General features: G+C 66.6%; 48 protein-coding genes, 1 tRNA gene and 1 pseudogene (2 of these 50 only partly in view). 22 read left to right on the forward strand and 28 right to left on the reverse strand.

Annotated elements, in window-relative coordinates; genetic code table 11:
• Window positions 1–2422, reverse strand: the 5' portion of a protein-coding gene (ppc, locus tag U4Y88_RS10230; RefSeq protein WP_415774418.1) for a phosphoenolpyruvate carboxylase. Its footprint begins 608 nt before the window's first position; only the first 2422 of its 3030 coding nucleotides appear in the window; its start codon is at window positions 2420–2422; its stop codon lies beyond the left edge, outside the window.
• A 618-nt stretch (window positions 2423–3040) separates the two neighbouring features.
• Here ppc and hemC point away from each other — a divergent pair.
• The 3 genes from hemC to U4Y88_RS10245 are packed head-to-tail and all read left to right on the forward strand — an operon-like array spanning window position 3041 to window position 7538.
• Window positions 3041–4090, forward strand: a complete 1050-nt coding sequence (gene hemC, locus U4Y88_RS10235) for a hydroxymethylbilane synthase (RefSeq protein ID WP_321783736.1) — start codon at window positions 3041–3043, stop codon at window positions 4088–4090.
• Window positions 4087–6336 (forward strand): fused uroporphyrinogen-III synthase HemD/membrane protein HemX, encoded by a 2250-nt coding sequence (hemDX, locus tag U4Y88_RS10240; RefSeq protein ID WP_321783737.1) that lies wholly within the window; start codon window positions 4087–4089, stop codon window positions 6334–6336. Before hemC ends, hemDX begins: the two co-directional genes overlap by 4 nt.
• A 2-nt stretch (window positions 6337–6338) precedes the next feature.
• The gene (locus U4Y88_RS10245) at window positions 6339–7538 is read left to right on the forward strand and encodes a heme biosynthesis protein HemY (RefSeq protein ID WP_224011898.1); all 1200 of its coding nucleotides are present in this window, start codon (window positions 6339–6341) and stop codon (window positions 7536–7538) included.
• Between the two features lie 91 nt (window positions 7539–7629).
• Here the strand turns inward: U4Y88_RS10245 and U4Y88_RS10250 are convergent, their stop codons facing one another.
• The 3 genes from U4Y88_RS10250 to U4Y88_RS10260 all read right to left on the reverse strand — a co-directional run bounded on the left by U4Y88_RS10250 (window position 7630) and on the right by U4Y88_RS10260 (window position 11328).
• Complete coding sequence (locus U4Y88_RS10250) at window positions 7630–8949, reverse strand: MFS transporter (RefSeq protein ID WP_224011899.1); 1320 nt, start codon at window positions 8947–8949, stop codon at window positions 7630–7632.
• A 141-nt stretch (window positions 8950–9090) separates the two neighbouring features.
• Window positions 9091–9849 (reverse strand): SDR family oxidoreductase, encoded by a 759-nt coding sequence (locus U4Y88_RS10255; protein WP_224011900.1) that lies wholly within the window; start codon window positions 9847–9849, stop codon window positions 9091–9093.
• Between the two features lie 39 nt (window positions 9850–9888).
• Entirely contained in the window at window positions 9889–11328 is a 1440-nt protein-coding gene (locus U4Y88_RS10260; protein ID WP_321783738.1) for an aldehyde dehydrogenase family protein, read from the reverse strand.
• 345 nt (window positions 11329–11673) lie between these two features.
• Here U4Y88_RS10260 and ppa point away from each other — a divergent pair, with 345 nt between their 5' ends.
• Window positions 11674–12201 carry an inorganic diphosphatase gene (gene ppa / locus U4Y88_RS10265; protein WP_224011902.1) on the forward strand — a complete coding sequence of 176 codons (528 nt, stop codon included), beginning with the start codon at window positions 11674–11676 and terminating at the stop codon, window positions 12199–12201.
• A 97-nt stretch (window positions 12202–12298) separates the two neighbouring features.
• On the opposite strand, the gene U4Y88_RS10270 is transcribed toward ppa, so the two are convergent.
• Entirely contained in the window at window positions 12299–12622 is a 324-nt protein-coding gene (locus U4Y88_RS10270; RefSeq protein WP_321783740.1) for a GIY-YIG nuclease family protein, read from the reverse strand.
• A 53-nt stretch (window positions 12623–12675) separates the two neighbouring features.
• Window positions 12676–13848 (reverse strand): GNAT family N-acetyltransferase, encoded by a 1173-nt coding sequence (locus tag U4Y88_RS10275; RefSeq protein WP_321783742.1) that lies wholly within the window; start codon window positions 13846–13848, stop codon window positions 12676–12678.
• A gap of 261 nt (window positions 13849–14109) precedes the next feature.
• Here U4Y88_RS10275 and U4Y88_RS10280 point away from each other — a divergent pair, with 261 nt between their 5' ends.
• Together U4Y88_RS10280 and glnK are read left to right on the forward strand one after the other, a co-directional pair.
• A complete protein-coding gene (locus U4Y88_RS10280) occupies window positions 14110–16200 on the forward strand; it encodes an NAD(+) synthase (RefSeq protein ID WP_321783744.1) in 2091 nt (696 codons plus the stop codon).
• Window positions 16201–16281: 81 nt separating this feature from the next.
• On the forward strand, window positions 16282–16620 hold the full coding sequence (gene glnK / locus U4Y88_RS10285) for a P-II family nitrogen regulator (RefSeq protein WP_224011906.1): 339 nt from the start codon (window positions 16282–16284) through the stop codon (window positions 16618–16620).
• A 189-nt stretch (window positions 16621–16809) separates the two neighbouring features.
• Here glnK and U4Y88_RS10290 read toward each other — a convergent pair whose 3' ends face one another.
• From U4Y88_RS10290 to U4Y88_RS10310, 5 genes are all read right to left on the reverse strand, one after another.
• Complete coding sequence (locus tag U4Y88_RS10290) at window positions 16810–17958, reverse strand: porin (protein ID WP_224011907.1); 1149 nt, start codon at window positions 17956–17958, stop codon at window positions 16810–16812.
• Between the two features lie 603 nt (window positions 17959–18561).
• The gene (locus U4Y88_RS10295) at window positions 18562–19344 is read right to left on the reverse strand and encodes an ABC transporter ATP-binding protein (protein WP_224011908.1); all 783 of its coding nucleotides are present in this window, start codon (window positions 19342–19344) and stop codon (window positions 18562–18564) included.
• A gap of 16 nt (window positions 19345–19360) precedes the next feature.
• On the reverse strand, window positions 19361–20074 hold the full coding sequence (locus U4Y88_RS10300) for an ABC transporter permease (RefSeq protein WP_224011962.1): 714 nt from the start codon (window positions 20072–20074) through the stop codon (window positions 19361–19363).
• Between the two features lie 47 nt (window positions 20075–20121).
• Complete coding sequence (locus U4Y88_RS10305; RefSeq protein WP_224011909.1) at window positions 20122–20811, reverse strand: ABC transporter permease; 690 nt, start codon at window positions 20809–20811, stop codon at window positions 20122–20124.
• Between the two features lie 364 nt (window positions 20812–21175).
• On the reverse strand, window positions 21176–21952 hold the full coding sequence (locus U4Y88_RS10310; RefSeq protein WP_224011910.1) for an ABC transporter substrate-binding protein: 777 nt from the start codon (window positions 21950–21952) through the stop codon (window positions 21176–21178).
• 566 nt (window positions 21953–22518) lie between these two features.
• Here U4Y88_RS10310 and U4Y88_RS10315 point away from each other — a divergent pair.
• Complete coding sequence (locus U4Y88_RS10315) at window positions 22519–23217, forward strand: pirin family protein (protein WP_321783746.1); 699 nt, start codon at window positions 22519–22521, stop codon at window positions 23215–23217.
• Window positions 23218–23460: 243 nt separating this feature from the next.
• On the opposite strand, the gene U4Y88_RS10320 is transcribed toward U4Y88_RS10315, so the two are convergent.
• Window positions 23461–24027 carry a periplasmic heavy metal sensor gene (locus tag U4Y88_RS10320; RefSeq protein ID WP_321783748.1) on the reverse strand — a complete coding sequence of 189 codons (567 nt, stop codon included), beginning with the start codon at window positions 24025–24027 and terminating at the stop codon, window positions 23461–23463.
• A gap of 229 nt (window positions 24028–24256) precedes the next feature.
• On the opposite strand from U4Y88_RS10320, the gene U4Y88_RS10325 reads away from it, so the two are divergent.
• Together U4Y88_RS10325 and U4Y88_RS10330 are read left to right on the forward strand one after the other, a co-directional pair.
• A complete protein-coding gene (locus U4Y88_RS10325; RefSeq protein ID WP_065063743.1) occupies window positions 24257–24988 on the forward strand; it encodes a response regulator in 732 nt (243 codons plus the stop codon).
• Window positions 24972–26285, forward strand: a complete 1314-nt coding sequence (locus U4Y88_RS10330) for an ATP-binding protein (RefSeq protein WP_321783750.1) — start codon at window positions 24972–24974, stop codon at window positions 26283–26285. Before U4Y88_RS10325 ends, U4Y88_RS10330 begins: the two co-directional genes overlap by 17 nt.
• 235 nt (window positions 26286–26520) lie before the next feature.
• On the opposite strand, the gene U4Y88_RS10335 is transcribed toward U4Y88_RS10330, so the two are convergent.
• Both U4Y88_RS10335 and U4Y88_RS10340 read right to left on the reverse strand, forming a co-directional pair.
• The gene (locus tag U4Y88_RS10335; RefSeq protein ID WP_065063739.1) at window positions 26521–26787 is read right to left on the reverse strand and encodes a hypothetical protein; all 267 of its coding nucleotides are present in this window, start codon (window positions 26785–26787) and stop codon (window positions 26521–26523) included.
• Between the two features lie 185 nt (window positions 26788–26972).
• Window positions 26973–28652, reverse strand: coding sequence for a diguanylate cyclase (locus U4Y88_RS10340; RefSeq protein WP_321783752.1), 1680 nt, complete (start codon window positions 28650–28652; stop codon window positions 26973–26975).
• Between the two features lie 610 nt (window positions 28653–29262).
• On the opposite strand from U4Y88_RS10340, the gene U4Y88_RS10345 reads away from it, so the two are divergent.
• On the forward strand, window positions 29263–31026 hold the full coding sequence (locus U4Y88_RS10345) for an ABC transporter permease (RefSeq protein ID WP_224011915.1): 1764 nt from the start codon (window positions 29263–29265) through the stop codon (window positions 31024–31026).
• Window positions 31027–31086: 60 nt separating this feature from the next.
• Window positions 31087–32436, forward strand: a complete 1350-nt coding sequence (locus U4Y88_RS10350) for an AAA-associated domain-containing protein (protein ID WP_224011916.1) — start codon at window positions 31087–31089, stop codon at window positions 32434–32436.
• Between the two features lie 64 nt (window positions 32437–32500).
• Here U4Y88_RS10350 and U4Y88_RS10355 read toward each other — a convergent pair whose 3' ends face one another.
• The 3 genes from U4Y88_RS10355 to U4Y88_RS10365 all read right to left on the reverse strand — a co-directional run bounded on the left by U4Y88_RS10355 (window position 32501) and on the right by U4Y88_RS10365 (window position 35051).
• On the reverse strand, window positions 32501–33082 hold the full coding sequence (locus U4Y88_RS10355) for a hypothetical protein (protein WP_321783754.1): 582 nt from the start codon (window positions 33080–33082) through the stop codon (window positions 32501–32503).
• Window positions 33079–33615, reverse strand: coding sequence for a hypothetical protein (locus tag U4Y88_RS10360; RefSeq protein WP_224011963.1), 537 nt, complete (start codon window positions 33613–33615; stop codon window positions 33079–33081). The genes U4Y88_RS10355 and U4Y88_RS10360 overlap by 4 nt, the downstream gene beginning before the upstream one ends.
• A gap of 395 nt (window positions 33616–34010) precedes the next feature.
• The gene (locus tag U4Y88_RS10365) at window positions 34011–35051 is read right to left on the reverse strand and encodes a sigma-54 interaction domain-containing protein (protein ID WP_224011964.1); all 1041 of its coding nucleotides are present in this window, start codon (window positions 35049–35051) and stop codon (window positions 34011–34013) included.
• On the opposite strand from U4Y88_RS10365, the gene U4Y88_RS10370 reads away from it, so the two are divergent.
• The 6 genes and pseudogenes from U4Y88_RS10370 to otsA all read left to right on the forward strand — a co-directional run.
• Window positions 35040–35468 (forward strand): hypothetical protein, encoded by a 429-nt coding sequence (locus tag U4Y88_RS10370; protein WP_321783755.1) that lies wholly within the window; start codon window positions 35040–35042, stop codon window positions 35466–35468. The two genes, U4Y88_RS10365 and U4Y88_RS10370, sit on opposite strands and share 12 nt — an antisense overlap.
• A 394-nt stretch (window positions 35469–35862) precedes the next feature.
• Window positions 35863–36186: a hypothetical protein gene (locus tag U4Y88_RS10375; RefSeq protein WP_321783757.1), complete on the forward strand. Its 324-nt coding sequence runs from the start codon at window positions 35863–35865 to the stop codon at window positions 36184–36186.
• 414 nt (window positions 36187–36600) lie between these two features.
• Entirely contained in the window at window positions 36601–37980 is a 1380-nt protein-coding gene (locus tag U4Y88_RS10380; protein ID WP_224011919.1) for a sigma-54-dependent transcriptional regulator, read from the forward strand.
• A 176-nt stretch (window positions 37981–38156) separates the two neighbouring features.
• Entirely contained in the window at window positions 38157–38561 is a 405-nt protein-coding gene (locus U4Y88_RS10385) for a hypothetical protein (protein ID WP_321783758.1), read from the forward strand.
• A gap of 124 nt (window positions 38562–38685) precedes the next feature.
• Complete coding sequence (locus tag U4Y88_RS10390) at window positions 38686–38976, forward strand: hypothetical protein (protein WP_310633382.1); 291 nt, start codon at window positions 38686–38688, stop codon at window positions 38974–38976.
• Window positions 38977–39232: 256 nt separating this feature from the next.
• Window positions 39233–40639: pseudogene (otsA, locus tag U4Y88_RS10395) on the forward strand (alpha,alpha-trehalose-phosphate synthase (UDP-forming)); the annotation flags it as partial.
• 340 nt (window positions 40640–40979) lie between these two features.
• Here the strand turns inward: otsA and U4Y88_RS10400 are convergent.
• The 9 genes from U4Y88_RS10400 to U4Y88_RS10440 all read right to left on the reverse strand — a co-directional run bounded on the left by U4Y88_RS10400 (window position 40980) and on the right by U4Y88_RS10440 (window position 47636).
• On the reverse strand, window positions 40980–41537 hold the full coding sequence (locus tag U4Y88_RS10400) for a hypothetical protein (protein ID WP_321783760.1): 558 nt from the start codon (window positions 41535–41537) through the stop codon (window positions 40980–40982).
• Between the two features lie 164 nt (window positions 41538–41701).
• A complete protein-coding gene (locus tag U4Y88_RS10405) occupies window positions 41702–43168 on the reverse strand; it encodes an MFS transporter (protein WP_415774419.1) in 1467 nt (488 codons plus the stop codon).
• Between the two features lie 52 nt (window positions 43169–43220).
• Entirely contained in the window at window positions 43221–43724 is a 504-nt protein-coding gene (locus U4Y88_RS10410) for a YbhB/YbcL family Raf kinase inhibitor-like protein (RefSeq protein ID WP_224011923.1), read from the reverse strand.
• Between the two features lie 153 nt (window positions 43725–43877).
• A complete protein-coding gene (locus U4Y88_RS10415) occupies window positions 43878–44327 on the reverse strand; it encodes a very short patch repair endonuclease (RefSeq protein WP_321783762.1) in 450 nt (149 codons plus the stop codon).
• Window positions 44328–44361: 34 nt separating this feature from the next.
• Window positions 44362–45807 (reverse strand): DNA (cytosine-5-)-methyltransferase, encoded by a 1446-nt coding sequence (gene dcm / locus U4Y88_RS10420; protein WP_321783764.1) that lies wholly within the window; start codon window positions 45805–45807, stop codon window positions 44362–44364.
• A gap of 219 nt (window positions 45808–46026) precedes the next feature.
• A complete protein-coding gene (locus tag U4Y88_RS10425; RefSeq protein WP_224011925.1) occupies window positions 46027–46326 on the reverse strand; it encodes a hypothetical protein in 300 nt (99 codons plus the stop codon).
• A gap of 268 nt (window positions 46327–46594) precedes the next feature.
• Entirely contained in the window at window positions 46595–46882 is a 288-nt protein-coding gene (locus U4Y88_RS10430; RefSeq protein ID WP_321783765.1) for a hypothetical protein, read from the reverse strand.
• Between the two features lie 198 nt (window positions 46883–47080).
• Window positions 47081–47155 (reverse strand) — tRNA-Arg (locus tag U4Y88_RS10435).
• Window positions 47156–47414: 259 nt separating this feature from the next.
• Entirely contained in the window at window positions 47415–47636 is a 222-nt protein-coding gene (locus tag U4Y88_RS10440; protein ID WP_224011927.1) for a rubredoxin, read from the reverse strand.
• A gap of 239 nt (window positions 47637–47875) precedes the next feature.
• Here U4Y88_RS10440 and U4Y88_RS10445 point away from each other — a divergent pair, with 239 nt between their 5' ends.
• Together U4Y88_RS10445 and U4Y88_RS10450 are read left to right on the forward strand one after the other, a co-directional pair.
• Entirely contained in the window at window positions 47876–48286 is a 411-nt protein-coding gene (locus U4Y88_RS10445; protein WP_310629838.1) for a DUF4399 domain-containing protein, read from the forward strand.
• A gap of 152 nt (window positions 48287–48438) precedes the next feature.
• Entirely contained in the window at window positions 48439–50367 is a 1929-nt protein-coding gene (locus U4Y88_RS10450) for an ATP-binding cassette domain-containing protein (RefSeq protein ID WP_224011929.1), read from the forward strand.
• Window positions 50368–50399: 32 nt separating this feature from the next.
• Here U4Y88_RS10450 and U4Y88_RS10455 read toward each other — a convergent pair whose 3' ends face one another.
• Both U4Y88_RS10455 and U4Y88_RS10460 read right to left on the reverse strand, forming a co-directional pair.
• Complete coding sequence (locus tag U4Y88_RS10455; protein WP_321783767.1) at window positions 50400–50753, reverse strand: DUF86 domain-containing protein; 354 nt, start codon at window positions 50751–50753, stop codon at window positions 50400–50402.
• Window positions 50750–51040, reverse strand: coding sequence for a nucleotidyltransferase family protein (locus U4Y88_RS10460; RefSeq protein ID WP_224011965.1), 291 nt, complete (start codon window positions 51038–51040; stop codon window positions 50750–50752). Before U4Y88_RS10460 ends, U4Y88_RS10455 begins: the two co-directional genes overlap by 4 nt.
• A gap of 379 nt (window positions 51041–51419) precedes the next feature.
• On the opposite strand from U4Y88_RS10460, the gene U4Y88_RS10465 reads away from it, so the two are divergent.
• The 3 genes from U4Y88_RS10465 to U4Y88_RS10475 form a co-directional block, all read left to right on the forward strand.
• Entirely contained in the window at window positions 51420–53411 is a 1992-nt protein-coding gene (locus U4Y88_RS10465) for a DNA topoisomerase IV subunit B (RefSeq protein ID WP_224011931.1), read from the forward strand.
• 47 nt (window positions 53412–53458) lie between these two features.
• Window positions 53459–55777, forward strand: coding sequence for a DNA topoisomerase IV subunit A (gene parC, locus U4Y88_RS10470; RefSeq protein ID WP_224011932.1), 2319 nt, complete (start codon window positions 53459–53461; stop codon window positions 55775–55777).
• Window positions 55778–55912: 135 nt separating this feature from the next.
• A protein-coding gene (locus tag U4Y88_RS10475) for a DUF4149 domain-containing protein (RefSeq protein WP_065063706.1) crosses the window boundary here: on the forward strand, window positions 55913–56329 show its 5' portion. The gene runs 42 nt beyond the window's last position; only the first 417 of its 459 coding nucleotides appear in the window; the start codon lies at window positions 55913–55915; its stop codon lies off the right edge, out of view.

Here is a 56329-nt window from a genome sequence, read left to right on the forward strand (position 1 = left end):
CGGTGATCGGCGTCGAGGCGAAGAAGTAGTCGGTGAAGCCCGGCGTCTCGTAGACGAGCGAGCGGTACGCCGCCATCGCCGCATCGGAGAGCTGCTGCATCGTTTCTTCGAACGCGGGCAATTGCTCCGGCGAGTTGCCCGCCGTGTTGTCCAGCGGCAGCAGCGTGGCTTCAAGCGTGGCCGCGATCACCGTTTCCAGATTGCGTCGCCCGATCTCCGGGTTGCCGAACTTGCTGGCGATCACTTCGCCCTGTTCGGTCAGGCGGATCTGGCCGTCGACCGTGCCCGGCGGCTGCGAGAGGATCGCGTTGTAGGTCGGGCCGCCTCCGCGTCCGACCGTGCCTCCGCGGCCATGGAACAGACGCAGCGTGATGCCGCGCTCGCGATACAGCGAGACGAGCGCGAGTTCGGCGCGATACAGCTCCCAGTTCGAGGTGAGGAAGCCGCCGTCCTTGTTGCTGTCCGAATAGCCGAGCATGATTTCCTGCTCGTTGCCCCAATGCTCGACGATGCCGTCGATGCCCGGCAGCGCGAGCAGGTCGCGCATGATGCCCGGCGCGTGGCGCAAGTCGGGAATCGTTTCGAATAGCGGGATCACCATCAGCGCGGCGCGCGCGGGATCGTCCGTGTGGCCGAGACGGCCGCCGAGCAGGCCGGTTTCCTTCTGCAGCAGCATCACTTCGAGCAGGTCCGAAACCGTTTCGGTGTGCGAGATGATGTAGTTGCGCACCGCGCGCGCGCCGAACTTCTCGCGCGTCACGCGCGCCATTTCGAGCACGCCGAGCTCGCTTTTCACGAGGTCGGAGTAGTCGAGATACGGCGAGCGCAGCGGACGCTGATCGGCGAGTTGCGCGAGCAGCACGATCTGCTTGTCTTCCTCGGAGAGCGCGGCGTAATCGGCCTGCACGCCCGCGCGCGCGAGCAGTTCGGTGATCACGGCTTCGTGGATGTCCGAGCTTTGGCGCAAGTCGATCGAGGCCAGATGGAAGCCGAACACTTCCACCGCGCGCACGAGCGGCGCGAGGCGCGGCGTGGCGAGCGAGCCGCCGTGATGCGCGGCGAGCGAATCCATCAGGATGTGCAGATCGCGCGAGAACTCGGCGGCATCGGCGTAAGGCTGCGCGCGCACGGGCGCGGCATTGCGGCCCGCGCTGCGCACGGCCACGACGCCTTCGCCCAGACGCACGCGCGCGCTCGCGGCGAGGCGCGTGTACACGCCGATCAGCGCGCGCCGATACGGTTCGTCGACGCGATGCGGCGACTGGTCGGGCGAGGCTTCGGCCAGCGCCTTGAGTTCGTCGCTCGCGCCCGCGAGCAGGTTCGACACCGACAGTTCCGCGCCGAGCTTGTGCACTTCGTCGAGATAGTGCTGAAGAATCACCTGCGCCTGACGCTCGCTGGCTTCTTCGAGCGTGGCCGAGGTCACGTTCGGATTGCCGTCGCGGTCGCCGCCGATCCAGCTGCCCATCTGGAAGAACGCGGGCAGGCGCGCCGAGAGACCGTGCTCTTTCAGCGAGGTTTCGATCTCGCCGTACAGCGCGGGAATCTCGGTGAGGAAGGTGGTGTGGTAGTACGAGAGCGCGTTTTCGATTTCGTCGGTGACGGTCAGGCGCGCGTCGCGCAGCATGCGCGTCTGCCACAGCGAGGTCACGCGCGCGCGCAGCAGCGATTCGTTGTGTTCGCGTTCGCGATGCGTGAGCGGCTGGTCGCGTTCAGCGAGCAGGCGCGCGACGTCGTGCTGCGAATCGAGCGTGCTCTTGCGCTGCACTTCCGTGGGGTGCGCGGTGAGCACGGGCACGATCAGCGCGTCGTTGAAGAACTGCTGGAGCATCGGCGTGGCGGCGGCGCCCGCTTGCGCGAGACGTTCGAGCGAATGCGCGATGGTGCCCGCCTGCGGCGCCGAACCGGCCAGATCGTGGATGCGGCGGCGGCGGTTGCGGTGACGGTCTTCCGCGATGTTCGCCAGATGCGAGAAATAGCTGAACGCGCGCACCACGCTCACGGTCTGCTCGGGCGAGAGCCCGCGCAGTTGTTTTTCCAGCGCGAGGGCGGCGTCGTTATCGTCTTCGCGGCGAAAACGCACGGCCGTCTGGCGGATGCTTTCGACGACCTCGAACACGGCGTCGCCTTCCTGCTCGCGCACGACGTCGCCGAGCAGGCGGCCCAGATAGCGGATGTCTTCGAACAGCGGCTGGTCCTTGTCGTCGCGCTGCTCGTCGCGCGAGCGGCCGCCGCGCGGGGCGCTTGCGGCCTTGGGCGCTTTGGGTGCTTCGGTTGCCTTGGGCGCCTTGACGGGCTTCGCGGCTTTCGCGGGCTTCGCGGCTTGAGCGACTTGCGCGGCTTCGGACGCGGCTTTCGTGGCTTTCGCGGCCTTGCTGGCTTTCGTGGTCTTTTTCGCGTCGGCTGTTTTCGATGTTTTCATCGTCTTCTTCGTTTCAGACGCCGTCGTGGCCTTGGAGGCCTTGACGGTTTTGGCCTTGTCGGCGGCCGTGGGGGAAGAAGAGGCAAGCGATGCGTTGTTGCGGCGCTCTGCGCGCGCCGATCCGGAAGACTTCACGATGTTTTCCTCAAGACTAGCCAGGAGTTTGGACAGGATATTCGGGGACTGCCAACTGCGAGGCCGCGGCGTGCCGCGGTCCGGGTACTTCGGTGCTGCCTGGAACGGATGGCGGGAACCATCCTGCGCGAGCCGCGCGGACATCGGCAAATCGCTACGACGGCGGACAGCCCGTCAACGGAGGGCGAGGAACAACGAAGGGACGGCGAAAAAACCGCGGATCCCGGCGCGCCGGGAGCAGGCTTTGCGAAAGCGCGGCACCATGGTGCGAACGGAGGTTCGCGCCGGGCGCCGGGGAGGGCGTGCAGGGCCCGCGCCGCCGATGCGGCGCAGACGTACAGTAATAGGTACGTGTGCACCGTCGTCAGCGACGGGCCGTGTCTCTTCCTTGCCGCCGCACGCGCAGGCCTAAAAAGGGGCGCGTGCTAACATTGCCTGTTATCCGATTCTGTTTTTTCGAACCCGTCATTCGATGTGCTAGCCATGAATTCCGAGACGTTATCCGCGCCCATGCCCCGCACGCTTGTCATCGCTTCGCGGGAGAGCCGCCTCGCGATGTGGCAGGCCGAGCATGTGCAAGCTGCGCTGCACAAATTATATCCATCCTGCGACGTGAAAATCGTCGGAATGACGACACGCGGCGATCAAATTCTCGACCGCACGCTGTCGAAGGTCGGCGGCAAGGGCCTGTTCGTGAAGGAACTCGAACAGGCGCTGGCCGAAGGACGCGCCGATCTGGCCGTGCATTCGCTCAAGGACGTGCCCATGGAACTGCCCGAGGGCTTCGCGCTCACGGCCATCATGGAGCGCGAGGACCCGCGCGACGCCTTTGTGTCTAACGAATACGATTCGCTCGCGGCGCTGCCGCCGGGCGCGGTGGTCGGCACCTCCAGCCTGCGCCGCGAGTCGATGATCCGCGCGCGCTATCCGCATCTCGACGTCAAGCCGCTGCGCGGCAATCTCGACACGCGTCTCGCGAAGCTCGACCGCGGCGATTACGCAGCGATCATTCTCGCGGCGGCGGGGCTCAAGCGCCTCGGTCTCGGCGCGCGCATCCGCGCGCTGCTCGAACCGGCGGACAGCCTGCCGGCGGCGGGGCAGGGCGCGCTCGGCATCGAGATCCGCGCCGACCGCGCCGAACTCGCCGCCTGGCTCGCGCCGCTGCACGACGACGCCACCGCGAAAGCCGTCGAGGCCGAGCGCATGGTGTCGCGCGCGCTCGGCGGCAGCTGCTCGGTGCCGCTCGCGGCCTACGCGCAGTGGCAGGACGGCAAGCTCGCGCTGCGCGGCACGATTGCCACGCCCGACGCGAGCCGCGTGCTGGCCGCCGAAGACGCGGCTACGCCCGCCACGGTCGCGGACGCCGTCGCGCTCGGCCGCAAGGTCGCCGACGAACTGATCGCCCAGGGCGCGCTCGAGATCGTGCGCGCGCTGTCTGAAGCGGGTCCTGAAGAACAACGCGTGCCGAATGCCCCTCCGGCCTCCTCCGGCAACGCCAACCGCGCGGGCGACGATCCCGCCGAGCCGCGATGACTGCCGGCCCGTGGCAGCCGCGCCAGGGCGGCCCGGGTTCGGCCCAGCCCGACGAGTGGCGCGGGCCGGCCGATTCGGCTGTGCCGCGTGAGGACGCGGGCGGTGATATCGCGGGCCATGCCGCCGCTGCCGATTTCACCGTCGTCATCACCCGTCCGGCCGGTCAGTCGGATGCGCTCTCGGCGCAACTCGCCGCACGCGGCCTGCGCGCGCTCGAATTCCCGCTGATCGCCATCGCGCCCGTGGGCGACGACGCGCCGCTGCGCGACGCGCTCAACGCGCTCGACCGTTATGCGCTCGTCGTGTTCGTGTCGCCGAATGCGGTGGATCGCGCGTTCGAGTGCTATCGCTCGATTTCGTCGATCTGGCCGCACGCGCTGCCGGTCGGCGTGGTCGGTCCGGCCAGCGTCGTCGCGCTTGCGCGCCACGGCGTCGCCGCGCCCGAGCATCGCGTGATCAGTCCGGCGGGCTCCGCCGACGAGGAACCGGCGCGCTTCGACTCCGAATCGCTGTACGCCGCGCTCGAAAAGCAGTTCGGCGAGAACGCCTTCGCCGGCAAGCGCGTGCTGATCGTGCGCGGCGACGGCGGGCGCGAATGGCTCGCCGACCGCCTGCGCGAAGCGGGCGCGGAAGTCGAAGCCGTCGCGGCCTACCGCCGCATCGTGCCCGAGCCGCCGATGGGCGCGTGGGCGGCGGTCCACGCGCTGCTCGAAGGCGCGCCGCACGCCTGGCTCGTGACCAGCTCGGAAGGCGTGCGCAACCTCGACGAACTCGCGCGCGAGCACCTCACGGCGGGCGAGATCGTCGAGTTGCGCCACGCTCAACTGGTCGCACCGCATCCGCGTATTGCCGAGACGGCGCGCGGATTGGGTTTTGATAGGATGACGGTGTCCGGCGCGGGCGACGAGCGCATCGTCGAGACGCTGCTGGGGCTTGCCGCTTCTGCGTCAGCGTCCGCCGCCACGGTTTCTTCCGATCTCTCTCCAGCCGCTGCTTCAGCGGCTCAACCGGTTCAGAACACCCCGGCCTCGCCGCCGGCACAACCACGCATGACTGATTCGAACGATTCCAGCCACGTTCCCAATCAAGGCGCCGTTTCGACGGGCGCTTCGCACACCGCATCATCGTCGGCTTCCTCGTCTGCGAAGCCTGCCGGCGCGAGCGCGCGGCCCGCGTCGTCGTCGTCCTATGCGTCGGCGCCGCTGACGCCGCCCGGCAACGGCGGCGCGCGTCGCGGCGCCGGCAACGCGATCCTCTGGCTCGTGGTCGTGCTGCTCGCGGCCGGTGCGGCGGGCGGCGGCTATGCGCTCAACCGCAAGCTCGACCGCGTCGACGCCTCGCTCGCGCAGCGCCAGCAAAGCGCCGACCAGCAGACTGCCGCGCTGCGCGCGCGCGCCGACGAGGCCGCGTCCAGCGCCCAGCAGATCGACAAGCAGATGGCGCAGCTCGAAGGCAAGATCGCCGACGCGCAGAATTCGCAGCAGGCGCTCACGCAGCAATACGCCGACCTCGCGCGCAACCGCGACGACTGGATGCTCGCCGAAGTCGGCCAGATGCTGTCGAGCGCGAGCGAACAGCTCCAGCTCACCGGCAACACGCAGCTCGCGCTGTTCGCGCTGCAAAGCGCCGACACGCGTCTCGCCGCGTCGGCCAGCCCGCAGGCGCTCGCCGTGCGCAAGGCCATCGCCGCGGACATCGACAAGCTCAAGGCCGCGCCGTCCACCGACCTCGCCGGTCTCGCCATCAAGCTCGACACGGCGCTCGCCGAAATCGACGCGCTGCCGCTCGCGGGCGAAGCGCTCGTCGCGCACACGAAGCCCGAAACCGCCGCGCCCGCCGACGTCGCCGTCACGGCCGCCGCCACGGGCGAGCCGCGCTGGAAGGCCTGGCTCGACACCTTTGTGCACGGCATCGGCCAGCAGATCGCGAGTCTCGTCCAGGTGCGCCGCATCGACAACGCCGACGCCATGCTGGTCTCGCCCGATCAGGGCTACTTCATGCGCGAGAACCTGAAGCTGCGCCTGCTGTCGGCGCGCCTGTCGCTGCTCTCGCGCAATCCGGCCACGCTCAAGTCCGATCTCGCCGCCGCCGACGCCTCGCTCGCGCGCTACTTCGACAGCGCGTCGAAGGAAACGCAGAACGTGCGCGACCTGCTCAAGCAGGTAGACGCCGGTTCGGCCGCCGTCGCGCTGCCCACGCTCGACACGAGCCTGAAGGCGCTGCAGCAATACCAGAGCCGGGGGTAAGCATGGCGATCCGTGGACTTCTCTGGCTCGCGCTCCTGTTCGTCGTGGCGGTCGCGCTCGCGACCGTCGGCCGCTTCGACGCGGGGCAGGTGCTGCTCGTCTATCCGCCGTATCGCGTGGATGTCTCGCTCAATCTGTTCGTGGTCGGCATCGTGGTGGCGTTCCTGCTGCTCTACGCGATCCTGCGCTTCGTGCGCAACATCGTGACGATGCCGCGCCGCGTGGCCGCTTACCGGGCGCGCGCGCGCAAGGAAAAGGCGCATTCGGCGTTGCGCGACGCGGTCGGCAATCTCTACGCGGGCCGTTTCTCGCGCGCCGAGAAGGCCGCGCGCGATTCGCTCGCCGACGACAACAACAAGGGCGCCGCGGGCCTGATCGGCGCGAACGCCGCGCATCGTCTGCACGAATACGCGCGCCGCGACGACTGGCTCACGCAGGTCGACGACCCCGAGTTGCAGGAAGCGCGTCTGATGGCGACCGCCGACATGCGCGCCGATGGCCGCGACGCGGACGGCGCGCTCGCCGCGCTCACCGAAATGCGCTCGCAGGGCGGCCGCCGCATCCACGCGCAGCAGATCGCCTTGCGCGCCCAGCAGCAGCTCAAGAACTGGAGCGAGGTGCTCAAGCTCGTCAAGACGCTCGAAAAGCGCGAGGCGCTGCATCCGGCCGTGGCGGTGCGTCTGCGTCAGCTGGCGGCGGAAAACCTGCTGCGCGACCGTCGCCATAACGCCGACGCGCTGCTGGAACTGTGGCACGCGCTCTCGCCGGTCGAACGTCATTCGCCGCGTCTGGCCGATTGCGCGGCCGAACTGCTGATCGCGCTGGAGCGGCCGGCTGACGCGCGCAAGATCGTCGAGGAAGCGCTCTCGCACAACTGGGACGCGCGCCTGCTGCGCCGCTATCCCGACACCGCGGGCGACGACGCGCTGCCGCTCATTCAGAAAGCCGAGGCGTGGCGCAAGGAGCGTCCCGAGGACGGCGACCTGCTGTTCGCGCTGGGCCGCCTGTGCCTGAAGCAGCAGTTGTGGGGCAAGGCGCAGTCGTTCCTCGAAGCGGCGCTGAAGTCGGCCAACGCGCACGGCAACGAGCCGCTCAAGATCCGCTCGCATCGCGCGCTCGCGCGTCTGCACGAGCAGCTCGGCGACGCGGACAAGGCCGCGACGCACTACCGTGAAAGTGCGATGTCGATGAACGTGGTGTGACGCTGCGTTCGCGCACGACAGCAGCACTCGCTGCAACGAAAAACGGCCGCTAAACAGCGGCCGTTTTTTTATCGACGGATGTGTGGCGCGTTTATCGATCCACCAGCGCCTTCGGCGCCGAAAGCGCCAGCAATCCGCCGAGAATCATGAACGCCGCGAGCATGTACATGCCCGAGTCGTTGGCCGCCGTCGCCTGCTTGAGCCAGCCCACGGCGTAGGGGCTCAGGAAGCCCGCGAGATTGCCGATCGAGTTGATCAGTGCGATGCCCGCCGCCGCGCCCGTGCCCGCGAGCCACGCCGTGGGCAGGCTCCAGAACAGCGGCAGCGTGGTGAGGATGCCGAAGGTCGCGAGCGTGAGCGCGGCCATCGCGAGCGTGGTGTCGTGTGCCCACGTCACCGAGAGCACGAGGCCGAGCGCGCCCGCCGCCGCCGGAATCGCGATGTGCCAGCGGCGCTCGCGCCGACGGTCCGCGCTTCTCGCCACCAGCACCATGCCGACCACCGCCGCCGCGAACGGAATCGCCGAGAGCAGCCCGATCGCCAGCGCGTCTTTCACGCCGGTCGCCTTGATGATGGTCGGCAGCCAGAAGCTCACGCCGTACAGACCCATCACGAACGAGAAGTAGGTGAAGCTCATCAGCAGCACGCGCGGGCTCGTGAGCACGGTGACGAGCGGCGGATCTTCCTTGGTGGCGTCCTCGGCGGCGATGTTGCGTTCGAGCAGCGCGCGTTCCTCCGCCGTGAGCCACTTCGCGTTGGCGATGCGGTCGTCGAGCACGAAGAACACCAGCACGCCGACGATCACCGAAGGCAGCCCTTCGAGCAGAAACAGCCACTGCCAGCCTTGCCAGCCGTTCGCGCCGTCGAAGGCCTTGAGAATCCAGCCCGACACCGGCCCGCCGATCACGCCCGAGAGCGCGATGGCCGTCATGAACCACGTCGTCATGCGGCCGCGCCGGTGCGCCGGATACCAGTACGTGAGATACAGAATGATGCCGGGAAAGAAGCCCGCTTCGCACAGGCCGAGCAGAAAGCGCATCACGTAGAACATCGTCGGCGTGGTGACGAACATCGTCAGGATGGAGACGAGTCCCCACGTGACCATGATGCGCGCGATCCAGATGCGCGCGCCCACGCGATGCAGGATCACATTGCTTGGCACTTCGAACAAAAAGTAACCGATGAAGAAAATGCCCGCGCCGAAGCCGTAGACGGCATCGGAGAGATTGAGCGCGGCGCTCATCTGCAATTTGGCGAAGCCGACGTTCACGCGGTCGAGATACGCGACCACGTAGCAGAGCATCAGGAGCGGCGTGAGCCGCCAGGCGACCTTGCGGTAGGTGGCTTCCTCGAACGCCGACGTCGGCGCGCCCGCGTTGGCGTGCGGCAGGGGATTCGCTGGACTGGACATGGTGTCTCCAATGTCGTGTGTTGGCTGTTTTTGATCTCAAATATGCCAGGCAAAAGCACGACCATTCTAGCCGCGCCGCCGGGGCGCGGCGGCGCGGGAAAACACCCATACGTCAAGCACTTACGATGAGGCCGATGGCGCTCAGACGCAGCGCCCGCCATCCACTTCGAGACACGTGCCGGTGATGAACGCCGCCTCGTCAGACGCGAGATAGAGACACGCGTTGGCGACGTCCTGCGGCGTGGAAAAGCGCCCGAGCGGAATCGTCGCGACGAAGCGTGCGCGGTTCTCGGGCGTATCGGGCACGCCCATGAATTCGGCCGTGAGCCCCGTGTCGCCGATCACCGGATTCACGCAGTTCACGCGGATGCGGTCCGGGCCGAGTTCGGCGGCGAGCGCCTTGCTCGCGACGATCATCGCGCCCTTGCTGCCGTTGTACCAGACGAGTCCGGGGCGAGGCCGGATGCCCGCCGTCGAGGCGATGTTGACGAACGCGCCGCCGCCGCGCTCGCGAAAATGCGGCACGAACGCGCGCACGCTCCAGTAGAGGCCTTTGACGTTGACGGCGTAGACGCGGTCGAATTCCGCTTCGCTGACTTCCATGACGGGCTTGTTGCGATGCGTGGTGCCCGCGTTGTTGACGACGATCTCCACGCTGCCGAAGCGGCCGATGGCGGCTTCGCGCAGCGCGTGCCAGTCGGCTTCGCGCGTGATGTCGCCTTGCACGGCGAGCGCGCTGCCGCCCGCGTGCGCGATCTCGCCCGCCACGCGCTGCGCGGCCTCGGCGTTCAGATCGTTGACGACGACATTCGCGCCTTCGCGCGCATAGGTCTTGGCGATGCCTTCGCCGAAGCCCGAACCGGCGCCCGTCACGACGGCCGTCTTGCCTTTGAGTCGCATGCTGTCTCCGAAATTTTTATGCGTGGTGTAGAAGCGGCGTCAGCCGTGCTTGAGCGCGATGGTTTTCAGCACCGTGAAACCGTAGAGCGCTTCGAAGCCTTTCTCGCGCCCGTAACCCGACTGGCCCGAGCCGCCGAACGGCAGTTCGACGCCGCCGCCCGCGCCATAGTTGTTGACGAACACCTGGCCCGCGCGCACGCGTCGCGCGATGCGCATCTGGCGCGCGCCGTCGCGCGTCCATACGCCCGCGACGAGGCCGTAGGGCGTGCCGTTGGCGAGCGCGAGCGCCTGTGCCTCGTCGTCGAAGGGCATGGCGGCGAGCACCGGTCCGAACACTTCTTCCTGCGCGAGGCGGCTTTGCGGCGGCACGTCGCGCAAGAGCGTCGGCGCCTCGTAGAAACCGCCGGATGGCGCGCCCGCGTCGAGCGAGCCGCGCGCGGCCACGGCGATGCCGTCGCGCTGCGCTTCGTCGAGGAAGTCGCGCACGCGCCGACGCTGCTTCTCGTTGATGAGCGGACCGCAGTCGAGATCGGCGCCCGCAGGCCCGACGCGCAGCGCCGCGAACGCCGTCGCGAGCCGGTCGAGCAAGGGCGCGTAGGCGCTGCGCTCGATCAGCACGCGGCTGCCCGCCGAGCAGGTTTGCCCCGCGTTCTGCACGATGGCGGCGACGAGCACGGGCAGCGCGGCGTCGAAGTCGGCGTCGGCGAACACGATCTGGGGCGACTTGCCGCCGAGTTCGAGCGTGACCGGCACATGATGGCCCGCAGCGGTTTGCGCGACGAGCTTGCCGGTTTGCGGCGATCCCGTGAACGAGATGTGATCGATGCCCGGATGCGCCGAGAGCGCCGCGCCCGCCTCGTGCCCGAGACCGGTGACGAGATTGAGCGCGCCCGGCGGGAAACCGGCTTCGTGCGCGAGCGCCGCGACGCGCAGCAGCGACACGCAGGCGTCCTCGGCGGGCTTCACCACGCAGGCGTTGCCGGCGGCGAGCGCGGCGCCCACACTGCGTCCGAAGATCTGCATCGGGTAATTCCACGGCACGATATGGCCCGTCACGCCGTGCGGTTCGCGGATCGTGAGGACCGTGTAGCCGTTTTGATAGGGCAGCGTTTCGCCGTGCAGTTTGTCGGCGGCGCCGGCGTAGAACTCGAAGTAGCGCGCGAGCGCGGCGGCATCGGCGCGGGCCTGCCTGAGCGGCTTGCCGGTGTCCTGCGCCTCGAGTTGCGCGAGCGCTTCCTGATGCTGCAAGACGAGACCCGAGAGCTTGAACAGCAGGCGCCCGCGTTCGGCGGGGCTCAGCGCGCCCCATGCGCCTTCATACGCGGCGCGCGCGGCCTGCACCGCGGCGTCGATGTCGGCGGCATTGCCGCGCGCGAGTTGCGCGAAGGGCTGACCGGTGGAGGGATCGATGGCGGCGATCGTCTCGCCGCTGGCGGGCGCGCGCCACGCGCCGCCGATGAAATGCTTCGCTTCTTCCATGCATGCGCCTCGTAAATAGGGAATGAAACGAGGGAAGGGGAATGCAAGACGAAAACACGTGTCGACCATCATCAGGCATGCGCCGCGCATGGCGGGCGCGAGCGCCTGGACTGCCGGGTCATTATCGCGCCAATCGCGGCGCGCGCGGGCGTTTTCAGGAGACGCTTCATGCCGCGTTCACGGGGGATTCGCTTGGGGTTCATCCGGGCGCCGCAGCCGATTGGCTATAATGCTGCGAACCTCCGACGTCCGGTTTCGCACCGGCACGCCTTGCGCGAGAGCCGCGTGCTCGCCGCGCGCCGCGCGTGAACCGTCGCTTTTTTCCCCTTCTCACAGAGAGCGCTCATGAGCTTCGCAAATGTCCCCGCCGGCAAGGATCTGCCGCACGACTTCAACGTGATCATCGAGATTCCGGCGCAGAGCGATCCGGTCAAGTACGAAGCCGACAAGGAAATGGGCGTGCTCGTCGTCGACCGTTTCGTCGGCACCGGCATGCGTTATCCGGTCAACTACGGTTTCATTCCGCAGACGCTCTCGGGCGACGGCGACCCCGTCGACGTGCTCGTGATCACGCCGTTCCCGCTGCTGGCCGGCTCGGTCGTGCGTTCGCGCGCGCTCGGCATGCTGCAGATGACGGACGAGTCGGGCGTCGACGCGAAGCTGATCGCCGTGCCGCACGACAAGGTTTGCCCGATGACGGCGAACATCAAGTCGCTCGACGACGTGCCCGAGTACCTGAAGGACCAGATCAAGCACTTCTTCGAGAACTACAAGGCGCTCGAAAAGGGCAAGTGGGTCAAGGTCGAAGGCTGGGTCGGCATCGAAGCCGCTCACAAGGAAATCACCGAAGGCCTCGCGAACGCGAAGAAGTAAGCGTCGCAACGCCGGGTTTCCAGGCTGTAAAAAAACCGCACGTGCCGAAAGGCCGTGCGGTTTTTTCATGGGCGTGGGCTGGGCGAACGCGCTCGCTTCAAGCCGGCGCTTCGGTCTCCGGCTCGCCGCTCTCGGGCACTTCCACAGGCACCGGCGGCAGCACCGATTCGAGCGTGCGCGCGCCCGCCGCGAGCGCGCGCTTTTCGCGCGGCGTGAGGCGCTTGACCCAGTATTCGGCGCGCGAGGCGCTCGCGCGGTCGGCGAGTTCGAATTGCGCGAGCACCTGCACGGGCTTGCGCGAGCGCGTGTAGCGCGCGCCCGTGCCGTCGGCGTGCTGCGCGAAGCGCGCGGCCACGTCGAGGGCGATGCCCGTATAGACGCTGCCGTCGGCGCATTCGAGCAGGTAGAGGAACCACGGCATATTTCTGGAAGCGATGATCGTGAGGCGGGTATAGGTTCGGGTCTGGACGCGTGTCAGCCGCGAAACGGATTGTGCTCGTTCAGCTCGTGCATATAGGCGTGAATCTGGTTCGTCTCGCTGTCGAGAAAACGCGCGACGGCGTCGGCGAACGCGGGATGAGCAAGCCAGTGCGCCGAGCGCGTGACGGTCGGCATGAAGCCGCGCGCCATTTTATGCTCGCCTTGCGCGCCGCCCTCGAACACGTCGAGTTTTTCCTCGATGCAGAATTCGAGCGGCTGATAGTACGCGGTCTCGAAGTGCAGGCAGGGCACGTGTTCGAGCGCGCCCCAATAGCGGCCGTAGAGCGTGCCGCCGCGCCCGTCGGCGCCGCGCTGATACACCACGAGCGAGCTGGCGATCGGCTTGCCTTCGTATTCGGCGATCACGAGCAGCAGGTTCTCGGGCATCGACGCGCCGATCATGCGGAAGAAATCGAGGTTCAGATACGGCGACGAAAAATGCTCGCGGTAGGTCTGCCGATAGCAGCGGCTGAAAAAGCGCCAGTCTTCATCGCAGATATCCTCGCCGCGCACGCGCCGCAGCGTGACGCCCGCGTCGCGCACCTTGCGGCGTTCGGCGCGGATGTTCTTGCGCTTTTTCTGTTCGAGCGTCGAGAGGAAATCGTCGAAGTCGCGATAGCCGTTGTTGAGCCAGTGAAACTGCACGCCTTCGCGCTGCATCATGCCGAGATCGGTGAGCGCGCGCGCGTCGTCCTCGGGCGGAAACAGCACGTGCAGCGACGAGACTTCGGCCTGCTCAGCGAACGCCAGCAGCGTGGCGGCCAGATGGCGGCGCGCGGTGTCGTCGTCGGCCAGCAGGCGCGTGCCTTGCACCGGCGTGAACGGCACGGCGCACAGCAGCTTCGGGTAGTACTCCAGTCCGTTGCGCTTGTAGGCGTCGGCCCAGGCCCAGTCGAAGACGTATTCGCCGTACGAGTGGCCCTTGAGATAGACCGGCGCGGCGGCCGCGAGCTGGCCCGTGCGCGTGTCGGTGAGCGTGACGAACTGCGGCGCCCAGCCCGCGTCGGGCGCGGCGCAGCCCGTGGCGTCGAGCGCCGTGAGGAATTCGTGGCGCAAAAAGGGCGTCGGCTGGGCCTGGCGCGCGAGCAGCGCGTTCCATTCGGCGGCGTCGATCTCGGCCGGTGAGCCGAGAATGCCCGTGCGATAATCGAAATGTTCCTTTTTCAACTTGCGTGCCCGTTCTGGCGTGGCGAGGTGGAGGCGGGCGGGCAGGCGTTCGGCCTGTCGCGGCGAGGTGCGCCGGTTTCGCCGCGCCGCGGCAAGCGGTCATGGTAAAGCAAACCCTCCGAACGGGTGAGCGCCCGCGCGCCGCCGTTCTCACGCCGACCGTCGCCATGACGTCGTTCTGCCGCCGACAGCACGAACAGCACGATTCGCTTGCCAGGCGCCTCGCGCGCCGAATGCCTCAAGGGCCCCAAGGTTATCGACATGAAAGAGCGCTTCTTCAATCTCTATTCGCATGGTTTCGCGCGCGTGGCCGTAGGCGTGCCGCGCTGCCACGTGGCCGATCCGGTCTTCAACACCGAACAGACGCTCGCGCTCGCGCGCGAGGCCGCCGCCAGGGGCGCGGCGCTGGTCGCGTTCCCGGAACTCGGTTTGTCGGCGTATAGCTGCGACGATCTCTTCCATCAGCAGGCGCTGCTCGATGCCTGCGAGCACGCGCTCGCGCAGATCGCCGAAGCCTCGAAGACGCTGCCGCTTGCGATGATCGTCGGCTTGCCGGTGCGCGTCGGGCACTCGCTGTTCAACTGCGCGGCCGTGGTGGCGGGCGGGCGCGTTGCGGGCGTCGTGCCGAAGACCTATCTGCCGAACTACGGCGAGTTCTACGAACGCCGCCAGTTCAGCGCCGCCGACAACGCGAGCGTCGACAGCGTGCGCATCGCGGGCGCGGACGTGCCGTTCGGCGCCGCGCTGCTGTTCGACGTGCCCGAGATCGCGGGCCTGCGCTTCCAGGTGGAAATCTGCGAGGACGTCTGGGTGCCGATTCCGCCGTCGTCGTTCGCGGCGCTCGCGGGCGCTTCCGTGCTCGTGAATCTTTCTGCGTCGAACGTCGTGGTCGGCAAGGCGGGTTATCGTCATCAGCTGGTTTCGCAGCAGTCGGCGCGCTGCCTCGCGGCCTATCTCTACACCTCGGCGGGCAAGGGCGAATCGACCACCGACCTCGCGTGGGACGGCCAGGCGCTCGTCTACGAGAACGGCGAGCTGCTCGCGCAGTCCGAGCGCTTTCTCGACGATTCGCACATCATTTACGCCGATGTCGATCTGGAGCGTTTGCAGCAGGAGCGCATCCGCCAGACCACGTTCGGCGATTCGATCCGCCGTCACGCCGACGAAATCGCGAAGTTCCGCGTGATCGACTGCGCGCTCGGCGCCGCGCAAGGCCCTGCGCCGTGGCAGCAGGAAACGCTCGCGCTGGAGCGCCGCGTCGAACGCTTCCCTTATGTGCCGGCCGATCCGAAGCGCCGCGACGAGCGCTGCAACGAGGTCTACAACATTCAGGTGCAGGCGCTCGTGCAGCGTCTTTCGCAGGCCAACCTCAAGAAGGTCGTGATCGGCGTGTCGGGCGGGCTCGACTCCACGCACGCGCTGCTGGTCTGCGCGAAGGCGATGGACCGTCTGAAGCTGCCGCGCGCGAACATCCTCGCGTACACCATGCCGGGCTTCGCGACCAGCGAGCGCACGCTGCGCCAGGCGCGCGAGCTGATGGATCTCGTGGGCTGCACGGCGCGCGAAATCGACATCCGCCAGAGCTGCATGCAGATGCTCGAAGACCTCGGCCATCCGTATTCGGAAGGCAAGGAAAGCTACGACATCACTTTTGAAAACGTGCAGGCGGGCGAGCGCACGAATCATCTGTTCCGTCTCGCCAACTTCAATCACGCGATCGTGATCGGCACGGGCGATCTGTCCGAGCTGGCGCTCGGCTGGTGCACCTATGGTGTCGGCGATCACATGTCGCATTACAACGTGAACGCGAGCGTGCCGAAGACGCTCATCACGCATCTCGTGCGCTGGGTCGCGGAAACCGGGCAGATCGGCCAGAACGGCGAGAGCGGCCGCGACGTGCTCGAAGCGATTCTCGGCACCGATATCAGCCCGGAACTGATTCCCGGCAAGTCGGACGGCGCGCCCGAGCAGAAGACCGAAAGCACGATCGGGCCGTACGAATTGCAGGATTTCAATCTCTACTACACGCTGCGCTTCGGCTTTGCGCCCGCGAAGGTCGCGTTCCTCGCGCGTCACGCGTGGCGCGACCGCGAGACGGGCGCGTGGCCGGAGAACGCCGAGGTGGCGCGCAATCAGTACGATCTCGCGGCCATCAAGCGCAATCTGCGCATTTTCCTCGACCGTTTCTTCCGCCAGAGCCAGTTCAAGCGCAGCTGCATTCCGAACGCGCCGAAGGTGGGCACGGGCGGCTCGCTGTCGCCGCGTGGCGACTGGCGCGCGCCGAGCGATTCGGAATCGGTCGTCTGGCTCGCCGATCTGGAGCGCGTGCCCGCGCAGGAACCGGCGGCGTAAAATCACGCATACCGATTGCCCATTTACCGCAAATCACCGCGCCAATCACCGATACGTAACCGATACCGAACGAGGATCGCCATGAAACGCATTACCGCCGTCATCAAACCGTTCAAGCTCGACGAAGTGCGCGAGGCGCTCGCCGAAGTGGGCCTCACGGGCCTGACCGTCACCGAAGTCAAGGGCTTCGGCCGCCAGAAGGGCCACACGGAGCTTTATCGCGGCGCCGAATACGTGGTCGACTTTCTGCCGAAGGTGAAGATCGAAGTCGTGGTCGCCGACGAGCAGACCGACCAGGTGATCGACGCGATCATCGGCGCGGCGCGCACCGGCAAGATCGGTGACGGCAAGATCTTCGTGACCAACGTGGAGCGCGTGATCCGCATCCGCACGGGCGAAGAGAACGAAGCGGCCGTCTGATCGTCCGCACGATCGAGCGCAATCGAGCACCATCGCGCACGATCGCGAAGCCATAAAAGAAAAGGGCGGCCAGAAGGCCGCCCAGCAATAAAAAACGGTGCGGTACCCTTTCGGACACCGCACCGATACGCGCCTCTCGCAGCAGCGTGAAAACGTCGATGTAGCTGTTCTGTCTACACTCGGTCTGGATTAGAACGAGTGCTGGATGCCTGCGTACACGCCGGTCTGGCTGTGGCCCGGCAGCGGGTTGCCCGTGGCAGCCGAGTCGCCGTAGTTGTTGGCGTTCAGACCGAAGTTGGCCGACTTGCTGTTCTGCACCGTGGCGACCTGCAGGTCGAGCAGCGTGCGCTTGGACAGGTTGTACGAGCCGCCGATCGTGTACAGCGTGGCGTTGCCGCCGCCGTTGTTCGCGTTGACGTGGTAGACCGCAGCGATCAGCGCGGCAGCCGGCGTGGCTTGCCACGTCACACCGCCCCACTCGTGATCGAGCGTGCTCGGCTGGCCGATCGCCAGACCCGACATGCCCGACGAACGCACGGCTTCATAGCCGCCCTGGACCTTGAACGGGCCGAGGAACACGTTGACCATCGCCATGTAGTCACGCGAGTAGGCGAACACGCCTTGCGACGAATTGGTCGAATTGATCTGGTCGTACGAGCCGCCCAGCGAACCGTTGGCCGGATTGCGGATTTCGTCGTAGATACCGCGGATCTGGAACAGCGAGCTCGTGTAGGTCAGCTGGATACCGTCCTGACGGCCTTGAGCGGTCGTGCCGTTGCCGTTCCAGCTCGTGGCGTTCGAGAACGAGTACTGGCCGTACACGTCGAAGCCGTAGAACTTCGGCGACTGGTACGAAATGTTGTTGCTCGATTGCGGCCAGTTACGGCCACGGACCATCGATGCCGACGACCAGTTCGACTGACCGAACGGGTCGAAGTCCCAAATGCCGTTCACGAGCATCAGTTCGCGGCCCATCAACAGCGTACCGTACATGTCGTTCGACATACCGACGGTGGCCCAGCGATTGAAGAGACCGCCGTTGCCCGGGCCTGCGCCCGTTGCCGTGCTGAAGCTGCCTTCCAACTGGAAGAGTGCCTTGTTGCCGCCGCCCAGGTCTTCAACGCCCTTCATGCCCCAGAGGCTGGTGCCCCAGTAGCCGCTTTCGAGCTGGACCTGGCTTGAGCCGTGCGTGGCCTGGCCATTCGCACCGGAGCCTGCGCCGATGCCGTTCATCCATGCGATACCCGCGTCAAGACGACCGTAGAGCGTAACGCTGCTTTGCGCATGCGCCACGACGCCGGCCGACATCAATGCTGCGGCGAGCAATGCTTTCTTCATCTTCTCCTCCATACCCTGTCAAAGAGTCAACCTTAGTACTGCGAAAGACGTCCGCGCGCCTTCGGGGTGCTGCGGACAGAAACGGTCGCGTAAAGGGAGTGTGACCCGGAGGATCGGCGTACGGAAACGATGCGAGCAGGACAACCTGATCGAGTCGTCTTGCAGATCCCCTGGTTGACTGGCATCTCCCGTTCTTATTTGAAGTGAAACTACTTTTAAAGAAGTTTGTTTTGCTACTTTGGTTACTAATTTAGCAAAAAAGGTGGACGGTGGCGAACGAAATCGCGCGGCCGTCGCGGGGTGTCGTCAAATTGCCATATCACCTTCCTGGATGGTGGTCACCCTGGTCTCAAAAGTATGTCTAAATCCTTATTGGATAAGGGACACACGGATCAGCCAGGGGACTCCTCAGGATTGCCACTATTGACGCGCGGATGGCGCAGGAGTAATGCGCATAAACGCGTTTTTTACGGCTTTTTGCGGGTGCGGACGGCCCGGATTGCGGAAAAAAGAAAAGGCGCTGAAAGCGCCTTGAAATACTACTTTTACTACATCGCTGCGAGAGCGGATGGAGCCGACTACAAGCCGGCTAAAAAAGCGGCATCACTTGAGACTGCCCGACAGGAACTGGCGCAGGCGGTCGCTTTTCGGATTGGCGAACACCTCGGCGGGCACGCCTTCCTCTTCCACGCGGCCCTGATGCAGGAACATCACATGATTCGAAACGTTGCGCGCGAAACCCATTTCGTGCGTGACGACGATCATCGTGCGGCCTTCCTCGGCGAGCTGTTGCATCACCTTGAGCACTTCGCCGACGAGTTCGGGATCGAGCGCCGAAGTCGGCTCGTCGAACAGCATCACGTCGGGGTTCATGGTGAGCGCGCGGGCGATCGCCACACGCTGCTGCTGGCCGCCCGAGAGATGCGACGGATACTGCTTCTCGACGCGCGGCGCGAGCCCGACCTTCTCCAGATAGACGCGCGCGCGGTCTTCCGCTTCCTTGCGCGAGAGGCCGAGCACGTGCACGGGCGCCTCGATCACGTTTTCGAGCACCGTCATGTGCGACCACAGGTTGAAGTGCTGGAACACCATCGCGAGCTTGGTGCGCACGCGCTGCAACTGCTTGACGTCGGCGGCCACGAGCGCGCCGCTGCGGCGGTCGGCTTTCGTGATGACTTCTTCGCCGTCGACGAAAATGCGGCCCGCGTTCGGCTGTTCGAGAAAGTTAATGCAGCGCAGCATCGTGCTCTTGCCGGAGCCCGACGAGCCGATCACGCTGATCACGTCGCCGGCGTTCGCCTTGAGCGAGACGCCTTTGAGCACTTCGTTGTCGCCGTACTGCTTGTGGATCGAATCGACGAAAAGTTTCTGCTTCTGGGAATTCATCAAAGACCTCGTTGGCTCACTTGCCTTGCGGTCGCAGGTATGCGAGCCAGCGGCGCTCGGCTTGGCGGAACAGCCACACGAGCGTGAAAGAAATGATCAGGTACAGCATGGCGGCGATGCCGAACGCGCCGAACGACTGGTAGGTCGCCGAGTTCACGTCGCGCGCGATCTTCAGGATGTCCGGCACGGTGGCCGTGAACGCGACGGTGGTCGCGTGCAGCATCAGGATGACTTCGTTGCTGTAGTAGGGCAGCGCGCGGCGCAGCGCCGACGGCAGGATCACGCGGCGATACAGCGTGAACGGGCTCATGCCGTAGGCGCGCGCGGCCTCGATCTCGCCATAGGGCGTCGCCTTGATGGCGCCCGCGAAGATCTCGGTGGTGTACGCGCAGGTGTTGAGCGTGAACGCGAGCAGCGTGCAGTTCATGCCGCTGCGGAAGAACGCGCTCGTCAGTTCATGATTGCGGATGATCTCGAGACTGTAGAGGCCCGTGTAGCAGAGCAGCAGCTGCACGTAGAGCGGCGTGCCGCGGAAGATGTACGTGTAGAGCCACACGAGGCTCGAAAGCCACTTCTTCTTCGAGACGCGCGCGACGGCGAGCGGTACCGAGAGGCAGAAGCCCAGGCCGATCGAAATCACCAGCAGCCAGGCCGTGATGGCGACGCCGGTGAAGTGGTAGCCGTCGGTGTAGAGATAGTTGCGCCAGTACTGCTGGATCAGCTGGATCAGGTCTTGCATTGTCGTTGGCCTTGTCTTGTCTTCTGCCTAAGCCTGGATCAGAGATCCGCCTTGCGCACGCCGGTGGAGTAGCGCTTGTCGAGATACATCAGCACGAAGTTCGAGACCGTCGTGATGCCGAGATAGATCGCGCCCGCGAGCAGCGTGAAGAAGAAAAAGCGCAGCGTGCCCTTGCCGGCGTCCTGGCTGGCCTTCACGACGTCGGCGAGGCCGATGATCGAGACGAGCGCCGTGGACTTCACGAGCACCTGCCAGTTGTTGCCGATGCCGGGCAGCGCGAAGCGCATCATCTGCGGGAACATGATGCGTTTGAATACCTGCCAGTTCGTCATGCCGTAGGCGTGGCCCGCTTCGAGCTGGCCGCGCGGCACGGCGAGAAACGCGCCGCGGAAGGTTTCCGTGAAGTACGCGCCGTAGATGAAGCCGAGCACCACCACGCCCGCGAGGAACGGGTCGATGTCGATCTGATCCCAGCCGAGCATGTCGGTGAGATCGTTCAGCCAGATCTGGATGCTGTAGAACAGCAGCAGCATCAGCACGAGATCGGGCACGCCGCGGATCAGCGTGGTGTAGGCCGTGCCCGCGCCGTGCACGACGCGGTTTTTCGAGAGCTTCGCCGCCGCGCCGATCAGCCCGAGCACGAAGGAGAGCACGAGCGAGAGCACCGCGAGCTTGACGGTCTGCCAGGTGCCGGCGAGGATCAGCGGGCCGTAGCCTTGAAGAAACATAGGTGAGTCCTCGACGAAGCGTCCTCGATGCCGAGGGGCGCCTCGCGAAAGGCGCGGCAGCGACTGCCGCGGTTCAAATCCGGTCAAGCGCGGCTGGCGAGGCTTCGCCGCGTGGCCGTCGGTCTCCGTGTCCTGGAGGCGCGTGTCGAACGGCGCCTGGGACTGCGTCTCGAAGGGCGCTTCGCATCGCACTTCGTACTGCGATGGCACTGCGTCTGCACTGCGATGGCACTGCGATTGCACTGTATACGAAGCGCCTGCGCGGTCCATCGGGGCGAGCCCCGGGCAACTGCGCCGGTGACGTGCGCCGGCGCAGTTGCCCGGTTAAGTTGCCCAGCGCAGTTACCAGGCGCAGTTGCCCGAATTACTTGCCCTTGTAGATCGGGAAGTCGAAATACTGCTTCGCGATCTTGTCGAACGTGCCGTCCTTGTGCAGCGACGCGAGCGCCGCGTTGAACTTCGCCTTCAGGTCGGCGTCGTCCTTGCGCAGGCCGATGGCGGTGCCGTCGCCGATGGTGGCGAGATCCTCGACTTCCGGGCCGGCCCAGCCGAAGCCCTTGCCGCGCGGCGTCTTGAGGAAGCCGTAGTCGGCCTGCACCTCGTCTTGCAGCGTGGCGTCGAGACGTCCGCCGATCAGATCCTGATAGACCTGATCCTGATTCTGGTACGACACCACGTTCACGCCCTTGGGCGCCCAGTGGACCTTCGCGTACGCTTCCTGGGTCGAGCCCTGCTCGACGCCGACATTCTTGCCCTTGAGCGACTCGGGCGTCGGCAGCAGCGGCGAACCGCTGCGCGCGATCATGCGCGCGGGCGCGTCGAACAGCTTGTCGGAGTAGTCGATCTGCTGGCGGCGCTGCGGCGTGATCGTCAGCGACGAGACGATCGCATCGAACTTGCGCGCCTTGAGCGCCGGAATGATGCCGTCGAGGTCGTTTTCCACCCACACGCACTTCACGTTCATGCGCGCACAGAGCGCTTTCGTGAGGTCGACGTCGAAACCGACGATCTGGCCGTTGGCCGCCTTGGACTCGAACGGCGGGTAGCTCGCATCGACGCCGATGCGCACGGTATGCCATTCCTTGGCCGCGACGCTGCCCGCCATCAGGGCGAGCGCGACGCACACTGCGAACTTCTTCATCTTTCTCCTGTCGGGGCGGAGTGAGTGGTTCATCACCGACTCCGTCCCATCCATAGCTGAGGCGGGCGCTTCGGGACCGCGGCGCCGGGCGGCGCGCACCGGTGCCGGCGCTCGCTCGCGTAATGCGCGAACCGGCTCGTGGCCGGAGCGCCGCCATTGTAGGCGATCAAAAATACGGGTCGGACGCGCTGGGCATCCAGGCTTGCGTCCTAAGCCGGCGTTGCGACGCGCCGTGACGGGCGTGCGCCGGGCGTATGCACCGCGCGACGCGCCGTGCGCGGGGTGGCGCTGGCCGAAAAGCGCGGTATTTTACCCGAAGCCAGCGCCCGCGCGGGCGACTCGGGACCCGGCATGTGGTTCAGGTCTGACAGAGTTGGCGACATCGTCCGACAGGGGCCGGATCGGTGGACGGCGGCGCCGGTGGACGAGAGGCAGCGGCGGAACGCCGCAGCGCCCGCGCGGGCCATTGATGTTGCTGGCGAAACGATCCGGTGCGCCGGTGCGGATTGTGCATCGGGCCGTCCGCCCCTACCTTCGGACATCGACATCATTGAACGGAGAACGCCATGCTTGCCATCCGACGCGCCGACGAACGCGGCCACGCCAACCACGGCTGGCTCGACTCGTATCACAGCTTCTCGTTCGCGGACTATTTCGACGAAGCGCATATGCACTACGGCGCGCTGCGCGTGCTCAACGACGACCGCATCGCAGGCGGGCGCGGCTTCGGCGCGCACGGCCACCGCGACATGGAAATCGTCACCTATGTGCTTTCGGGCGCGCTCGCGCACCGAGACAGCATGGGCAACGGCTCGACCATCCGTCCCGGCGACGTGCAGCGCATGAGCGCCGGCACGGGCGTGATGCACAGCGAGTTCAACGGCTCGCCGGACGAGGAAGCGCATCTGCTGCAGATCTGGCTGCTGCCGACCCAGCGGGGCGGGGCGCCCGGCTACGAGGAAAAGCATTTCGACGACGCCGACAAGCGCGGCCGCCTGCGTGTGATCGCCTCGCCCGACGGGCGCGACGGCTCGGTGACGGTACAGGCCGACGCTTCGATCCACGCGGCGCTGATCGACGGCGACGAGCGCGCGCAATACGCCGTGCCGGCGGGACGGCGGGTCTACGTGCAGGTGGCGCGCGGCGCGCTGGAAGTGAGCGGCGAACGCCTGAACACCGGCGACGCGGCGATGATCGAAGCCGAAACGTCCGTGGTGCTCGCGAAGGGCGAGGACGCCGAAGTGCTGCTGTTCGATGTGGCCTGAGGCGGCCTGACCCGGCCCGAAGCCGACTGACACCGCGCCAGCGCGCGCGGCCATGAAAAAAAGCGCCGCGAGTGGCAAGACTCGCGGCGCTTTTGCGTGAAAGGGGCGGCGACGCCCGTGGGCTCTGGCCCGAACCGATGTCCGGCGGCGCGACCCGCCGGACACCCGCTCAGGCGCGGGCCTGGTCGAACGACTGCGCGCCGGCCCGGGTGCCGGCCGCGCAGATGTCGACGGCGAGTAGGCTTACTGCGCGCCCGGCGCCGAAGCCGCGCCCTTGTCCTTGTGGTGCTGTTCCCAGCGCTGACGCATCTTCTCGTGGCGCTGTTCCATCTTCGCGAAGTGCTCCTTGAGCGCCGAGCTGACGGTGGTCTTCTGCTGGTCGTTCAGGCCGTTGTAGAACGCGAGCCAGGCTTGCGCGGTCTGCTCGCGCAGTTGCGCTTCCTGCTGCTCGATCTGCTGATGCGTGGCGTGCATCGCGTTCAGGTCGAGGATCGGCTGGTTCTTCTGCGCGTCGAACTGCTGCTTGAGCTGTTCGTGGTTCTTGCGCATGGCCTGGCCGTTCTGCTTCATCGTGTCGACGGCGGTTTGCCACTGCTTTTCCTGCGCGGCGTTCAGGTTGAGCTTGTCGTGCAGCTTTTTGGCGCCCATCATGAAGTCGCCGTGCATGCCCGGGCCGCCGTGCGGACCGTGCATCATGCCGGGACCGCCCGGGGGCGGGGGCGGCGTTTGCGCCTTGGCGGCGGTGGCGCCGACGGTGAGAGCGAGCGAGGCAGCGGCAATAGCGAGAAGGCGCGACGTAGTCTTGTACATGGTGAAGCTCCTGACAAATCCTTGAAGGTTTGGTCCGGTTTGGCACGGTGCCGAAATAGGGGCAGCCGCAACCGGTGTCCCTAGCGTATAGGCCGTCCAGGAGCGGCGTGTTACGGCCCGGGGCGTTGTCATTACGCGACATTACATGCGCCTTTCGCAGTAACTTCTCGTAACCCAAAGCGCCTCCATGTAAGCGAATGGCTTACATGCGCGCGTTAAACTTCGTCCCATGGCTACTCAAATTCTGGTCGTCGATGACGACGTCGAACTGCGCGACCTGCTGCGCGACTATCTGGCGCGGCAAGGCATGGAAGTGTCGGTGCTGCACGATGCGGGCTCGCTTGAGCGCCGCCTCGAGCGCGAGCGCCCCGACCTGATCGTGCTCGATCTCATGATGCCGGGCGTCGACGGGCTCACCGCGCTGCGCAAGCTGCGCGCGTCCGGCGACGACATCCCCGTGATCATGCTGACCGCGCGCGCCGACGACGTGGACCGCATCGTCGGTCTCGAACTCGGCGCCGACGATTACCTCGGCAAACCCTTCAATCCGCGCGAACTGCTGGCGCGCGTGCAGGCCGTCCTGCGCCGCCGCCGCACGCTGCCCTCGGCCGCCGCGCCCGAACAGCGCGAGCCGTTCTCGTTCGGCCGCTTCACGCTCGACTTCCAGTCGCGCACGCTTCAGCAGGAAGGCAAGCCCATCATGCTGTCGGGCAGCGAGTTCGCGCTCCTGAAGATCTTCGTCAATCACCCGATGCGCACGCTCACGCGCGAGCGCCTGCTCGAACTGCTGCACGGTCCTGAATACGATGGCACCGACCGCGGCATCGACGTGCAGGTGTGGCGTCTGCGCCGCATCCTCGAAACCGATCCGTCCACGCCGCGCTTTATCCAGACGGTGCGTGGCCGCGGCTACGTTTTCGTGCCGGACGGCGAGCAGAGCGGTCATGCGCCGGCCGGTTGATTCGCTGTTCGGGCGGCTTGCGCTGCTGTTCGTCGGCGTGCTGCTGCTCTCGCACGTCGCGTGGTTCGCGCTCATGCGTCTCGAACGCGACCAGATGCAGTCGCGCTACGCGGTCGAAGAGGCCATGTTCCTCGTCGACGCGGTGCGTCAGCACGTCGAGCGCGAGCCCGACCAGCCGCTGCCCTCGCGGGTTCAGCTGGTGCCGGCGGACAGCCCCGACGTGCCGCCCATGCGCACCGAGATGCCCGAGCCGCTGCATCGTTTCCTCGACGACATGCGCGAGCGCATGCCGCCGGGCACCGAGGTGCGCCCCGGTATGCCGGGCCGTGCGCCCACGCTCTGGGTGAAGGGGCCGCAGGACGCCAAGTGGATCGTCGTGCCGGGCCAGCCGCTGCGCATCATGCGGCCGATCGACCGCGCGCCGTGGTTCATCATCATCTTCGCAGCGGCGCTGGTGGCCGCGCTGGTGGCGGCGTGGATGGTGCAAAAGCCGCTGCGCGCGCTGGCTCAGGCGGTCGCGCGTTTCGGCCGCGGCCAGCCGGTGCCGCCGCTGCGCGAGCGCGGTCCGCGCGAGCTGCGTCAGCTCACGCGCGGCTTCAATCAGATGGTCAAGGAAGTCGAGCGCACCGAGAAAGACCGTGCGGTCATGCTCGCGGGCGTGGCGCACGACCTCAAGACGCCGCTGGCGCGCCTGCGCCTGCGCGCCGAAATGATGGACGAGCAGAAGGTGCGTGACGGCGTGGTGCGCGACGTGGAATCGATGGCGCACATCGTCGACCAGTTTCTGGTGTTCGCGCACGACGGCGCCGACCGCAGCGAGCCCGTCGAAGTCGACGAGCAGTGCGAGCGCATCGCGCGCAATTACCGCACGGTGGGCGGCGAGACGCTGGCGATCGAGCGGCGCTTCAAGGCCGGGCCGGACTTTCGCCTGCCGACCGCCACGCTCGACCGCGTGGTGGCCAATCTGCTCGACAACGCGCACGCTTACGGCGCGCCGCCCGTGGTGATCGAAACCTCGCGCGACGCCGAGGGCTACACGCTCACGGTGAGCGACCACGGCAAGGGCATCGCCGACCAGGATCTCACGCAGGCGAGCCGTCCGTTCGTGCGGCTCGATCCGGCGCGCGGCGGCAATGGCCATAGCGGCCTGGGTCTCGCGATCGTCGAGCGGCTGGTGCGGCGCGCGGGCGGCGAGATCGCCATCGGCAACGGTGCAAGCGGCGGCCTCGCGGTGCGTATGAGCTTTCCGTTCGAGGTGGTCGAGCGCACGGTCGCCGAAGCGGCGCAGATCTGGTGAGCGCTGGCGCGTGAACCTGCGCGCATTGGGCGTGCTATGGAACGGCTGAGGGCAGTGCGGGAAAGTGCGATGGAGAACTGCGCGGCGGGCGTCCGGGCTGTGCCGGAGCCGACCGAAAGTAGTGCGGATGTGATGCAGCGGCTGTGATGCAGCAGATGTGATGCAGCAGACGCGATTCAGCAGAGGTGATTCAGTGTGACCCGGAGCGGCTGCGAACCAGCCGCTCTTTTTATTTTCAGGCCGAGAACAGCGTGTCGAGCGCGGCGGCGGCTTCGCTGTCGACGGTGTTGTAGACGACGCTGTCGGCTTCGAAAATATAGTGCGTCGTGTACTTGCCGATGCGGGCGAGAATTTCTTCCTGGACCAGCTCGGGTGCGGCTTCGAGCTTCAGATACCACGCGGTCGAAGAGAGGCGCGTCTGGAACGCACCGTATTCCACCATCAACTGGTCGAACGCGAGAGCATCCTGATCGCGGCAGACGATGACCAGATTTCCCTTCATGCATGCCTCCTGATATGTGCTGTGAAACGACCTGACGCGCCGTGCACCGGATTTCGGCGATGCGCTCTGCATGGCGGCGCGTGCTGCGCTGGTCCGATGATACCGCGTCGGACCGGTTTGCCCCGGTCGAGTTCTCCAGTTAAGTGAGCGCGTGCTTGCGGCGCGCCGGTGGGGTGAAGCGATGCTCACCACGTTTCGGCGGCCGCGCGCGGCGGCACGGCGCCGTCGGCGGTCATGGCCTCGCAGCGGTCGCGGCCGCCCGCTTTCGCCATGTAGAGCGCCAGATCGGCGCGGCTCATCAGCCGTTCGGGCTGGTCCTGCGAGGCCGCGAGTTCGGTGACGCCGATGCTCACGCTCAGGTTCGACTCGGCGGGCAATTCCGTGCACGGGCTCGACTTCACTTCGCGGCGCAGACGCTCGATCACGTCGTGCGCGGTCGACAGCGACGTGCCGGGCAGCAGGATGCCGAACTCCTCGCCGCCGAGCCGGCCCACCGCATCGTCGGAGCGCAGTTCGGCGCGGCAGGTCTCCACGAAATGCTGGAGCGCGCGGTCGCCCGCCGGATGGCCGAAGCGGTCGTTGATCTGCTTGAAGTGGTCGAGGTCGGCGATCGCCATGCACAGCGGCTTGCCCTGCGCATAGGCGGCGTCGATCTCGCGGCGCAGCAGGTCGAGGAAGTAGCGGCGCGACAGCGCGCCCGTGAGCGCGTCGTGGCGCGCCTCCGCGGCAAGCAGCGCATTGGCGGCCTGCAATTGCCCGGCGAGGTCGCGGCTCGCGCGATGCAGACGCCGCTCGCGCACCCACGAAATCGAAATCACGGCCGCGAGCGCCGCCGTGCCCGCGAGCGTCAGAAAAATCAGCAGCCGGTCGCGCCGATGATTGGCGAGCAGTTCGGTCCACGCGTTGAGCGGATCGACGAGATGCGCCGAGAGCCCCGAGTTCAGGCCGCCGCGCACTTCGTAGAGCGCGGGCAGGCGCTGGCCGGGCAGATCGACGAGCGACTGCGCGGCTTGCGCGGGCATCCACGGCGCCTGGTTCGTCGCGGCTTCGGCGGCGCTTTGCAGCGCGAGTTCGGAGAAGCGCTCGCGCAGATAAGTGTTGACGCGGTCGACCGCGTTCATTTCCTCGACGTGCGAGCCCGGCATCGCGAGTCCTTCGATCGCGCTGTCGTGCGCCATCACGATCACGCCGTTGCTGTCGGAGACGAAGGTGCCCGGATGCGTGACCCAGTGGCGCAGCCGCGCGATGCTGACCTTGGCGACCACGGCGCCCACGAGGACCCCGTTGTCGTAGGCGGGCGCGGCGACGAAGATGCCCGGCTCGCCGCTCGACGTGCCCACGCCGTAGGTTTCGGAGAATGCGCCGAGCAGCGTGTCGCTGAGATACGCGCGCGGACGCATGTCGACGCCCACGTAGGAAATCTTGTCCATCGCGTTGCTCGACGCGATGCAGATGCCGTTGCTGTTGACGAGCCAGATCGCGTCGAGGCCGGAGAAGCCTTGAGCGTCGTGCAGGAAGCGGTTGACGGTGGCGAGCTCGGGCGCCTGCTGCAACGCTTCGCGTCGCGCCAGTTCCGTAGATGTGCGCAAAGCGGCATAATGCCCGGCCTCGGTCAGCGCCTGCTGCACCACGTGGGTCTCGGCCATGGTGGCGGGAATCGCGCGCGACATGGCGAGATCGCTGGCGATCACTTCCGCCATATTGTCGACGACGGAGCGCGTCATCTGACGCTGGACCTTGAGCGCCGTATCGAGCTCCTGACGCACCATGCGGTCGGCGAGCCAGCCGGCGCCCAGCCAGCAGATGAGCGCGGCCGCCACGACACAGAGGGGCCCGGCTGCCTGACGCAAGAGTCTCCTGTTCATCGGCCTTCTGGTTCGTGGATGGGCATGGCGCGCCTGATGCTTGAGCGGGCGGCTGGCCCGATATGCCGGCGCGTGACGCACCGGCCCGGCACAACGGGGCACTGCGTGGCGAGGGGGTGGCCGTCGCCGCGTGACGATTCTACCTCTCGAATGGCGTCAGCGAGCCTCCCAACGCCGTCCAGCGGGCGTTGCGCGTGCCTGGCATGTGCGAGGGCGCACGTTTGGGAACCTGTGGGCGGCCGCGCCGGAAGGTTGCCGGAATGCCGCCGAAAGCGCCCGGAAAGTGGCCTGAAAGCCCCGCCGGACGGGCGTTCCCCGATGCCCGGGCGACGCGCCGCGCGAGGTTGAATGTGTCACGGAGGTTGTAGTAGTGTCGTGCCGTTCCGAACAAGGCAAGCCTGCCGGGCGAGCGGGCGGCTCCGGGTGGCAGTGCGCGTCCTCGTGCGCCGTCGCCGCGTCTTCAACGCTAACGAAATACTCAGTCCATGCGCCTTGCCTTTGCTGATTTCCGCTCTCCGCGCGCTGCTGCTCGTGTCGCCTGTGTCACGTGTGCAACGTGCGTCCCGCGCCGCGAGGCCGCCGCATCGATGTTCAACGGAGAGCGCGCCTGATGGAATTCAAGTTCAACCTGAACCGTACGGCCAACGCCTCGGCGTGGCGCGTGCTGCCCAACCGCTGGGACTTCGTAGCGTTCCCGCTCATCATCTGCTTGATCGCGATGGCGGCCGTGGGCTTCCACGAGACGATGGCGCCGATCGCCACGCTCAAGGCGCAGCCGATTTCGCTCGACGCATCGAACCTGCCCGAGTATGCGATGCGCACGACGCTGCGCATGCTGGCGGCGATGATCGCCTCGCTGATCTTCACGCTCGTGTACGGCACGCTTGCAGCCAAGAGCCGCCGCGCCGGACTCGTACTGGTGCCGATTCTCGACATTCTTCAGTCGGTGCCGGTGCTGGGCTACATCTCGTTCACGGTCACGTTTTTCCTCGCGCTGTTTCCCTCGCGCGTGCTCGGTGCCGAACTCGCGGCGATCTTCGCGATCTTCACGAGCCAGGCGTGGAACATGACGTTCAGCTTCTATCAGTCGCTGCGCACCGTGCCGCGCGATCTCGATGAAGTGTCGAAGGGCTTCCACCTGACCAACTGGCAACGCTTCTGGAAGCTCGAAGTGCCGTTCTCGATGCCGGGCCTCATCTGGAACATGATGATGTCGATGTCGGGCGGCTGGTTCTTCGTGGTGGCCTCCGAAGCGATCACGGTCGGCAATAACACGATCACGCTGCCGGGCGTCGGCGCCTATCTCGCGCAGGCGATCGCCGAGCGCAACATGCACGCCATCGGTTGGGTGATCCTGACGATGACGGTCGTGATCCTCGCCTACGATCAACTGCTGTTCCGTCCGCTCGTCGCCTGGGCCGACAAATTCCGCATGGAGAACACCAGTTCCGGCGACGCGCCCGGATCCTGGCTGCTCGACCTGATCCGCCGCACGCATCTGATTCACGAACTGCTCGTGCCGCTCGGCTGGATTTTCGCCAAGGCCGCGCGTATTCCGTTCCGTCTGCCCGCGTTCCCGACGATCCAGCGCGCCGCGTCCGCCGCGCCCGCACGCAGCGGCGCGCGCTCGAAGCTCGGCGACATCGTCTGGGCGCTGTTCTTGATCGCGCTCACGCTGTTCGTGGTCTGGCGCGTGGTCGCCTACGTGCGCACCGGCGTCTCCCTCGACGAAGTCGGCCACGTGCTGGTGCTCGGCCTCATCACGCTGCTGCGCGTGGTCGTGCTGATCGCGATCGCCTCGGTGATCTGGGTGCCGCTCGGCGTGCTGATCGGCATGCGCCCGGCGCTCGCCGAAAAGATCCAGCCGCTCGCGCAGTTCCTCGCGGCGTTCCCGGCGAACCTGCTGTTCCCGGTGTTCGTGATCGTGATCGTGCGCTTCCACCTCAATCCTGACATCTGGCTGTCACCGCTGATCGTGCTCGGCACGCAGTGGTATATCCTGTTCAACGTGATTGCCGGGGCGAGCGCCTACCCGAACGACTACAAGGAAGCGGCGAAGAATTTCCGCATCCGTGGCTGGCAGTGGTGGCGGCAAGCGGTGCTGCCGGGCATCTTCCCGTACTACATCACGGGCGCGATCACGGCCTCGGGCGGCGCGTGGAACGCGAGCATCGTCGCCGAATACGTGCAGTGGGGCGACACGAAGCTCGAAGCGCACGGCCTCGGCGCCTATATCGCGCAGATGACGGCCGCCGGCGACTTCCCGAAAATCATTCTCGGCATTGCTGTGATGTCGCTGTTCGTCACGCTGTTCAACCGCGTGCTCTGGCGCCCGCTGTACACGCATGCCGAATCCCGGCTGCGCCTCGATTGATCGCCCTCGGGCGAACACTGCGACAATTCAGCGAATCAACGAAGGATCGAAGGTAACGCGATGCAAAACCCCAAGACCCTGAGCACCGCGCACGGCGACGTGCAAACGGCCCCGAATCCGCCGCGGCTCGGCGAGGAAATCCTGCGTGTCAAGGACGTGTGCCGGGGCTTCAACAAGTCGCAGGGCGAACTGCTCGTGCTCGACGACGCCAATCTCTCGCTGCGCGAAGGCGAGATCGTCGGGCTGCTCGGCCGCTCCGGCTCGGGCAAGTCGACGCTGCTGCGCATCATCGCCGGGCTGATCGAACCGACCGACGGCGAAGTGACGTGGCGCGGCAAGCCGCTCGACGGCCCGGCCGAGGGCGTGGCGATGGTGTTCCAGACCTTCGCGCTGTTTCCGTGGCTCACGGTGCTGCAAAACGTGGAAGCGGGTCTCGAAGCGCAGGGCGTGGGCGCGCGCGAGCGCCGCGAACGCGCGCTGGCGGCGATCGACCTGATCGGTCTCGACGGCTTCGAAAACGCCTATCCGCGCGAACTCTCGGGCGGCATGCGCCAGCGCGTGGGTTTCGCGCGCGCGCTCGTCGTCGACCCGATGCTCATGCTGATGGACGAGCCGTTCTCCGCGCTCGACGTGCTGACCGCCGAAACGCTGCGTACCGACCTGCTCGACCTGTGGACGCAAGGGCGTCTGCCGATCAAGTCGGTGCTGATCGTCACGCACAACATCGAGGAAGCGGTGTTCATGTGCGACCGCATTCTGGTGCTGTCGTCGAATCCGGGGCGCGTGGTCGCGGAAATCAAGGTGCCGTTCAAGCACCCGCGCAATCGTCTCGATCCGGCGTTCCGCAAGCTCGTCGACGACATCTACGCGAAGATGACCGCGCGTCAGACCGACGAGAAGACGAAGAAGGGCCTGGAGCTGGGCAGCTGGCTGCCGCGCGTGTCGACCAACCTGATGGCCGGTCTGATCGAAACGCTCGCCGCCGCGCCGTATCACGGCCGCGCCGACATGCCGGAAATCGCGCGCTCGCTGCATCTGGAAGTCGACGATCTGTTTCCGATCGCGGAAGTGCTGCAACACCTCGGTTTCGCCGATGTGCGCGAAGGCGACGTGCTGCTGACGCCGCCCGCGCGCGTGTTCGCGGAATTCGGCACGCAGGAGCGCAAGATGATGTTCGCCGAGCATCTGCTGCGTCATGTGCCGCTGGCGGCGCGGATCAAGAAGGTGCTCAACGAGCGTCCGGGCCATCGCGCGCCGCGCGTGCGCTTCGAGCAGGAACTCGAAGACTTTCTCTCCGACGGCGCCGCCGAAGAAACGCTCGACACGGTGATCGACTGGGGCCGTTATGGCGAGATCTTCTCGTACAACGACCAGTCGGAAATCTTCAGTCTCGAAGACGTGGAGTCCTGATCGTCCCGATCACGTGCAATGAAAAACGGTCGCCTCGGCGACCGTTTTTTTATGCTGCGCGGGCTTATTGCAGCGAGCCCCAGCGCTCCACCGCAGGCTCGGCCGTCGCCCACTTCCACGTGCTCTGATCCTGGCACGCGGTGGCGGTGTACCACTGCTCGGGCGCGTTGGCGGCGTCGCCGTCCTGCACCGAGAACACGAAGTCCTTGCACAGTGCGAGCGCCGACGCGAACGCGCGCGTCACGCGCACCTTGCCGTGGCCGTTTTCCACGGGCAGCGTGTGCTTGATGCGCCAGGTGTCGGTGCCGTCGACGGGCAGACGGCCGGCGGTTTCGGCGATCAGCTCCTGCTGGTCGGCGTGCATGCCTTTCATGAAGCGGGCGACGGCCTCGTCGGTGGCCGCCTGCACGGCGATGCCGACGCCCACGCCCACGGCCGGATTCGCGGTCACGATGCCGGTCGCGGCGGCGGCCGCCGCGCCGCTGGCCGCGCCGATCGAACTGCAGCCGCTCGTGGCGAGCGCGACGCCCGCGCAGAGCGCCGCGAGCGTGACGAGACGCGTCGCGCAATGACGCCGCGCACGTCGCGCCTCTCGTGTCAGCCGCGCGTGCCGCGCCGGCGTGCCGTGCGATGTCACGCCGCTCATTGCAGCGCGCCCCAGCGAGCCGTGGCCGGTTCGGCCGACGCCCACTTCCAGTTCTGTCCGTCGCGGCACACCGAGGCCACGTAGAACGCGCTCGTCGCGGCCTTGTCCTTGGTCGCGTTGTGATCGACGGAGAAGACGATTTCCTTGCAGTCGAGCGCGCCCGAGCTGATCGTGCGGCTCACGGTCACGCGGCCGTGTTCGTCGTCTTCGATGGGAAACGAGTGGACGATCGACCAGGGCGCGACGCCGCCGACGTCGAGCGGGCCCGCGGCCTTCGCGATGCTGTCCTGGGTGTTGGTGTGCACGACTCGTTCGGAGTACTGCACGCCGGCTTTCGCGGCCGCCACGGCGCCGAGGCCGATGCCGGTCGCGACCGCCGCGTTGTTCGTCACCTGCGAGGCGATCGCCGCGCCCGCGATGCCCGCGCCAGTTTGCGCGCCCTCGGAATAGAGCGAGCTGCACGCCGAGCACGCGAGGCTGGCGGCGGCGAGCAGCGTGAGCGACGCGGCGCGGCGCCAGCGCGCGGACGGCATCGCGCTGCGGGGCAACACGACGTGAATCGATGCCCGCGTGGAGTCGATGCGCGATTCGATTCGCGAGGCCGGCGACGGCGCGTTGCACGCCAGAGCACTTCGTTCTTGCATGGTCCTTTCCCTGCCGCTTGCGGCCAGAAGCCGCGTTGCGCAAGCTTCCAGCACGTTTTCGTGCTGCGGATTGTGCAGGAAGGACTTACACAAGGGGATAGGTAAAGTGCAAGAAATTGCAAAATGCCGTGCACCCCTGACCGTATCGTGATCGCGGTCATGGCAAATTCGCGTAATTTGCTTGCGTTTTGCTGACCACTTGGCGGCTGTTTGCGGTTTTCCTGAAACCGCGACGACGACGCGAGGCGCGCGCCGCCGTCGCGATCGTCATCGTCATGCCATCGTCATTCGGTGTCGCGCGTGTCGTCGGCTTCGTTGATGCCGGTGTCGTCGGGTGCGCCGGTTTCGCCGTCCTCGGCGCCGTAGCTGCCGAGCCGGTTGTAGAGCGTCTTCAGACTCACGCCGAGCGTGCGCGCCGCGAGGCGCTTGTCGCCGCCGCAGTGCTTGAGCGTGCCGAGAATGATCTGCTTCTGCGCGTCGGCGAGCGGCGTGCCGATCCACACGCTCATCGCATCGCCCTGCGTGACGGGCTTCTTCACGCGCGGCACGAGTTGCGGATGCGCGATCTCCACGTGCTTCTCCGCGAGGATGAAGGCGCGATACACCGCGTTCTTCAGCTCGCGCACGTTGCCGGGCCACGACCAGTTGCGCACCGTTTCGAGCGCGCGCTTGCTGAACGCCTTCTGCGTGCCGGCTTCGTCGTTGAGCTCGGTGAGGAACAGCTGGGCGAGCAGCTCGCGGTCGCGCTCGCGCTCGCGCAGCGGCGGCGCGCGCAGCGGAAACACGGCGAGGCGGTACATCAGATCCTCGCGCAGCGCGTTGTCGCGCACGGCGGCCAACGGATCGCGGTTGGTCGCGGCGATCACGCGCACGTCGCCGCGAATCGCCTCGTTGCTGCCGACCGGGTAGTACTCGCCGGACTCCAGCGCGCGCAGCAGCTTGACCTGATGCAGCAGCGACATCTCGGTGACTTCGTCGAGAAACAGCGTGCCGCCGCGCGCGTGCTCGAAGTGGCCGTCGCGCGCCTGCACCGCGCCCGTGAAGCTGCCTTTTTCGTGGCCGAACAGTTCGGCTTCGATCAGCTCGTCGGGGATCGCGCCGCAATTCACGGCGATGAACGGGCCGTCGCGGCGATGGCTTTCTTCGTGGATCGTGCGCGCGACCAGTTCCTTGCCGGTGCCCGATTCACCGACGATCAGCGCGGTCGCATCGGTGACCGAGACGCGGCGGATCTGCTCGTAGAGGTCCTGCATGACCGCCGAGGAGCCGTACAGGCGTCCGTACGATTCCAGTCCCGCGACGCGCGCGCTGCGTTGCTCGCTCATGCGTGCGTCGTTGCCTGCGTTGTCGGCTTTATCGCCTTTGTCGCTGCGGCGTGCGGCGCGCGGCTTGTCGCTGCGTTTTTCGTCCCGCTTTTCATCACGCTTCTCGTCCCGCTTTCGATCAACCTTCTCGTCACGTTGTTCATCGCGCATCTCATCGCGTTCGGCGGCGGGCGAGCCCGGCTCGATTGTCGCCATACGGTAGTCGTCCTGCAAAATGGGGTGGGTGGCCCGAAACCGGGCGCGTGCGCTGCGCGCGTCGTCGACGCGGCGCATGACGCAGGCGCGCAGGGCGGATCGGGCATGGCTTGCCGGCCTCGGCGGCTGGCGAGCCGCACGATCGGGCCGACTGGCTGTGCGAAACGGCGCGGGCGATGCCTTGCCCGGCGGCCACGGGATTTCCATCTCGTAAACATTTAACCACTGCCGCGCGTCGCAGGGCAATGGACGTGCCCGGATTGCCGGCGCGCGCGCAGGGCCGACAGTGCCTATCGCGTGCGTCGCGCGCGGGCGGGATATCGGTTCGAGCGTGGTACGAGCGCGGTTCGATATCGGTTCGATAGCGGCTTGTCGCTGGCGTGAAATCGGCGTATCACGGGTTTCACGCGCGGCGAGCGTGCAACTTTTGTGCTCGGTCTACCCGTGCACCCTCGGCCTGGCACGTCTCGTGCTGCGCAACTTGCACTGTGCGCGGTCGTCTATCCTACGTGGCGCGGCTTATGTGCCGACAAAGCATGGGCCGTCCCGCACGCGGACGGCGGCCGATTTCGACATTTCCGACCGCATTTCCAACAACAAACTGGGAGAGTGCGACATGGCGAAGAACAGACCTGGACTGATTGGGACCCTCGTGGCGGTGGGCGCGCTCGGCGCGACGGCGGGCATGCTGGCCTGGCGTTTCGCGCAGCGTCACCGCATGCAGCGTCAGACCGTTCACCGCGAACTGAGCCGCTGGGAAGGCGAGGGTGGCGCGCTGGCGGAGAGCGGCGCGGCGCCGAACGCGGCGGCTGCGGTAGCCGATGCGATGGCCGCGGGCGTAATGGCGCGGCGCGATACGGTCAATGGCACGGCCGACGAGGCCGCGACCGGCGCCTGGCCGTTTCCGCAGAGCGGCAGCGATCCGGCCACGCGGCATTGATCGGGCGTTGACGAGACGTTGATGAGGGCGTCGATGTGGCGCTTTCATGCGGCTCTGAAGCCGTATCGACGTGACGCGCGCATCCTGTCGACGCGCGCGCCTGGAGGATGGCGGCGAGGCCGGGGCCGCCATGGAGGCGACGCATCCGCATCTCGAATATGTCTATAATGGCCATATCCACAACAATCGAGGTTCGGGTTGATTGCGGGTCGCGCGATTGTTGCGATCATGCAGCTAAAAGACCACGCTCGCCGTCCTGAGCGTACCCGGCCGTTTCGCACTCCACTTGCCGTGCCACTCACGCGCCGCGCAGCCCGCGGCGTCGGACTCCGTTGTCCGGCGCGCAGGAATTTGCCGCGGCGCGGCCTGCTGTGCGCAAGGGAGCCACTCACCTTTCAGGGCTGACGAGACGCGATGCCACATGTATTGATTGTCGATGACGACGCAGAAACCCGCGAAGCGCTCGCCGCCGTGGTGGGCGAAGACGGGCTCACCACCGCACAGGCCGGCGACCTGCGCGAAGCGCGCATCCAGCTGATCCGGCAGATGCCGGACGTCGTGTTCACCGATCTGAAGCTGCCCGACGGCAGCGGCACCGATCTGTTCCAGGACCTCGATCCGCGCTCGGGCGTGGAACTCGTGGTCATCACCGGTCACGCGACCGTGGAGACGGCCGTCGACGCGCTCAAGAGCGGCGCGATCGACTATCTCGTGAAGCCGATCAATCTCCAGCGTGTGAAGGCGATTCTCAACCGCCTGCCGCGCGCGGGCGACCTCAAGGCCGAAATCGGCACGCTGCGCGGCGAACTGCGCCGCATGGGCCGCTTCGGCCTGATGCTCGGCAATTCGCCGGTCATGCAGGACGTCTACGACCAGATCAGCCGCGTCGCGCCGACGCCCGCGTCGGTGATGCTGGTCGGCGAATCGGGCACCGGCAAGGAAGTGGCCGCGCAGACCATCCATCAGCTCAGCCTGCGCCGCAAGCACGAATTCCTCGCGGTGAACTGCGGCGCGATTTCGCCGAACCTGATCGAATCGGAAATGTTCGGCCACGAGCGCGGCTCGTTCACGGGCGCGGACCGTCAGCACAAGGGCTATTTCGAGCGCGCGAACGGCGGCACGCTGTTCCTCGACGAAATCACCGAAATGCCGATCGAGCTGCAGGTGAAGCTGCTGCGCGTGCTCGAAACCGGTCTGTTCATGCGCGTGGGCACGACCAAGGAAATCGAGACCGACGTGCGCCTGATCGCGGCGACCAATCGCGATCCCGAGCAGGCCGTGGCCGAGGGCAAGCTGCGTCTGGACCTGTATCACCGCCTGAACGTGTTTCCGATCAACCTGCCGCCGCTGCGCGAGCGCGGCAAGGACGTCGAGCTGCTGGCGCAGGCCTTCCTCGACGAACTCAACGAACGCCACGGCACGAAGAAGCAGTTTCCGCCCGCCGTGCGCGAGATGCTCGCGGCCTATCCGTGGGCCGGCAACGTGCGCGAGCTGAAGAACTACGTGCAGCGCGCGCACATCATGTCGGGTAACGAAGGCGATCTCACGGCCGCCGTGCCGTTGCAGATCTCGCTGTCGAAACCGGTGGCGGGCACGGCGGTGACGATTCCGTTCGGCACCTCGCTCGCCGATGCCGATCGTCAGCTGATCCTCGCGACGCTCGAGCAGTGCGGCGGCGTGAAGACGCGCGCGGCGGAGATTCTCGGCATCAGCCTGAAGACGCTCTACAACCGGCTCGTCGAATACGGCAACGAGACCGGCAAGGGCGAGACGCCCGCGCGCGCGGGCGCCTGAGGCGCGCGCACTCCACGCACCTTCAAGCCACTTCACGCCCGTTCGTGCCGGTACGCGATGTAAATCGCGCCCGGACGAACGGGCGTGTTGCAGGGTGCGGCCGCTCCGGTGCGCATCGGCGCGGCTGGTATGTCGCTTGCAGACCGTGTCATCGACGACCTTTCGAGGAGCGCACGATGCCCAGCTGCAAACAATCCGATCCGCTTCGCTTCAAGCCCTGGCTCGCGCATACGCCGCAGCCCGACGATCCCCCGCCCAGCGAACCCGGCACGCCCGATGTGCCGCCGGTCGGCGATCCGCCGCCGCAGCCGGCCGAAGTGCCGCGCTCGATCCGCCACTATCCGGTGATGCGCGCGACGGATTCCCTCGCCGATTCCGCCGCCGACGACAAGTCGCGCGTGGCCGCATACGCGCGTCAGGCGGGCCGCGCGGCGTGGGCGCGCTGGGCCCGATGGGCCAGCTGGACCTGCCGGTCGGGCGGCGATCGCGGCCTGTCGTCTTCGTCGTCTTCGTCGTCTTCGGGGTCGGAAACGTCATCGGCAACTTCGCTGCGACGCGCGCCACTGTTGCAGCATCGGTGATAGTCGCGGTTTTTATGTACGAGTTACAAACCAATCGCCATTTTTACCGGCAAATTCACGCGGCGAACCCTAGACTATAAAAACGCCAACGCCGCGTGGCAGCCTTCCCGCAGGAGGCATCGACATGAGACATCCCGCATTGCGCCGCTCCGCCCGTCACTCGGCCCGGCGTGGCTCGCGTGACGGAGAGCAGAAGGGCGCCAGTTTCGCCGATACGGCTTCGGCCGCATCCGGCCCTCCGGGTTCCGCGAGCGTGTCGGGCGCGACTTCCGGTGCTTCGGGCTACAGCCACGATCCGGCCAGCCAGAATCGCCCCGCGCCCGGCGTACCGCCCGATGGCGAGCACAACCAGGGCGGCGCGCGTGCCGAAGGGATCGACTATCAGCGCGATCTCGGCTCCGAGCAGGACGCCTGAGCGGCAAGTGAACAAGGTGCCTGGGCAGGACGTCTGAGCGGCCAGTTTGCGGACGCGCTTTCGAGCGTCCGGCGCATCACCGATCGCATTTGCACGGCGCTGTCGCAGCACGCGCGGCTTGCGGCGGTGCGCACCGATTTCGCCTGCGCCCCGTTTTCTTCCTTACCCGATCGGGCAAGGAGGCACGGGTCTTGCGTGCATACCCAAGGCATCGTCCCCGGACGCACGAAACAACGAAACAGGAGGGTTGGCCGCAATGGGCAGACTGATCGTGGTATCGAATCGCGTGGCACCGACGCAAGAGGGCCGTCCCGCAGCAGGCGGGCTGGCGGTCGGCGTGCTCGACGCGCTCAAGGAAACCGGTGGCGTATGGTTCGGCTGGAGCGGCGAGACCGTCGCGGAGCCGACGGAGCCGGTCATCGAGCAGCAGGGCAGCGTCACCTACGCGACGGTAGGACTCACCCGCCGTGACTACGACCAGTACTACAAGGGTTTCTCGAACACGACCCTTTGGCCGACGTTCCACTACCGCAACGACCTCGCGCGCTACGAGCGCCAGGAGTACGGCGGCTATCTGCGCGTGAACGTCACGCTCGCGCGCCAGCTCAAGCCGCTGATCCAGCCCGACGACATCATCTGGGTCCACGACTATCACCTGATTCCGTTCGCGCGCTGCCTGCGCGATCTGGGCGTGAAGAATCCGATCGGCTTCTTCCTGCACATTCCGCTGCCGGTGCCGGAAGTGATGCGCTCGGTGCCGCCGCACGAAGAACTGATGAAGTTCATGTGCCACTACGACGTGGTCGGCTTCCAGACCGATGCGGACCGTCAGGCGTTCCTCGACTACATCGAGCGCGGCGGCCACGGCACCGCGAGCGACGACGGCATGGTGCACGCGTGGGACCGCTTCCTGAAAGTGGGCACCTACCCGATCGGCATCTATCCCGACGTGATCGCGAAGTCGGCGGCGCAGTTCACCGACCGCAAGCCGGTGCGCAGCCTGCGCGACGCGATGCGCGGACGCAAGCTCATCATGAGCGTCGATCGTCTCGATTATTCGAAGGGTCTCGCCGAGCGCTTCCAGGCGTTCGAGCGCATGCTGCAGAACGGGCCGGGCTGGCATGGCCGCGTTTCGCTGTTGCAGATCGCGCCGCCGACGCGCTCCGACGTGCAGACCTATCAGACCATCCGCCGCAATCTGGAAGGCGAGGCCGGGCGCATCAACGGCCGCTTCGCGCAGCTCGACTGGACGCCGATTCAATACCTCAACCGCAAGTACGAACGCAATCTGCTGATGGCGCTGTTCCGCCAGGCGCAGGTCGGCTATGTCGCGCCGCTGCGCGACGGCATGAACCTCGTCGCGAAGGAATATGTGGCGTCGCAGAATCCTGAGGATCCGGGCGTGCTGGTGCTCTCGCAGTTCGCGGGCGCGGCCGAGCAGTTGCCTGGTGCTTTGGTTGTGAATCCTTACGATCTGAATCAGACCGCCGAGGCGCTGGAGCGCGCGCTCTCGATGCCGCACGCCGAGCGCCAGTCGCGCTACGAGGACATGATGGCGTCGATGCGCGAGAACAATCTCTCGGTGTGGCGCGATACCTTCCTCGCCGATCTGCGCAGCGTGGCGACGGCGGCTTCGGTCACGGCGACGGCGAAGGCGCGCAGCGCCGCACCGGTGGCGCCCGTTGCTTCGATCGCGCCGGTTTCACCGCTTTCGCCGGTTTCTCCGGCTGCGACGATCAAGGCGGTGACGAAGCCCGCGCAGGCGGCGCAAGCCGACGCGCCCGCGAAGGCTGCGGTGAAGGCCGCGCCGCCGGTGGCGTCGGCGTCCGCATCGGCGGTCGGCAAGGCGAAGGCGCAGTGATGGCGATGCGCGTCGTCGTCACGCGTTAGCGTTCGCGGCGCAGCGTCCCGATATCGCGATACCGGGACTTACGGCACACGGTTCACCCCCCGGCGGCTTTCGAGCCGCCGTTTTTTTGCGCGCGCCGCCGCACAGGCCCCGCTCAGGCGCGCTGTACGCCCGCTTCGGCGAACGGATGCGGCGCGACCGTCGGATCGAAATCCGCCCAGTGGCCGCCGTGCCATTGGCCCGAGGCGCGCTCGATATCATCGGCGCCTGCTTCGCGCAGCACGTCGGCGGCGACGGTCTGGTTATCGGGGCTCACGTGGACGGTGAGCAGCACGCCCGACTGGCGCGTCTCGTGATGCACGCGCTCCTCGTGCTCGCTCGCGCGGTGCCAGCCCGAGCCGATGCGCGCGCCGAGCCACGCGCCCACGCCCGCCGCGATCACCACCGAGGGCAGCGACGCCGCCAGCAGCGCGCCGAACAGCGCGACGCCCGCGACGGCCCCGGCGACCGCGCCCAGCGTGAGATTGCGTATTCGATGCGGCGGCGCGGCCGCGACCGCCACGGGATGCGGCGTGTGGCGCGCGTGCTGTCCGCGCGGATTGACGAAGAACAGGTTGACGTCTTCTTCGACGAAGCCGCGCGCGAACAGCTTTTCGGCGACGGTTTCGGCGGCGGGGAAGGTCGTGAAGCGCCCGGCGACGATCAGTGACATGGGCATCCCCCTTGTGCAAGGTTGACCCACTGAAGGAACGCGCGCCGCGCGTGCGGCGCGCCGTAATCCCATGTTAGTGCGTGCTTTTGAGAAGCGTGAGCCGATCGACGCGTGCGCTGCGGATTGCCTCGGTCGTCGCCGCCTCTGCCACCCGGGTCGCTACCTCAGCCGCGCAGGCGCGCGTTGCGCTGCGGCACGAGCCGCATCAGGTTCACGACGGCGGCCACGGCGGAAAACGCCGTCGCCACGTAGAGCGCGAGCGCCGGTCCGTGCTGCGGCGCGACGCCGAAGATCAGCGCGACCAGCGCCGCGCCGAGCGTTTGTCCCGTGAGCCGCGCGGTGCCGAGCATGCCGCTCGCGCCGCCGCTGCGTTCGCGCGGCGCGGACGAGAGGATCTGCCGGTTGTTGGGCGACTGGAAAATGCCGAAGCCCGCGCCGCACAGCGCCATGCGCCAGCCGATCTCGAACACCGTCGGATGCGCGCCGAGCGTCGCGAGCGACAGCAGCCCGAGCGCGAACAACGCGAGCCCCACGCCGCCGAGCATGCCGGCCGGATAGCGGTCGGAGAGCCAGCCCGCGAGCGGCGCCGCGCCGATGATCACGAGCGGCCAAGGCGTCATCAGAAAGCCGGTATCGACCTGCGAGAAGCCGAACGCGTCCTGCAACATGAACGGCAGCGCCACGAACGCGAGCATCTGCGCGCAGAACGAACACACCGAGGTGCTGATCGAGAGCGCGAACACCGGATTGGCGAGCAGATCGACGGGCAACAGCGGCGCGGGCTGCGTGAGCTGGCGGCGCACGAAAAACCAGCCGACCACGAGCGCGCCCGCGAGTTCGGCGGCGATCCAGAGGCGGTTCTCGCCGTGGCCGAAACCGTCGACGGCGAAGATCAGGAGACCGAAGACGATGGCGTTGAACACCGCGCTGATGTAGTCGTAGGGCGCCGGATGGCCTTCGTTCATCGGCAGCGCGCGCAGGCCGAGCACGAGGGCGGCGATGCCGATCGGCACGTTAATCGCGAACAGCCACGGCCACGAGGCGATGGCGAGCACGCCCGAGGCGAGCGTCGGGCCGACCGCCGAGGCCACGGCGACCACCATCGCGTTGATCGCCACGCCGCGTCCGAGCTGCGTGCGCGGATAGATCATGCGCACGAGCGCGGTGTTCACGCTCATGATGCCCGCGCCGCCGAAGCCCTGGATCATGCGCGCGAGCGCGAGCTGCGTCAGCGTGCCCGCGAGCGCGCAGCCGAGCGAGGCGACGGTGAACAGCGCGAGACCGGCCAGATAAACGCGCTTGTAGCCGATGCGGTCGCCGAGCGAGGCGAGCGGCAGGAGCGAGATCGTCACCGAAAGCTGGTAGGCGTTGACGATCCAGATCGAGCTGGCCGCGCTCGCGCGCAGGTCGTGCGCGATGGTCGGCAGCGCGACGTTGGCGATTGCGCCGTCGAGCACCGCGAGCGTGATGCCGAGCGCGACCACGAGGATCGCGTAATAGCGTTGGGGAAAGGGCAGGCCGGATTCGACGTCGTCGGCGGCGGCGTTGTGGGCGGTGGGCGCGTCGGGCGCGCGCGATGTGGCGGCGTGTTGCGTGGTGATGGGCATCGATACAAGGGCGGCGCGCAGCATGCTCGCGCGCCGCCGGCGGGTGCGTGGGCGATCGGCGTGCGTTGATGCGCGCCTATTTCAGTTCGTAGAGCCCGACGTAAGTCGTCGAGTCGATTTCGTTCAGGTGCGTCATGAAGCGCGCGACCGCATTGGTGGTCTCGGGCGTGACGGGCAGTTGCGCCGCCTTCAGCGCGTGCACGCGGAAGATGTAGCGGTGCGGCTTGTCTCCGCGCGGCGGCGCCGCGCCGCCGAAGCCGACCGTGCCGTAGTCGTTGCGCATCTGCACGGCGCCTTGCGGCAGCAGGCTGCCGTCGGGCTTGCCCGCGTTGCGCGCGAGCGAGCGCACGTCGGGCGGGATGTTGACCACGACCCAGTGCCAGAAACCGCTGCCTGTAGGTGCGTCGGGATCGTAGACGGTGAGGGCGAAGCTTTGCGTGTCGGCGGGCGGCGTGTCCCATTGCAGCGCGGGCGAGACGTTGTCGCCATCGACGCCGAAGGCTCGATCGTCGAACTCCTGCGCCTTCGGCATGAAGCCGTTACTCGGAAAATCGTCGGACCAGAGTCGAAAATCAGCCATCGGTTGCCTCCTTTTCGTGGGTTCTTGGTCTTGAACAGGATGCGGCGGACCGGCGCGAGGGCGCGACGCCACGCAGCCTGCCGATCCAGTTTAGCACCGCGTCGCGCGGCGGCTTGCCGCAACGTCGCACCCGCGCGCGCCATCGTGCACGCCTCACGCGCGGGCTTCGAACCACGCGCCTTGTCCGCTCTCCAGCCACGCCGCGAGCCGGTCGACGACGCCCTGCGGATCCTGTGCCGCGCCGCGCAACGCGCACTCCCAGATCACGGCCACGCGCCAGCCCTGGGCGGCGAGCGCGGCGATGGCTTTGGCGTCGTTGGCGCGGTTGCGGCCGATCTTGTCGTGCCAGAACTCGGGGCGCGTGGCGGGCCACTTGAATAGCGCGCAGTCGTGGCCGTGCCAGAAGCAGCCGTGCACGAACACGGCGGCGCGGTAACGCGGCAGGACGATGTCGGGGCGGCCCGGCAGCTCGCGCACGTCGAGGCGAAAGCGAAAGCCGCGCCGGTGCAGCAGGCTGCGGATCAGCATTTCCGGCTTCGTGTTGCGCCCGCGAATGCCGGACATCATCCGGCTTCGGGTGGCGGCATCCACGACGTCGACCATGCGGATTCGTCCTGGCGTGCGTGCGAAGGTCCGCTCAGGCCGAGGCGGCGGCTTCGGCGGAGGCGGGGGAAGACGCCCGCGCGCGGCGGCGGGCGGTTTTCACGACGGGTTCGGCGGCGGGTTGGGTAGCGGCATCAATCGCGGCATGCGTGGCCGATTTGGCCGCCTTCTTCGCCGCACGTTTGCCTGCGGGCGCTTTCGCGAGCAGCGCGTCGAGATGCGGCATCATCGTGCGCGCCACTTCGCGCATCACCGGCATCACCACGCTGTTGCCGAACTGGCGATACGCCTGGGTGTCGCTGACGGTAATGCGGAACGTGTCGGGAAAGCCCATCAGGCGTGCGCATTCGCGCGGCGTGAGGCGGCGCGGACGCAGCCCTTCGCCCTGATGCACGAGGATCTCGCTGCCGTCCTTGTGATAGCGCGCCGACAGCGTGCGCGTGACGCTCTCGGGAAACGCGAGGCCGTATCCAAAACCGTTGCCCGCCGCGCGATGCTTTTCGGCGTACTGCTGGAGATAGGCCCAGAGTCCCGGCGTCAGCGTGTATTTCGGCTGCACGCGGCGCGCGGTGTGATCGAAAAAGCGCTCGCCGTCCCACGGCAGGACGGGCTCGCTGCCGTCGGTGCGATGCAGGATCGAGGCGAGGCGCGGTCCGTCCTCGGGCAGGCCGAGCGCGTCCCACGAAAACGAAGTCGGCTCGCGAAACCCGGCGATGATGATGCGCTCGCGATGCTGCGGCGTGAAATGACGGCCGTCGATCACGCGGTAATGCACGTCGTAGCCCAGTTCGTCGCGCAGCACCTGAAGGATCACGTCGAAGGTGCGGCCCTTGTCGTGCGACAGCAGGTTCTTGACGTTCTCCAGCAGAAAGGCGGCGGGCCGCTTTTCGGCGATGATGCGCGCGACGTCGAAAAAGAGCGTGCCTTGCGTGGTGCACTCGAAACCGTGCGGACGGCCGAGCGCGTTCTTCTTCGAGACGCCCGCGATCGAGAACGGCTGGCACGGAAAGCCCGCGAGCAGGACATCGTGCTCGGGCACGTCGGCGGCCTCGAACGCGGTGATGTCGCCGACGAAGGCATGGCCTTCGGCATCGGTTTGCGCGTAGTTCTCGAGATAGGTCTTCTTCGAGAACGGATTCCACTCGCTCGTCATGACGCAGCGTCCGCCGTGCGCCTCGAAGCCCATGCGGATGCCGCCAATGCCCGCGAACAGGTCGACGAAACGAAAGCGCGCCGGCGCGGCGCTGGCGTCCGAGGCGGCGCTCCTGACGGGTTCGGCGCTGCGCAGCAGTTCGCGCAGCGCGGCTTCGAGCATGGCGGGGCAAGGCGTTTCGCCTTTTTCCCACCGGCGCACGGTCTTGACGTCCTTGCCGACATGGGCGGCGATCTGCTGCTGCGTGAAGCGCTGACGTGCCTGCGCTAGCAGGTCTCGCGGTTGGGCCGGGTGCACGAAGTCCTCTCTGGGTATTTTGGCGGACATTATGACCGATGGTCGACCCGCGGCACCAGGATTTCCGGGCACGATCACGCAGACGCGTGCGCGCCGCGCGGGTGACGTGGCGGTATTACGGCGGGTTCGCCGCAGCGCGTAATCGTGAAGCAGCGCGAAAAGCCGCGAAAAATGGCGGGAAATCGGCGAAAAACGGTGGAAATCGGTGAAAAACAGCGCGAAGCGCTGGCAGCCGTGATGACGCGCCGATCAGTGGCGCGCGGCGATGCCGATGATCTGCTTGGCGGCCACGGCGGCGGACGTCTCGGCGTTCAGTTCGTGGAGATCGAGCTGGATCAGCAGACTGTCGATCTTGGCGAGCTGGCCTTTGTTGACGTGGCCGGTGTCGAGCAGCCGGTGCAGGCGCGAGCGCCAATAGGTGACGGGGAGGATCGGGCCGCCGAAATCGCCCGAAAGCGAAAGCGGCATGACGCGCCGAATGTGCGCAATGTCCTGGTCGATGAGATTCGACATCAGGTGGCCGGCCGGGAGGGGACGTGTCGTGTCCATGTCCGAAGATTACGACAGTTCCGACCCTAACTTAAGGGTCGCGTGTCCCGGTATTTACCCTAATGCGCGCGCCGCGCTCAGCCGAGAATCAGCATGGCCAGCGAGGACGCGACCATCGTCGCGAGCGCGGCGATCAAGGCGAATACATACCGGGACGTCATGATCATGGTCTCCTTTTCGTGCTGGAGACCATCGTAGGCGAAGCCGCGCCGCGTGACCGTTAACAATTGACAAACCGCTGTCAGAACTCGCACGCGGCGTCGCGCGCTTATTCCTCGGGGGTGTCGGGCGTATCCGCTTCGACCGGCGCCGGGCCTTGCGCCGCGCCTTCGAGGAAGCGGCGCGTCGCGTCGAACGAAGCGAGCATCTGCTCGGGCCAGGGCGTTTGCAGCATCACGGCCTGATGGTTTTCGAACGCCGAATTCAGCAGCTTCACGAGTTCGGGCGAGCTCAGATGGCGCAGCAGCACGCTCACGGCGATCGCGGTGGCCTGGCTCGCGCCGGCCGTCTGCAGTTCCGAATGGGTGAGGGCGGCGACTTGCTTGTGGATGTCCATGGTGAATCTGCCTGGAAAAAATTAAACGCGGTGGAGGCGAAATGGGCGCGCCAGCGCCAACGCAATCCGTAGCCAGCACGACGAAATGGAAACGCCGAGGGCGGCGGATGGGGCAAGAGCGGAAAACGGCGCGCAGGACGCGTGCCGCGGGAAACGGTGCGGACGGCGCAAGCGAGGCGAACGGTCTCGCGCGTGGGCTGGTCCCCCTGGCAGGAATCGAACCTGCATCTAGCGCTTAGGAGGCACTTGTTCTATCCATTGAACTACAGGGAGCGGTCAGGTCCGCTGCGAGGCGCATGCGCCGGGCTCCGCCAAGCCGCCATGTTTCCCAAGTCACCCGTCATGGCGCGGAGCTGTCGCACGCGTCGCACAGTTTGGGGCGGCCCGGAATGGACGCGGATCGAACCGCGGCCGGGCTGCGCACCACGTGCGACGCAGGCGCAAGAGTATAGCAAACACGCTCCGGCAGGAAAGCACCTCGAAACCGGCGCCGGTGCGAGATCCGGCCAGTGTGCGGGCCGGCGCGTCCCGATCAGAACTCGACGACGGCGAATTCCGCCTTGCCCACGTCGCAGAGCGGGCAGCGCCAGTCTTCGGGGATATCCGCGAAGCGCGTGCCGGCCGCGATGCCTTCGTCGGGCAGGCCTTCTTCTTCGTTATAGATCCAGCCGCAGATCAGGCAGACCCAGCTCTTGTATTCGATCACTTCGCTCACAACACACCTTTCGTTCAATTCGATGCCGATGCCCGTCATTTGCCCCCTTTTGGCGGGGCGATGGGCGACCCGCGATGTTACCGGAAAACGCGCGGCGCGCCGAAAGCGGGCTCGGCCAACGTGTCGCAGCTTGACGGCGCGCAGTCACGGACGCGGTGTATGCTGGGTCGCAAACAAAAAAATGGATCGCAAACCGGCGCGCGGAAACCGCAGGGCTGACCACGAGCAGTCGACAACACCAACACAACACCCTCGACATCCTTCTCAGGAGCATCACGATGACTCGCAAAATCTGGCTGGCCGGCGCGGCGTTGAGCGCCTTCGCAACCTTGTTCGCGGCAAGCGGCGCGGCGCGCGCCGAGGGCGTCTATTTCGTCGAGCCCAAAGACGGCGCAACGGTCAGCAATCCCGTGCACGTGAAATTCGGCGTCGACGGCATGACGGTCGCGCCCGCCGGCACGACCACGCCGAACACGGGCCACCACCATCTGCTGATCGACGGCAAGCCGCTGCCGCAGGGCGAAGTCGTGCCCGTCAACGAAAAGTCGATCCACTACGGCAAAGGACAGACCGAAGCCGACGTGACGCTGCCGCCCGGCGATCACACGCTCACGGCGCAGTTCGCCAACGGCGCGCATCAGTCCTACGGCCCGGCCTGGAGCCAGACGATCACGGTGCACGTGAAGTAATCCGCGCACCCGCATGACGGCGCGCGGACGGGCGACCTGACTGGCAACCGATTTGGCAGCCAGATTGGCAACCGATTTGGCAACCACAAGCCCGGCCCGCGCGCCCCGGTACAATACGCGCTTGCTCTCCAACGCAGGCCACGGTCCCCTCCATGTCGCTTTACACCATCACCGGCGCGCAACTCGCGTTCGGCCACGTCGCGCTGCTCGATCACGCGGACTTTTCGCTCGAAGCCGGCGAGCGCGTCGGCCTGATCGGCCGTAACGGCGCGGGCAAGTCGTCGCTGCTCACGATCGTCGCCGATCTCGCGAAGCCCGACGACGGGCTCGTCACGCGTCAACAGAATCTCTCGACCGTCTACGTGCCGCAGGAGCCCGATTTCGACGTCGAGGCCACGGTGTTCGACACGGTGGCATCGGGTCTCGCCACGGCGCGCGCGCTGCTCGACGAATACGATACGGTCGCGCACCAGCTCGCCGACACGCCCGAAGGCGCGGAACACGACGCGCTGCTCGCGCGCATGAACGTGCTGCAATCGTCGCTCGACGCCGCCGACGCCTGGAGCTGGCGCACCCGCGTCGCGACCACGCTCGCGCAGATCGGCCTCGACGGCGACGCGCGCGTGGGCGCGCTCTCGGGCGGCATGCAAAAGCGCGTGGCGCTGGCGCGCGCGCTGGTCGTGCAGCCCGACGTGCTGCTGCTCGACGAACCGACCAACCACCTCGACTTTGACGGCATCCGCTGGCTCGAAGAACTGCTGGTCTCGCAGCGTTCTAGCCTGCTGTTCATCACCCACGACCGCGCGTTCCTCGACCGCGTGGCCACGCGCATCGTCGAACTGGACCGCGGCAAGCTGCTCTCGTATCCGGGCAACTTCACGCAGTATCAGGAGCGCAAGGCGCAGCAGCTCGAGGTGGAGCGCGTCGAGAACGAGAAGTTCGACAAACTGCTCGCGCAGGAAGAAGTGTGGATCCGCAAGGGCGTGGAGGCGCGCCGCACGCGCAGCGTCGGCCGCATCGCGCGGCTCGAGCAGATGCGCCGCGACCGCAGCGAACGCCGCAACGTGCAGGGCAACGTCAAGCTCGACGTTTCGCAGGGCGACAAGTCGGGCAAGATCGTCGCCGAACTGACCGACGTGACCAAGCGTTATGGCGGGCGCAGCATCGTCGATACGTTCTCGGCGACCGTGATGCGCGGCGACAAGATCGGTTTCGTCGGTCCGAACGGCGCGGGCAAGACCACGCTGCTCAAGCTGATTCTCGGCGACCTGAAGCCCGACGAGGGCACGGTGCGCATCGGCACGAACCTGCAGGTGGCGTACTTCGACCAGATGCGCGCGCAGCTCGACCTCGAAAAGAGTCTCGCCGACACCATCAGCCCGGGCAGCGACTGGGTCGAAATCAACGGCGCGAAGAAGCACGTGATGAGCTATCTGGGCGACTTCCTGTTCGCGCCCGAGCGCGCGCGTTCGCCCGTGAAGTCGCTGTCGGGCGGCGAGCGCAACCGTCTGCTGCTGGCGCGTCTGTTCGCGCGCCCGGCGAACGTGCTGGTGCTCGACGAACCGACCAACGACCTCGACATTCCCACGCTCGAACTGCTCGAAGAACTGCTCGCCGATTACGACGGCACCGTGCTGCTCGTGAGCCACGACCGCGCGTTCCTCGACAACGTGGCGACCTCGGTGATCGCGTCCGAGGGCGAGGGCAAGTGGCGCGAGTACGTGGGCGGCTTCAGCGACTGGCAGACGCAGAGCGCGCGCTCGCAGGAAATCGCCGAAGCCCGCGCGCCGAAGGAAGCCGCGCCCGCCGCCGCCGCGCCCAAGGACAGCGCGACGGGCCGCAACGCGCAGCGCAGCGTGAAGCTCTCGTTCAAGGAGCAGCGCGAGCTGGAGGAGCTGCCCAAGCGCATCGAGGCGCTGGAGACGGAGCAGAAGACCATCGGCGCGACCATCGAGGAAGGCTCGATCTTCGCGAAGGACGCGCAGGAAGGCACGCGTCTGAGCGAGCGTTATGCGGCGATCGACGAGGAATTGCTGCTGGCGCTGGAGCGCTGGGAGGAACTGGAGGCGAAGCGGAAGTGAGGTGGGAAGGCGGCCTGATGAGGGCCGCTTTTTTATTCCACTTTCAATTTCAACAGCTTGCGCTCCAGGTCGGGCACCCACGTTTGCACGGTGCTCCAGACGATGCTTGTGTCGACGGAAAAATACGCGTGCGAAACTCGATTGCGCATGCCATAAACGGCTTCCCACGGTATTTCCGGGTGAGCGGAGGCAAACGCCGGGTCGCCGCGCATGATATTGCGGGCTGCTTCGCCGATGATTTCCAGGTTCCGCACGACGGCGTCGATCGCCATGGGTGTCGCTTCGAAGCTTTCCTGTGAAAGCGGCGCGACGTAGCTGCGAATACGGTCGACAGCGTCGAGCATGTGCTGCAGGTAATCCGGCGTACGCAGATTTTCCTTCCTCATACCGGCACCGAGTCCGCAACGACGCGCTCGCGGAATTTTTCCGGCAACGCTTTGGGTGTCAGCACGTCGACCTTCACGCCCAGCAACGCTTCCAGCCGCAGCTGCATTTGCGCGATATCGATCAGTGTGGTCTGCGGAGTCGGATCAACGAGCAAATCCAGATCGCTCCCCTCATCGTCCTCGTCGCGCGCGGACGAACCGAACACGCGCGCATTCGTCGCGTGATGGCGCGCGACGATTTCGCGGATTTCCGCGCGATGCGCGCGCAAAGCTTCGGACGGTCTCATGACAGCTCCAGGCTTCCCCACATTCCGGCAAAGGTTGCAACGAACAGTCCACCCCGATCCGGCGCCGGACGCGGCCCGAAAACGCCGCGATCTTCCGCGCCAAACCCCTTCCAGCAAGCGGCCCATTCTACGCGAAGCGCGCCTTGCGCCGCCCCTCGGCCGAACGGCCGACCTCTTCGCAAATTGCCGCGCGGTCCCAAATCAGTACAATACCTCGCGAATACGGTGGACCGGGCACGCGCGCCGCGCCTGCGAGCCAGGCGAGCAGCCCGTCCACGCCCTTGTTTCGTTTCGATTTTTTTGAACGCTCAACGCGTTTTCCACGCAGATGTCCACAGGACCTGTGGACAAGCGCGCGGACAACCCCCTGTGGATCACCATGTCAACGAAGAAGTCCAACGCTGGAAACAGTGGCTATAGCGAAGCGTCGATCAAGGTGCTCAAGGGCCTCGAGCCCGTCCGGCAGCGGCCGGGCATGTATACGCGCACCGAGAATCCGCTGCACATCATCCAGGAAGTCATCGACAACGCCTCGGACGAGGCGCTCGGCGGCTACGGCAAGCGCATCACGGTGACGCTGCATGCCGATCATTCCGTGTCCGTCGAGGACGACGGCCGTGGCATCCCGTTCGGCCTGCATCCCGAAGAGAAGGTGCCGGTCGTCGAAATCGTGTTCACGCGCCTGCACGCGGGCGGCAAGTTCGACAAGGCCGCCGGCGGCGCCTACACGTTCTCGGGCGGCCTGCACGGCGTCGGCGTCTCGGTGACCAACGCGCTCTCGACGCGCCTCGACGTGACCGTCTGGCGCGACGGCAAGGTCGCCGAACTCGGCTTCTCGAACGGCAACGTCACGAAGCCGCTGACCTCGCGCAGCGCCTCGCGCGACGAAAAGAAAACCGGTACGCGCGTGACCGCGTGGGCCGATCCCAAGTATTTCGACTCGCCCAATCTGCCGCTCGGCGAATTGCAGCGTCTGCTGCGTTCGAAGGCCGTGCTGCTGCCCGGCGTCGAAGTCACGCTCGTCATCGAGAAGACCGGCGAGCGCCAGAGCTGGAAGTACGAAGACGGCCTGCGCGGCTATCTGCTCGAAGGCATGGGCGGCGCCGATCTGCTGATCCCGCTGTTCGAAGGCGAGCGCTACGCCGACGCCCGCACGACCGACGACACCTTCGCCGAAGGCGAGGGCGCCGCGTGGGTCGTGGCCTGGAGCGAGGAAGGCTCGCTCACGCGCGAGTCCTACGTCAACCTGATCCCCACGCCCGCGGGCGGCACGCACGAAAGCGGCCTGCGCGACGGCCTGTTCCAGGCGGTCAAGAGCTTCGTCGAGCTGCACAATCTGCAGCCGAAGGGCGTGAAGCTGCTGCCCGAGGACGTGTTCGCGCGCGTTTCGTTCGTGCTCTCGGCGAAGGTGCTCGATCCGCAGTTCCAGGGGCAGATCAAGGAGCGCCTGAACAGCCGCGACGCCGTCAAGCTCGTCTCGTCGTTCTCGCGTCCCGCTTTGGAGCTGTGGCTCAACCAGCACGTCGAGCACGGCAAGAAGCTCGCCGATCTCGTCATCAAGCAGGCGCAGGCGCGCACGCGCGCGGGCCAGAAGGTCGAGAAGCGCAAGAGTTCGGGCGTGGCCGTGCTGCCCGGCAAGCTGACCGATTGCGAAGCGACCGACATCGCGCGCAACGAGCTGTTCCTCGTCGAGGGCGACTCGGCGGGCGGTTCGGCGAAGATGGGCCGCGACAAGGAATACCAGGCCATCCTGCCGCTGCGCGGTAAGGTGCTCAACACCTGGGAAACCGAGCGCGACCGCCTGTTCGCCAACAACGAAGTGCATGACATTTCGGTGGCGATCGGCGTCGATCCGCATAGCCCGGACGAGACGGTCGATCTCTCGAACCTGCGTTACGGCAAGATCTGCATTCTCTCGGACGCGGACGTCGACGGCTCGCACATCCAGGTGCTGCTGCTCACGCTGTTCTTCAAGCATTTCCCGCAGCTGATCGAGCGCGGCCATGTGTACGTGGCGCGCCCGCCGCTGTTCCGCGTCGACGCGCCCGCGCGCGGCAAGAAGCCCGCGCAGAAGCTCTACGCGCTCGACGAAGGCGAACTCGAAGCGATTCTCGACAAGCTGCGCAAGGACGGCGTGCGCGAGACGCAATGGAGCATCAGCCGCTTCAAGGGTCTCGGCGAAATGAGCGCCGAACAGCTCTGGGACACGACGATGAATCCCGACACGCGCCGCCTCTCGCCCATCCTGCTCGGCGACCTTGACTACGAGTCGACCGTCGCGCGCATGACGATGCTGATGGGCAAGGGCGAAGCGGCTTCGCGCCGCTCGTGGCTCGAAGAGAAGGGCAATGAAGTCGAAGCGGACATCTGACCGCCTCCCGCTCACCCGCCCGCACACGATTACGGACTGATTGAAACATGGACGATCTCTTTGCTGAAGTGAATGGCGCCGCGGAAGGCGGCGACTCGCTCACGCTCGGCCACTACGCGGAGCGCGCGTATCTCGACTACGCCGTGAGCGTGGTGAAGGGCCGCGCGCTGCCCGACGTCTGCGACGGCCAGAAGCCGGTGCAGCGACGCATTCTGTTCGCGATGAACGAAATGGGCCTCGGCGACAACGCCAAGCCCGTGAAGTCGGCGCGCGTGGTCGGCGACGTGCTCGGTAAGTACCACCCGCACGGCGACCAGTCGGCGTACGACGCGCTCGTGCGTCTCGCCCAGGACTTCTCGATGCGCTATCCGCTCATCGACGGTCAGGGCAATTTCGGCTCGCGCGACGGCGACGGCGCGGCGGCCATGCGTTACACCGAAGCGCGCCTCACGCCCATCGCGAAGCTGCTGCTCGACGAAATCGACATGGGCACCGTCGATTTCATGCCGAACTACGACGGCTCGTTCCAGGAACCCAAGACGCTGCCCGCGCGTCTGCCGATGCTGCTGCTCAACGGCGCGTCCGGTATCGCGGTCGGCCTCGCGACGGAAATCCCGTCGCACAACCTGCGCGAAGTCGCGGCGGCGGCCGTGGCAATGATCCGGAATCCGAAGCTTACGCACGCGGAGATCATGGAGAAGGTGCCGGGTCCCGATTTCCCGGGCGGCGGCCAGATCATTTCGAGCGAAGCGGAAATCGCGGCGGCCTACGAGACCGGACGCGGCAGCCTGAAGGTGCGCGCGCGCTGGAAGATCGAAGACATGGCGCGCGGCCAGTGGCAACTGGTCGTCACCGAACTGCCGCCGAATACGTCGGGCCAGAAGGTGCTCGAGGAAATCGAGGAGCTGACCAACCCGAAGCTCAAGCTCGGCAAGAAAACGCTCACGCCCGAGCAGTTGCAGAACAAGCAGACCATGCTCGGCCTGCTCGACGCCGTGCGCGACGAGTCGGGCAAGGACGCGCCCGTGCGTCTCGTGTTCGAGCCGAAGACCAGCAAGATCGATCAGGCCGAGTTCGTCAATTCGCTGCTCGCCAACACGAGCCTCGAATCGAACGCCTCGCTCAATCTGGTGATGATCGGCGCCGATGGACGTCCGCGCCAGAAGGGCATCAGCGAGATCATCGGCGAGTGGATCGGCTTCCGTTTCGCCACCGTCACGCGCCGCACGCAGCATCGCCTGGCCAAGGTCGACGACCGCATCCACATCCTCGAAGGGCGGATGATCGTCTTCCTCAATATCGACGAAGTCATCCGCATCATCCGCGAGTCGGACGAGCCGAAGGCCGCGCTGATGAGTGCGTTCGGTCTGTCCGAGCGTCAGGCCGAGGACATTCTTGAAATCCGTCTGCGTCAGTTGGCGCGGCTCGAGAAGATCAAGATCGAGAAGGAACTCGCCGAACTGCGCGAGGAGAAGGCCAAGCTCGAAGAACTGCTCGCGAACGAGTCGTCGATGAAGCGGCTCATCGTGAAGGAAATCGAAGGCGACGCGAAGCAATACGGCGACGATCGCCGCACGCTGATCCAGCAGGAAAAGCGCGCGACGTTCGAAGCGCGCGTGGTCGACGAGCCGGTCACGGTCGTGGTCTCGCAGAAGGGCTGGGTGCGTGCGCTCAAGGGCCACGGGCTCGACAGCCAGAGCTTCACGTTCAAGGCCGGCGACGGCCTCTACGCGGCATTCCAGTGCCGCACGCCCGACGTGCTGATCGCGTGGGGCAGCAAGGGCCGCGTCTATTCGGTCTCGGTCGCGCAACTGCCGGGCGGCCGCGGTGACGGCGTGCCGGTCACGTCGCTGATCGAACTCGAAGCGGGCACGCATCTGCTGCACTACTTCGCGGCGAGCGCCGACCAGGCGCTGCTGCTCGCATCGAGCAACGGCTTCGGCTTTATCGCGAAGATCGGCGACATGGTCAGCCGCGTGAAGGCGGGCAAGGCCTTCATGACGATCGACGAAGGCTGCACGCCGCTCGCACCGATGCCGATGCTGCCGGGCGCGATTCAGGTCGCGTGCCTCTCGTCGGGCGGACGCCTGCTGGTGTTCGGTCTCGACGAGATGAAGACGCTCTCGGGCGGCGGCCGCGGCGTCACGCTGATGCAGCTCGACGACAAGGAAACGCTCACGCAGGCGCTGGCGATCTCGGCGGCGGGCGTGGTGCTCGTCGGTACGGGACGCGCGCAGAAGCCGGGCGAGGACCTGATGGCGGGCGCGGTGCTGGCGCCGCAGATCGGCAAGCGCGCGCGCAAGGGCCGCGCGCCGGACTCGAAGCTCAAGGTCATCACGGGCATGCGCCCGGTGCTGCCGGCTTGAGTGGCGTAATTCAAGTCACGTAACCCAAGTCGCGTAATTCAAGCGGCACACCTCCGGTACGAACGGCTGGCGGGCATGGAATAATGCCGCGGCGGTTCGTACCGGAATCTTTTTAAGCACAAGGAAATTTCAAGCATGGGTCACGCGATCGAAGTCGCGCTGTTTTTGCATCTCTTGAGCGTGGCCGTGTGGGTGGGCGGCATGGTGTTCGCGCACTTCTGCCTGCGTCCGGCGCTCGAGGATCTCTCGCCGCAGTTGCGCCTGCCGCTGATCGAGTCGGTGTTCAGCCGCTTTTTCAACTGGGTGGGCATCTCGATCATCGTGATCCTGCTCACGGGCGGCTTCCTGCTGATGCAGTTCGGCGGCGGTCACGCCACGTGGCAGCTGCACGCGATGGCAGGTCTCGGCGTCATCATGATGCTGATCTTCGGCCACGTGCGTTTCGCGGTGTTTCCGCGCATCCGCCGCGCCGTGCAGGCGCAGAAGTGGCCCGACGGCGCGCGCGCCGTGGGTTCGATGCGCCGCCTGGTGTTCATCAATCTCGTGCTCGGC

It is taken from the genome of Paraburkholderia sp. J94 (assembly GCF_905220285.1).
GTDB classification, from domain to species: domain Bacteria; phylum Pseudomonadota; class Gammaproteobacteria; order Burkholderiales; family Burkholderiaceae; genus Paraburkholderia; species Paraburkholderia tropica_A.

What these genes read in the sequence shown, in the direction of transcription:
- U4Y88_RS10385 (WP_321783758.1), top strand. Translation starts at nt 38,157, where the DNA reads ATGCCCAGCTGCAAACAATCCGATCCGCTTCGCTTCAAGCCCTGGCTC.
- U4Y88_RS10335 (WP_065063739.1), bottom strand. Translation starts at nt 26,787, where the DNA reads ATGAAGGGAAATCTGGTCATCGTCTGCCGCGATCAGGATGCTCTCGCG.
- U4Y88_RS10325 (WP_065063743.1), top strand. Translation starts at nt 24,257, where the DNA reads ATGGCTACTCAAATTCTGGTCGTCGATGACGACGTCGAACTGCGCGAC.
- U4Y88_RS10440 (WP_224011927.1), bottom strand. Translation starts at nt 47,636, where the DNA reads ATGACGGGCATCGGCATCGAATTGAACGAAAGGTGTGTTGTGAGCGAA.
- U4Y88_RS10415 (WP_321783762.1), bottom strand. Translation starts at nt 44,327, where the DNA reads ATGGTCGACGTCGTGGATGCCGCCACCCGAAGCCGGATGATGTCCGGC.
- U4Y88_RS10295 (WP_224011908.1), bottom strand. Translation starts at nt 19,344, where the DNA reads ATGAATTCCCAGAAGCAGAAACTTTTCGTCGATTCGATCCACAAGCAG.
- parC (WP_224011932.1), top strand. Translation starts at nt 53,459, where the DNA reads ATGGACGATCTCTTTGCTGAAGTGAATGGCGCCGCGGAAGGCGGCGAC.
- U4Y88_RS10330 (WP_321783750.1), top strand. Translation starts at nt 24,972, where the DNA reads ATGCGCCGGCCGGTTGATTCGCTGTTCGGGCGGCTTGCGCTGCTGTTC.
- glnK (WP_224011906.1), top strand. Translation starts at nt 16,282, where the DNA reads ATGAAACGCATTACCGCCGTCATCAAACCGTTCAAGCTCGACGAAGTG.
- ppa (WP_224011902.1), top strand. Translation starts at nt 11,674, where the DNA reads ATGAGCTTCGCAAATGTCCCCGCCGGCAAGGATCTGCCGCACGACTTC.
- U4Y88_RS10350 (WP_224011916.1), top strand. Translation starts at nt 31,087, where the DNA reads ATGCAAAACCCCAAGACCCTGAGCACCGCGCACGGCGACGTGCAAACG.
- U4Y88_RS10410 (WP_224011923.1), bottom strand. Translation starts at nt 43,724, where the DNA reads ATGGCTGATTTTCGACTCTGGTCCGACGATTTTCCGAGTAACGGCTTC.
- U4Y88_RS10450 (WP_224011929.1), top strand. Translation starts at nt 48,439, where the DNA reads ATGTCGCTTTACACCATCACCGGCGCGCAACTCGCGTTCGGCCACGTC.
- hemC (WP_321783736.1), top strand. Translation starts at nt 3,041, where the DNA reads ATGAATTCCGAGACGTTATCCGCGCCCATGCCCCGCACGCTTGTCATC.
- U4Y88_RS10380 (WP_224011919.1), top strand. Translation starts at nt 36,601, where the DNA reads ATGCCACATGTATTGATTGTCGATGACGACGCAGAAACCCGCGAAGCG.
- U4Y88_RS10390 (WP_310633382.1), top strand. Translation starts at nt 38,686, where the DNA reads ATGAGACATCCCGCATTGCGCCGCTCCGCCCGTCACTCGGCCCGGCGT.
- U4Y88_RS10245 (WP_224011898.1), top strand. Translation starts at nt 6,339, where the DNA reads ATGGCGATCCGTGGACTTCTCTGGCTCGCGCTCCTGTTCGTCGTGGCG.
- U4Y88_RS10270 (WP_321783740.1), bottom strand. Translation starts at nt 12,622, where the DNA reads ATGCCGTGGTTCCTCTACCTGCTCGAATGCGCCGACGGCAGCGTCTAT.
- U4Y88_RS10365 (WP_224011964.1), bottom strand. Translation starts at nt 35,051, where the DNA reads ATGAGCGAGCAACGCAGCGCGCGCGTCGCGGGACTGGAATCGTACGGA.
- U4Y88_RS10460 (WP_224011965.1), bottom strand. Translation starts at nt 51,040, where the DNA reads ATGAGACCGTCCGAAGCTTTGCGCGCGCATCGCGCGGAAATCCGCGAA.
- U4Y88_RS10375 (WP_321783757.1), top strand. Translation starts at nt 35,863, where the DNA reads ATGGCGAAGAACAGACCTGGACTGATTGGGACCCTCGTGGCGGTGGGC.
- U4Y88_RS10305 (WP_224011909.1), bottom strand. Translation starts at nt 20,811, where the DNA reads ATGTTTCTTCAAGGCTACGGCCCGCTGATCCTCGCCGGCACCTGGCAG.
- U4Y88_RS10455 (WP_321783767.1), bottom strand. Translation starts at nt 50,753, where the DNA reads ATGAGGAAGGAAAATCTGCGTACGCCGGATTACCTGCAGCACATGCTC.
- U4Y88_RS10320 (WP_321783748.1), bottom strand. Translation starts at nt 24,027, where the DNA reads ATGTACAAGACTACGTCGCGCCTTCTCGCTATTGCCGCTGCCTCGCTC.
- U4Y88_RS10250 (WP_224011899.1), bottom strand. Translation starts at nt 8,949, where the DNA reads ATGTCCAGTCCAGCGAATCCCCTGCCGCACGCCAACGCGGGCGCGCCG.
- U4Y88_RS10315 (WP_321783746.1), top strand. Translation starts at nt 22,519, where the DNA reads ATGCTTGCCATCCGACGCGCCGACGAACGCGGCCACGCCAACCACGGC.
- U4Y88_RS10255 (WP_224011900.1), bottom strand. Translation starts at nt 9,849, where the DNA reads ATGCGACTCAAAGGCAAGACGGCCGTCGTGACGGGCGCCGGTTCGGGC.
- U4Y88_RS10405 (WP_415774419.1), bottom strand. Translation starts at nt 43,168, where the DNA reads ATGCTGCGCGCCGCCCTTGTATCGATGCCCATCACCACGCAACACGCC.
- U4Y88_RS10355 (WP_321783754.1), bottom strand. Translation starts at nt 33,082, where the DNA reads ATGAGCGGCGTGACATCGCACGGCACGCCGGCGCGGCACGCGCGGCTG.
- U4Y88_RS10310 (WP_224011910.1), bottom strand. Translation starts at nt 21,952, where the DNA reads ATGAAGAAGTTCGCAGTGTGCGTCGCGCTCGCCCTGATGGCGGGCAGC.
- U4Y88_RS10340 (WP_321783752.1), bottom strand. Translation starts at nt 28,652, where the DNA reads ATGAACAGGAGACTCTTGCGTCAGGCAGCCGGGCCCCTCTGTGTCGTG.
- U4Y88_RS10400 (WP_321783760.1), bottom strand. Translation starts at nt 41,537, where the DNA reads ATGTCACTGATCGTCGCCGGGCGCTTCACGACCTTCCCCGCCGCCGAA.
- U4Y88_RS10430 (WP_321783765.1), bottom strand. Translation starts at nt 46,882, where the DNA reads ATGGACATCCACAAGCAAGTCGCCGCCCTCACCCATTCGGAACTGCAG.
- U4Y88_RS10425 (WP_224011925.1), bottom strand. Translation starts at nt 46,326, where the DNA reads ATGGACACGACACGTCCCCTCCCGGCCGGCCACCTGATGTCGAATCTC.
- U4Y88_RS10360 (WP_224011963.1), bottom strand. Translation starts at nt 33,615, where the DNA reads ATGCCGTCCGCGCGCTGGCGCCGCGCCGCGTCGCTCACGCTGCTCGCC.
- U4Y88_RS10445 (WP_310629838.1), top strand. Translation starts at nt 47,876, where the DNA reads ATGACTCGCAAAATCTGGCTGGCCGGCGCGGCGTTGAGCGCCTTCGCA.
- U4Y88_RS10280 (WP_321783744.1), top strand. Translation starts at nt 14,110, where the DNA reads ATGAAAGAGCGCTTCTTCAATCTCTATTCGCATGGTTTCGCGCGCGTG.
- U4Y88_RS10465 (WP_224011931.1), top strand. Translation starts at nt 51,420, where the DNA reads ATGTCAACGAAGAAGTCCAACGCTGGAAACAGTGGCTATAGCGAAGCG.
- U4Y88_RS10260 (WP_321783738.1), bottom strand. Translation starts at nt 11,328, where the DNA reads ATGGAAGAAGCGAAGCATTTCATCGGCGGCGCGTGGCGCGCGCCCGCC.
- dcm (WP_321783764.1), bottom strand. Translation starts at nt 45,807, where the DNA reads ATGTCCGCCAAAATACCCAGAGAGGACTTCGTGCACCCGGCCCAACCG.
- U4Y88_RS10290 (WP_224011907.1), bottom strand. Translation starts at nt 17,958, where the DNA reads ATGAAGAAAGCATTGCTCGCCGCAGCATTGATGTCGGCCGGCGTCGTG.
- U4Y88_RS10345 (WP_224011915.1), top strand. Translation starts at nt 29,263, where the DNA reads ATGGAATTCAAGTTCAACCTGAACCGTACGGCCAACGCCTCGGCGTGG.
- hemDX (WP_321783737.1), top strand. Translation starts at nt 4,087, where the DNA reads ATGACTGCCGGCCCGTGGCAGCCGCGCCAGGGCGGCCCGGGTTCGGCC.